Source organism: Qipengyuania polymorpha (assembly GCF_019711435.1).
GTDB classification, from domain to species: domain Bacteria; phylum Pseudomonadota; class Alphaproteobacteria; order Sphingomonadales; family Sphingomonadaceae; genus Qipengyuania; species Qipengyuania polymorpha.
Genome location: NZ_JAIGNK010000003.1, coordinates 1 through 53,328, shown reverse-complemented (window position 1 = coordinate 53,328; position 53,328 = coordinate 1). Strand labels below are relative to the sequence as shown.

Sequence of the window (53,328 nt, the reverse complement as noted above, 5' to 3'; positions counted from 1 at the left end):
GCCGCCTGCTGATGACAATCAACGATTCGAGCGACGAACTGGTCGAGGAATTGCTGCTGGGCCTTGCGCGCTTCCGCCGGCCGATCCGCGAATATTTCGCCATTTGCGACAGCTATTACCAGGCCATCCGCAAGGCGACGCCGGGCGAAATCGAGACCATCGACATGGCCCGCAGGGGCGTCCACAACCGCGCCGCCGAACTGCTGCTCGAGCGGCTGGAGGGCAAGGTCGAGACCGATTTCGCCACCGCGCGCCGCCTCTTCACGCTGATTTGCGTGCTCCACATCAAGGGCTGAGGGGGTGGCGCGGCGCAAGAAAAAGGGCCGGACGGGCCTCGTCCTGAAATTGCTCCTGCTGCTGGCCGTCGTCGGCGCGGGCGGCTGGCTCTACCTCCAGCACGAACAGCGCGGCTGGCGGCCCGACGAGGCGACCTATCCCGACCAGGGCGCGCTGGTGGGCGAGCGCGATGGCGCGGTCGACTTCGAGGTGCTCAAGGGGCTGGGCGCGAACTTCGTCTATCTCGAAGCGAGCCGCGGCGCGCGCGGGAAGGATGCGAATTTCTCGCGCAACCTCGCCGCCGCGCGCGAAGCGGGCCTGCAGGTCGGCGCGGTCCACCTGTTCGACCCGTGCGAGACCGCCGACGGGCAATCGGCCAATTACGTCACCATCGTCCCGCGCGACGCCGACCTCCTGCCTGCCGCCATCCGCCTTACCCGCACCACCGACGAATGTTTCGAGCGCGTCTCCGATGCTGCGGTGCAGAGCGAATTGCTGACGCTGGTCAACCAGGTCGAGGCGCATACCGAAAGCCCGGTCGTCCTCGCACCCAACGAGACATTCGAAGACCGCTACCGCCCGGCGCGGCGCCTCGAGCGCGCGCTCTGGCTCGATGGTGACCAGACCGAGCCAGATTACGGCGGCCGTCCCTGGACCGTCTGGACCGCCAATTCCGCCTACGCCAGCGAAGCCGCGCAAGAGCCCTTGCGCTGGCTGGTCGTGCGCCCCTAGGACAATTTCCCATGACCGACGAAGACCTCATCGCCGCCGCGAGGCAGGCTGCCGAGAACTCCTATTCGCCCTATTCGAACTTCGCCGTGGGCAGCGCGCTGCGCTTTGCCGATGGCAGCGTGGTGACGGGCACGAATATCGAGAATGCGAGCTATGGCCTTGCGCTCTGCGCCGAGACGGTGGCGGTTTCGAAAGCCATGGCCGACGGCGTGCGCGGCGGGCTCGAGGCAGTCGCGGTCACGGGTCCGGGCGATGCGCCCATCACGCCGTGCGGCCGCTGCCGCCAGGTGCTCAACGAACTGGCGCAGCTCGGCGGCACCGACCCGCTCATCCTGTGCGTCGGCCCGGATGAGACCCGGCGCGTCAAATTGAGCGAATTGCTGCCCGACGCCTTCGGCCCCGCAAGCCTCGACTAACCCTTCCTTCACCATTTCCGGTTAGGCAATTTTCGTGGCGCATAGTGCGTCCGGAGATTGCGATATGAGGTTCGTCCTGCTTGAATCGCGCGGAGGAAACTACATGGTCGTTGCCGATAACGTGGCCTACCTGCGCGTGGGTGAAAACGGGCAGACACTGGTCGGCATGGTCGGTAGCCAGCCACTGCTGGTGACGGGTACGCCCGAAAGCGTCGCGCAGAAGCTGATGGCGGGCACCGCCGAGGCCTGAGGGTCCCAAAAGTACGCAAAAGGGGCGCCGAAGCATGCTGCGGCGCCCCTTTGTTTTTTGGCTGACGCCTCGCTTAGAAAGCGACGCCGACAGCAGCGACGACTTGGTGGCGGTTGCCGTTGAGGTCCGAAGCAATCACGTCGCTGATGTTGTAGTTCGAATAGCGATATTCGAGGCGACCGAACATTCCGCCGAAGTTCTGTTCGTAGCCAAGACCCGCGCGGAAGCCTTCGAGGTTGTCGACATAGTCGACATCGACGTTGGTGTAGCCGCCCTTGACGTAGAGGATGCTGTCTTCGTCGATGATGTAGCCGAGACGCACGCCGCCATAGAGATCGAGGCCTGCATCGCCGAGATCTTCGCTGATGGTCGTGCCGGTGGCTTCGAGTTCGAGGCCGATGAGGGCCTTGCCCGAAACAGCATCGTAGCCGGCAGTCAGGCCGTAGAGGAGGCCGCTCTCGCTCTCGCTGTCGGTTTCGTCTTCGAGATTGATGACATCGAGGCCACCAACCGCAGCGACCTTGAAGCCGCCAGCTTCACCGTCCTGTGCAAGCGCGGCGCTGGGAACGAGTGCAGCGGCTGCTGCAGCCAAAACAACAAATTTCTTCATGAATAGACCCCTTGAGTTTCAAAAGTGCGCTTTAGCGATAATCGCTGGCGCAACAATTCATAGCGTCAATGCAAACTGCTATCGCTAATTCGGGCCGAATGTTGCGCTTGGGCGACACCGGCAAATAGCATTTGGCCAAGTATGGTGCGCGAAGGAGTAATACTTACGCCTCCTGCGCCTCCATCCACTCGACCAGCGATGCGAGACAGTCGCGCGCGAGCATCTTGCAGCGCTCGGGCGACCAGCCCTGTTCGGGCTCGGGATCGGCCTTGTTGTCCTTGTAGGGCATCTCCAGCGTCATCGCAGTCGCACCGAAACGCTCGGCAACCTGGTTGGTGCTCATCGAGAGATTGGCCTTGCCCGGCGCCGCCTTGGTGTAGCCCTGCTCGGTCTGGAAGTCGGGCGTGCGGCGGTCGAGGATGCGCTCGTAGCTGTAATAGCGCTCGCCCTGCTCGTCACTCCACGAGGGAATGCCTTCGAAGCCTGCCAGGAAGCTCACCGGAATGGCCTCGTCGCCGTGGACGTCCATGGCGAAATCGACGCCGGTCTTGTCCATGTGGTTGCGGATGGCGAGAACTTCGGGGCTGCGCTCGGCGCTGGGGTTTTCCCACTCGCGGTTGAGATTGGCGCCAGCAGCGTTGACGCGCAGGTTCCCGCGCTTCGAGCCGTCGGGGTTGCAATTGGGCACGATGTGCAGGCGGCAGTTCTTCCGCAGCTTGCGGCCCACGCTGTCGGCGGGGTCGGTAAGCACTTCGAGCGCGCCTTCCATCCACCATTCGGCCTGCGTTTCGCCGGGGTGCTGGCGGGCATAGAGCCACACGTTGAAGCTGCCTTCGCCCATTTCGAGGCAATCGATCGGCTGGCCGTCGAGCGTGTTGCCGAGCGAAACGTGGTCGACGCCTTCGGACGCCGCGGCCTCGGATACGAGGTCGTGGTGACGCTCCATCGAATAGGGCGCGAAATAGGCGAACCAGGCGATGTCGCTGGCGGGCGTGTAACGGATGGTGAGCGTGCCGCCTTCCTCGTCCTTGTGATAGCTCGACGCAGCGCGGCCCCAGTAATCGCGGTCTTCCGAAACGCAGGCGTCGTAATCGGGCCAGCCGTCGGGATAGGCGCTGTCGGAAAGCTGGGTAATTTTCAGCACCAGTTCGCGGCCCTTCGCGCCGGCGACGCGGAAGTGAAACCACTGCTTGAATTCGCTGCTGGTATCGAGCGGGATGGCAAGACGCGCGGTTGCGCCGTCGACCGACAGGACTTCGATGTTGCCGCTGTCGAAGGCGGAGTCAATGCGGATATCGCTCACGTAAAACCTCTTCTCTTTCCTCTAGCCCAAGGCGTGCCGGCCCGAATGGGCGCTGGCAGTGCGATAGGCAAGGGCTGAATTTCCTGCGGCCAGAACGGCCTCATGCGCGAGGCCTCTAGGCGATTGCCCTTACCAAATCGTATGCTAGGTGCGCGTCCCATGAGCGAAACGACGAAAGTGCCGGTGCTGGTCACCGGGGGCGCAGGATATATCGGCAGCCACGCAGTGCTGGCGCTGAAGGACGCAGGCTGGCCGGTGGCGGTCATCGACAATCTGTCGACCGGCTTCGAATTCGCGATTCCCGAAGGCGTTCCGCTCTACAAGGGCGATATTGCCGATGCGGAACTGCTCGCGCGCATCTTTGCCGAGCAGGGGACGAAGGCCATCATGCATTTCGCAGGCTCCATCATCGTGCCCGAATCGGTCGAGCAGCCGCTCGCCTATTACGAGAACAACACGGTGAAGAGCCGCGCGCTGATCGAGGCAGCGGTGGAGGGCGGTGTCGATCACTTCATCTTCTCCAGCACCGCGGCGACCTATGGCATTCCCGAAAGCTCGCCGATTTCGGAAGATTCGCCCAAGAGCCCCATCAATCCCTACGGCTGGTCGAAGCTGATGACCGAGCAGATGCTCGCCGATGCGAGCGCTGCGCATGGCTTCAACTTCTGCGCGCTGCGATATTTCAACGTGGCGGGCGCCGACCCGCAGGCGAGAAGCGGCCAGTCGACCGCAGGCGCAACGCACCTCATCAAGGTCGCCTGCGAAGCCGCCACCGGCAAGCGCGACGGCGTGTCGGTGTTCGGGACCGATTACGAGACGCCCGACGGTACCGGTGTGCGCGACTATATCCATGTGAGCGACCTAGCGAATGCGCATGTTCTGGCTCTGGGCGCGCTCATCGAGCAGCCCGAGCGCTCGCTCACCATGAATTGCGGCTATGGCAAGGGCTTCTCGGTTCTAGAAGTTCTCGATGCTGTAGACCGCGTGACCAACACGAAAATCGAGCGCCGCATGGAGCCGCGCCGTGCGGGCGACCCGGCCGAACTCATCTCCGACCCCAGCCGCATCCGCGCCACCGTCCCGTGGCAGCCGAAACACGATGATCTGGGCGAAATCATCACACATGCGCTGCAATGGGAGCGCAAACTGTCCGAAATTCGGGGAAATGCTTGACCAGAATCACCCGCGCCGTTAACGGGCGCGCTTGAATTCGGCGCGTCGGAGCCTATCTCCGGCGCGTAATTATTTGATTAGAGAGAAACGATGAAGATCCGCAACAGCCTCAAGTCGCTCAAGAGCCGTCACCGCGATTGCCGCGTGATCCGTCGTCGCGGCCGCACTTACGTCATCAACAAGACCAACCGTCGCTTCAAGGCCCGCCAGGGCTAAGCTTCGGCTGCGCGGGGGCAAGCTCCGCGACAAGTCTAACGACCGGCCCGGCTCCCGATGGGAGTGCGGGCCGTTCGCATTTCCGTCGGATGCGGTCGGGACCTCCGTCCCGACCTTGCGGCACCAGCCCACTCCCCCACCCGGCCACCCAATGAGGATTATCCCGTGGGTGGCCGGGTGGGGGAGTGGGCCGGCACCGCCGCAAGCTGGCGACGGATGTCGTCAGCGTACGCAACAAAAGGAATTCCACTTGGGTAAACGCCAGCCGGTCGATGCCGTAGTGTTCGACGTGGGTAGGGTCCTTTATCACTGGGACCTGCGCCTCTTGTTCGAGAAGATGACCGACGATCCTGCGCGGCTGGAAAAGGTCTTGGGCGAAGTCGTGACCGAGGAATGGCACTTCCTTCACGATGCGGGGCGCGAATTGTCCGACCTCGTGCTTGAGCGGATTGCGCTCTTCCCCGAATACACCGCTGAAATTCGCGCCTATGCCTCGCGCTTCAACGAGACCATCCCGGGGCCGGTCGACGGCACGCATGCGCTGGTCGAGCGACTCGATACCCGCGGTGTCCCGCTCTTCGCCATCACCAATTTCGCCGCCGCATTCTGGGCCGGGTTCCGCCCGCAGCATGCGATATTCGACCGTTTCAAGGATATCGTCGTCTCGGGCGTCGAACGCATCGCCAAGCCCGACCCGGCGATTTTCGCGCTCTCGGCGGACCGCTTCGGCCATGCGCCGGAGGCCATGCTCTTCATCGACGACAATCCCGACAACATCGCCTCGGCCGAGAAATGCGGCTGGCAGGTGCATCACTTTACCGATGCCGAAAGCCTCGAAAGCGACCTCGCGGGCCGCGGCCTCATCTGACCTGACAAAAAAGCCCCGACGCGGCGCGCCGGGGCCATGAGGACCACCCGATGGAGAGGGGGTGGGGGACTGTGTTCGGGCTAATCAGCCGTTGCACTTCGCCAGCTTGTCGGCGTCGAGTTCCTTGCCCTTGGCAGTGAAGCTGACGACGTCTGCGGTGTCGCGCTGAAGTTCGCGGCAGACGCGCAGCGGGCGCGAGGTGCCCTTGGGTGCGACGCAGGTCGTGCCGCTGCAGGTCCATGCGATGCCGCCGGCAACCACGGTGCGCTCGGCAGCGGGCTGCGACAGTTCGGCCTTGTAATAGGGGCCGTTGCCCTTGGCTTCGGCAGTGGTCGGGGCGACCAGCGCGCCGAGCGTGGCAGCCGAATAGAGGATGGCTGCGCCAAAAACGCCGAGCTTGGTCGAGGGAGTGTTGGAGAGGATCATGGTCTTACCCTTTTGGCAGATGCAATTTTGACAACACCATTTGCGAAAACTGCAACATAAGTTTCGTTTTGCAACTGGTTGCGAATCGCTACCTAACCAAGTAAGTTGCATTCCACAACCCTTTTTCCGAAAAAGTTGGCGTTTGCGGAAAACCCGCTAGATAGGTTTCCCGAAGAGGACTGAATTTTATGGGCGATATCCGCGAACCCTTGCGCGAACTGACCGAATGCGGCCTGCCGCAGGCGCTGGAGGTCATGGGCGAACGCTGGAGCTTCATGATCCTGCGCGCCAGCTTCAACGGCCTGCACCACTTTGAGGAATTCCTCAGCGAGCTCGGCATTGCGCGCAACATCCTGTCGAACCGGCTCGCCAAGCTGGTCGAGCACGGCATCCTGCGCCGCGATCCGTGTCCCGACGACCGCCGGAAAATCGAATACCGCCTGACCGAGAAGGGCTTCGACCTGCTCCCCGCCATGGTCGCGCTGCGCCAGTGGGGCCAGAAATACGGGGCCGAGGTTATCGAGAACCCGGTGCTGGTCGACGAGCGCGACCGCCTGCCCATCGGCCCGACCTCCATCCTCAGCCATGACGGCCGCATCCTCGGCCCTGCGGATTTGCACCTGGTCGAGCGCGCCAATCTCGGCATTCGCGCCGATGGCACCAAGGCGACGGCTGGCGAGGCGCTGGAGAACGGCTCAGTGGTCGATCTCGCTTCCAAGCGCAGCGCCGCCTGAGCGACGCTCCCAAACGCACGCCCGACGGCCGCTACATCATCGTACGCGGCCGCTTGTGGCGCACCAGCAATCCGCACCTTTCCGAAACACTGCGCGAATCACTCGTGCGCGATTTGATGGAAGCGCGCCGTGATGTCGCGGCGGCGAAGCGCGAAAACGACGCTGAGCTCGAGAAAGATGCCCGCGCGCGCGTCCACGAAGCCAAGGTCGCGCTGGGCGAGCGGGGCCCCGTGTGGTGGGATGACGGCGCGCCCGATTACAACCGCCACCTCCTCAAGAACACGCCCTATGCCGCGCAAACAAAGGCTTGAGCGCGCCTCATGCCAGTCCGCGCAGGGCTAATCACCCTGGTTAACGACCTCTTGCAAAAGTGACGTCAAACCGCGCCGAGGCGGCGTGACGTCATCGTTAAAACCATCGAAACACCTTTATGAGATACCTTGCGGTGAATCGGGGCCAGTGCCCCTTTGAGCCGGATAGAAAACGTGATCGAAATCGAAGTCCAGAACGAGACGCACCAGACGCAGTTTCGCATCAAGGCGATGAGCGTGCCGCGCATTGGCGAAGGCATCCGCCTGAAGGAACCCGACAGCACCTGGGCGAGCTACGACGTGCTCGACGTGTGGTACCAGCAAGCCGATTACGGCGAAGTCTGGGTGCCCTATCTCCACGTGAAGACCACCCCCGCCGACGGCATGGCTGCGCCCGCGCCCGCGCCCAATGTGGGCGAAGTGCCCGATCAGGCCATGCCCATCGCCGACTTCCTCGCCAAGTTCGAGGGCGACCACGAACATGAGACGGTCAAGCTCAACCTCGACATGAGCGAGGAGCAGTAGGTTCTAGGCCAACAGCCGATTGCGGCCAACAGCTTGCGCGACTAGATTTTTTCGAATGGCGTATAAAAAAGACTTAAGGCCTACATTGGGTTGTCTCGGCCTCATGCTGGTTTTGCTGCTCGCTTTCACGGGCTCGCTTCCCATTCTTGAACGAGCACTTTGTTCTGATGACTTTATATGCCTCAAGTGGGATTGCGAGGATGGCAACCAATCAGCATGCCGGATGCTAGAAAGCATGTGCGCCAACTTTCCGGATGATGAAGCATGTCAGGAGGCTGCCTAAAATTTTCGTCCCAATTCGCAGCTAGCTGAAGCAGTGGCCGTTCTTGCCCTCAATAGGTGTTCTTGCCACTTTTAAGCCCTTGGCGGCTGCCTCCGATAGCTGAGCGCCTCTGCCACATGGATGCGGCCTACCTTCTCCGCTCCCGCAAGATCCGCAATCGTCCGCGCCACTCGCAGCATCCGCGTATAGCTGCGCGCCGATAGGCGCATGGCGGTGGCCGCCTGCATCAGCAGTTCGCCGCCCTTCTCGTCGGGGCCGGCGAATTCCTCCAGCGCGTCGCCTTGCAGTTCGGCGTTGGTGCGCGCTCCGCTGGCTTCGGCGCGGGCCGTTTGCACTTCGCGCGCGGCGGCGACCCTTGCGGCGACTTCTTCCGTGCCCTCGGCAGGCGGTGGCAGGGCGAGGTCGGCGGCGCTGACCGGATCGACCTCGACATGGAGGTCGATGCGGTCGAGGAGCGGGCCGGAGACCTTGCTCTGGTAGTCGGCGGCGCATTTGGGAGCGCGCGAACACGCCAGCGCGGGGTCGCCCAGATGCCCGCAGCGGCACGGATTCATCGCCGCGACCAGCTGGACATTGGCGGGGAAGGTCACATGCGCGTTGGCGCGCGCGACATCGACCGTGTTGGTCTCGAGCGGCTGGCGCAACGAATCGAGCACGGCGCGCTGGAATTCGGGCAGTTCGTCGAGGAACAGCACGCCGAGATGCGCAAGGCTCACCTCGCCCGGCTTCACCTTCAGCCCGCCGCCGGTCAGCGCGGCCATGCTCGCCGAATGATGCGGCGCGCGGAACGGGCGGGCGCGGCTGATGCGGCCTTCCTCGAGGAGCCCGGCGACCGATTGCACCATGCTCACCTCCAGCGCCTCGGGCGGGGAGAGCGGGGGCAGGATTCCGGGGAGACAGCTCGCCAGCAGCGACTTGCCCGCACCGGGAGGGCCAATCATCAGGAGGTTGTGTCCGCCCGCCGCCGCGATTTCGAGCGCGCGCTTGGCGGTTTCCTGTCCCTTCACCTGTTTGAGGTCGGGCGCCTTGCCGCCCTCCTCGACCAGACCCTGCTCGGGCGGCGGCAACTGCGAGGTGCCCTTCAGATGGTTGAGCAGGCTCGCCAGGTCGGGCGCAGCCACCACCGGCACATCGCTCGCCCATTTCGCTTCCGAGCCTTGCGCAGCGGGGCAGATGAGGCCTTTTTCCGCCTCGCTCGCATGGATGGCGGCGAGCAGCACGCCGGGCGAGGGTTGGATGCGGGCATCCAAGGCCAGTTCGCCCACGACAATCCAGTCGCCCAGCTGTTCGGCATCGGTGATGCCCATCGCCCCCAGCACGGCGAGCGCGATGGGAAGGTCGTAATGCGAGCCTTCCTTGGGCAGGTCGGCGGGCGAGAGGTTGATGGTGATGCGCTTGGGCGGCAGCGCGAGACCCATGGAGGACAGCGCAGCGCGCACCCGCTCCTTGCTTTCGCCCACCGCCTTGTCGGCCAGCCCGACGATGTTGAAGTTCGGAAGGCCCGGTGCGAGGCTGCATTGCACCTCGACGCTGCGTGCTTCCAGCCCGAGATAGGCCACCGTCCGGACCAGTGCGACCAAAGCTTCTTCCCCCCTTGTTGGCAGGCGGCATGACAAGAAGCATAGCGATTGTCGAGACTTGGCTCCTCCACTTCGGGGGAAGTCGCCTTCTGGCTTGACCTTTGCGGGTCTTTTCCTTAAGCGCGCCCCTCCAAGAGCGGACGCCTGCGAATGGCGGCCCTTTTTCGTCGCGGCGATTCGCCCGGCAGCAACATATTTTAACTGAAGGTGTTCCCATGAAGCGGACTTTCCAGCCCTCGAACCTCGTGCGCGCCCGTCGCCACGGTTTCTTCGCCCGCAAGGCTACTCCGGGTGGCCGCAAGGTTCTCCGTGCACGTCGCGCTCGCGGCCGCAAGAACCTTTGTGCGTGATTGACTGACCGGCCGCGCCCTGCGCGTGGCCTTACAGTCTGAGCGAACCTGCGGGCTCCCTTCGGGGGGCCCGTTCGCGTATGTAGCCTCCATGCACCCGAGCCTGTCCGTCATCACCAAGCGCAGCGATTTCCTCGCTGCCAATCGCGGTATGCGGAACGCCAAGCCGGGTTTCGTGCTGCTGACCCGCCCGAACGAGGGCAAGGGCAAGCGCTACGGCATCACCGTCACGAAGAAAATCGGCAACGCCGTGGTGCGCAACCGCATGAAGCGGCGGTTCCGCGAATTACTCTGGGCAGCCTTGCCGTCATCCGGCCTTGCCGACCACGACCACATTCTCATCGGACGCGAGGGCGGGGTCGAGCGCGATTTTGCCGCGCTGGCCGAGGAGCTGGATGCCGCGCTTGCCCGCGCCGCCAAGGGTGAAGGCGACCGCGCGCGCCGTCCGCGGCACAAGCGGTCGCGTCGCGCATGACCGCCGCTCATATCGAGCGAAGCGCGCAGCGCGTAGTCGAGATGTCTCGTGCCAGTGTGTCTCGACTTCGCTCGACACGAACGGAATGATTATGAAATACCCGCTCATCTGGATCGCGAGGGCATGGCAGCTCGGCCCGAGCCGCATCCTGCCGCCGACATGTCGGTTTACGCCAAGCTGCAGCCAGTACGCCATCGAGGCCCTGCAGAAGCATGGCGCAATCAAGGGTGGATGGCTGGCCTTCAAGCGGCTATTGCGCTGCCAACCCTGGGGGGGCTGCGGCCGCGACCCGGTGCCTTAGCGCATCCAGTGTCTTGACGTCATAATACACTCTTCCCACCTAGCGAATACATTACCTACGGGATCGACCTTGGAAAACTCACGCAATTTTGTCCTCGTCCTCACCCTGTCGCTGGCAATCCTCATCGGCTTCCAGTGGGTGAGCGACTATCTCTACCCGCAGCCCGAGGAAGCTCCGGCTGCGACGGGGAATGTCGATACTCCGGCAGAGCAGGCTGCCGCCGCGAACGCGGGGACGGTGTCAGGTGCGGCCGCGCGCGTCGATCTCGACAGCGCGCTTGCCTCGGAAGGGCGCGTGCGCATCGATTCGCCCAAGGTGGCCGGCTCGATCAACCTCGCCGATGCCATGATCGACGACATCGTCCTCAAGGATTACGCCGCCAGCCCTGACAAGGACAGCGGCCCGGTCCGCATCTTCGCGCCGCGCGGGACCGAGGTCGAACAATACGCCCAGCTGAGCGTGCTGGTAAACGGCGCCAAGCTGCCGGACGTGACCCAGTGGGAAGCCGATGGCGATGTGCTCACGCCGGAAAATCCGGTTACGCTTAGTTATGACGCCGGAAATGGCGTGCTGCTCGAGCAGACCTATTCGATCGATGAAAATTACATGATCACGGTCGCGCAGGCGATTTCGAACACGAGCGACGTTCCCGTCGTGGCCCAGCCTTACGGCATCGTGGGACGCACCAGCACGACTGCGAGCGACGACTTCTTCATCGCCCATTCGGGCCCGATCGGTTCGTTCGACGAGGCGGTGGAATACGGCTACGATTACGACAATGTCGAGGAAGACCGGAAGGTCAGCCCCTCGGGCGCGGTAGACTGGATCGGCTTTACCGACATCTACTGGCTGGCCGCTCTTGTGCCCGCCAGCGGCAGCGCGCCGGACGCGACTTTCCATTCGCTCGGAGGCGACCGTTACAGCGCCGAGATGCGTTATGACCCCGTCACCATTCCGGCAGGCCGCAAGATTACCACGACGACCCAGCTTTTCGCCGGAGCCAAGGAAAGCGAAATCCTCGACGCCTATCAGGACGCGGGCATCCCTCAGTTCGGCCTCGCCATCGACTGGGGCTGGTTCCGCTGGTTCGAGAAACCCTTCCTGTGGCTGCTCACCAATATCTTCGAACTGGTCGGCAATTTCGGTGTCGCCATCATCATCCTGACCATCATCGTGCGCGGGCTGATGTTCCCTGTTGCGCAGAAGCAGTTCGCTTCGATGGCGGCGATGAAGGCGATCCAGCCGGAAATGAAAAAGCTGCAGGAAAAGTACAAGGACGACCGGCTCAAGCAGCAGCAGGAAATGCAGGCGCTGTTCAAGCGCGAGAAGGTCAATCCGCTCGCGGGCTGCCTGCCGCTGATTCTGCAGATCCCGATCTTCTTCGCGCTTTACAAGGTGCTCTACCTCGCCATCGAGATGCGTCACCAGGACTTCCTCTACATCAAGGATCTCTCCGCGCCCGATCCGGCGACCGTGCTGAACCTCTTCGGCCTGCTGCCCTTCGACCCGCCGGGCTTCCTTGCCATCGGCATCCTCGCCGTGCTGCTGGGCTTCACCATGTGGCTGACCTTCAAGCTCAACCCCAGCGCGATGGACCCGGTGCAGCAGCAGATCTTCAACATCATGCCCTGGGTGCTGATGTTCATCATGGCGCCGTTCGCGGCAGGCCTGTTGCTCTACTGGGTAACCTCCAACGTGCTCACGCTGGCGCAGCAGAAATATCTCTATTCGAAGCACCCGGCACTGAAAGCCGCGGCGGAGAAGGAGAAGGCCGAAAAGGCTGCGGCAGCAGCCAAGGCCGGTAACTGATGACCGAGGAAGAAGCCGCCGAACTGGCCCAGCTGGAGCGGCGCGCAAACAAGCTGTTTTCCGGCCGGGTGGAGTTCCTCCTCTCGGCCCCGCAGCTTAAATTCCTGCCCGAGCCGACCGTGCCCGAGATTGCCTTTGCGGGCCGTTCGAACGTGGGCAAGAGCTCGCTGCTGAACGCGCTCACGGGCCGCAAGAAGATCGCGCGCGCTTCGGTGACGCCAGGACGCACGCAGGAACTCAATTTCTTCGAAGTGGGCGAGCCGACCCAGTTCCGCCTCGTCGACATGCCGGGCTATGGCTTTGCCAAGGCGCCGGTGAAGGTCGTCGAGAAATGGAAGAACCTCGTGAAGACCTATCTGCGCGGACGTCAGGTGCTGGTCCGCAACCTCGTGCTCGTCGACAGCCGCCACGGGCTTAAAGACGTCGACCGCGAGATGATGAAGATGCTCGACGAAGCTGCCGTGGGCTACCGTGTGGTGATGACCAAGGCCGACAAGATCAAGGCGAGCGAGCTGGAAAAGACCGTCGCCGCAGTCGAGGCCGAAGCGAAGAAACACGTCGCCGCCTATCCGAAGATCCACGTGACTTCGAGCGAGAAGGGCATGGGCATCGGCGAACTGCGGGCAGCCTTGCTGATGGACGCGGGCATCTAGGTTCCGCATACCAGCGGTTCATTCACAAGCCGTCTATCTTGGCGCGCTAGAGCGGCGTGCATGCAATTCAAGACATTCACTGCTGCTGCACTTGCCGCTGCCACCTTGTGGCCTCATCCGGCAGTGTCGCAGGTGCCGTCGTCCGAGAATGAGATCGTCGTCACCGCCAAGCGGTCGGGCGCGCCCATGTGGACCATCGACACGGACAACGGCACGGTCCTGCTTGTGGGCGAGATTGCCGGGGTGCCGAAAATCACGCCATGGCAGCCCGATATGCTCGAAGAGGCCGCCGCCGAAGCCGACAGGGTCATCCTGCGCGCACGACCGAAGTTTTCGGCCGGAGACATCTTCCGCATGATTTTCGCAGGCGGGAAGATAACCAAGCTGCCCGACGGTACGACTGCGGCGCAATACCTGTCGGCCGAACAGCGCGACAGGCTGGCCCGGCTCGAAGCGCAATACGACATCGATTACGACCGGCGCAGCTTCCTGATGACGTCTTTCGACCTCTTGGCGAGGCGCCTCGATTTCGATGACGACACTACGAAGGACCCGACCGACATCGTGAAGAAGGCCGCGAAGCGCGCCGACATTCCGGTCCTGAGGCCCGAACGTTTTCGCGGCGAGGACCTGCTCGACGATTTGGCAGAGGCCGATCCTGCAAGTCACATACCCTGTCTCGAAGCCGCGATGGCGGCGACCGAAGCGGGCCAGACGATTATCGAGGCACGCGGAGAGGCCTGGCGGAACTTCAAGATAAGAGCGGTGATGGAAAACCCTCTCGAAATCGCGCTCGGCACGTGTTGGCCGTGGGCGGATGACGATATCGGGACTGAAATCCGTGACCAGTGGACCGGCATGCTCGCCGATGCGGCGCAGGAAAAGGGCGTGACGCTCGCTGTCGTACCTCTGCGCGTCCTTGCCGAAAATGGCGGCGTGCTAGACCAGCTCGAGGAGCGCGGTTTCGCTGTCTACGGACCCGACTGGCGCGGGACTAATTAAATCTTTCGAAGCGGCTCGATGCGCGAACGACGTGGTATCGTCAGGTTTACGTGACTTCGAGCGAGAAGGGCTTGGGGTTGGCGGAACTGGTGGCGGCGCTTCTGCAGGACGCTGGCGCTCAGCCCCCACCCAAGAGTAATTTACTCTGCGAAAGTCCGGTTGGCTTCGTAGGCTTCCAGCTCGATCGGCATTTCGTCATGTCCGAAGCCCTGCAGCTGCTGCATGTAGCGCGACACGAAACCGCCGAAATCCCCGCTCTCTTCGATCTGCCTTACATGGACGAACTCATGGGCGAGGTTCGGCCTGTCGAGGTCGAAACCCTTCCGTACCCATATCGCATAGCCGAAGGCCTGGGCGTTGTTGATGATGCCGGGGCCGACGAACCCTATGCTTTCCCCGATCGTCCGCATGAACTTGTCTTCCATGGGAAAGGGGACCGCGTCCACCCACACCAGCCTCACCCGCTCGGGATGCTTGATGCCGACATCCTTGGCTAATTGGAGCTGTGTTGCATCCAGTCGCGTACCTCGCTCCAGACCCTCGCGGTCGACGCCCTTGGCCCACTCGACATACTTCTCGAGAAATTCATGGGCGGGACCTGCAGCAGCGTTTTCATGATGGCGCTGATTGCAATCGGCAGCTTCCGAAGCCGAACCTGCGGATGTTGGAAGCGCGAGCAAGGCACACGCAGCAATGGCATGAAGGGGCGCGCCAAGCATCGCCCGGCAATTCGTCAAGCGCGCAGCCTGCGGGGCGAAAGCCTTAAAAATAGTCATATATAATTCCCTGTATTTTTCGCAGCAGGGAATAGGGCTGTGAAAGCGAGGTGTCTTGAACCTCATTGCTCCCGGTATAGCGAAGGCGAGATACCCACGGTTGCCTGGAACTGGCGGGTGAAATGGCTCTGGTCGGCAAATCCAAGGTCTGTCGCCACATCGGCGAGGGGATGTCCTTCGAGGATGAGGCGCTTCGCTTCACGAATCCGGCGCTGCGTCCGATACGCGATTGGACTCAATCCGTGCGTCTTCCTGAAACTTCGCGCCAGGTGGAACTTGGAGATCCCCGCCGCGTCGGCCAGCTCCTCGAGCCCGAAGTTTTCGCAGAAGTGCCTCTCTATAAATTCGCGAGCGCGATTGATTCTGTCCGGCATTTCCGGAGTTTGTTCCATGCTCCCAGCAGCATCGAACGCGATATCGATGATCTTCGCGACAGCGAGTTCCTGCTCAAGCCTGTCGCCTTTTCCTGCTTCCATCCATCGATGGAGTTCGATTAGTCGCGCCGCGCCAGATGGATTTTCGACCTTGGGCCTGGCGAAACGAAGGCCGGAACGGTCGGTAAAGGAACTCACGAGCGTCTCGGGAAGGTAGAAGACCCGATAACGCAGGACCTCGTCGCCAAAAGCGCTGTTCGCGTGGGCCTGATCTGGATTGATCGTGATGATATCGCCAAGGCTCACGTGGTAGGTCTTGCCGTGCGTTTCCAGTGTCTCCGCACCGGATTCGACTGCGCCAATGACGAATTGTTCGTGAATGTGGACGGGGAAGGTGCGTTCTCGATACGCCACGCTGACAAGTTCCAAATCGACATGCTCGGGGCGAAAAAATCGTGCAGGGTGGGTGTCTTGCATCACTGAAGCGAAATGATGGTTAGGTCGAATGTCCAGGACGTGGACGCGGCGGTTGAATTGTTGAATCGTGGCTTATGTCGCAAACAGCATCGCGTCGTCGGCGAAGGCCTTCATCTCCAGCGCATTGCCGCTGGGGTCGCGGAAGAACATCGTGGCCTGCTCGCCCGGCTTGCCCTTGAAGCGCACGGTGGGTTCGATGACGAACTCCACCCCCGCCGCCTGCAGCCGGTCCGCCATGGCTTGCCAGTCATCCATCGTCAGCACGAGGCCGAAATGGGGGACGGGCACCTCCTCGCTATCGACCTTGGTTCGCGCACGGTCGGCAACAAGGCCGGGGGCCTGATGCGCGACTATCTGGTGGCCGTAAAAATCGAAATCTATCCAGTCGTCGCTGCTGCGGCCCTCCGCGCAGCCAAGCACCTCGCCATAGAAGGTGCGGGCGGCATCCAAGTCGTGGACGGGGAAGGCGAGATGGAAGGGGCGCAGGCTCATGGCGTTCGTCTAGCTGCAAAGACGCTCGCCGGAAAGCGGCATCGTTCAGGCTCGACAGCGCGAAGCTGAACCCCTACCGCTGCGCGCCAACACAGGGGACCGGCATGAAGATCATCATCGGCAACAAGAACTATTCGAGCTGGTCGCTGCGCGGCTGGCTCGCGGCCAAGCAGTCGGGCCTTTCGTTCGAGGAAATCATCGTCCCAATGGGCGGCGAGGCGTGGGACGAGTTGAAGCAGGACGGCACCGGCACGCAGCCCTCTCACGGCAAGGTCCCGATCCTGTGGGACGACGAGATCGTGGTGTGGGACAGCCTCGCCATCCTCGAGCACCTGTCGGACAAGGTCGGCCGCGAACGTTTCTGGCCCAAGGACGAGGCCGCGCGCGCCATGGCCCGGTCGATGGTGGCGGAGATGCACAGTTCCTATTTCGCGCTGCGCAGCGAATGCCCGATGAACGTGCGCAAGCGCTTCGACGGGTTCGAGCCGAGCGAGGCATGCAAGGCGGACATCCTGCGCATCCTCTCGCTGTGGGCGGAAGCACGCAGCCGTTTCGGCAGCGGCGGGCCCTACCTGTTCGGCACGTTCGGAGCGGCAGACGTTTTCTTTGCCCCCGTTGTCAGCCGCTTTATCAGCTACCAGATACCTGTCCCCGGCTTCGCCGCCGCCTATATGCAGGCGGTGTGGGAGCACGAATGGATGCAGGGATGGGTCGAAGCATCGGAAAACGAAGAATGGGTCATCGAACATTACGACACCGTGTCCTGACGGCATTCGCGGCGCTGCTCGCACTGCTTCCGGCTCAGGCGCATGCGTGGGGTTTCTTTGCGCATCGCACGACGGCCGAAATCGCCGACGAGAACATCAGCGACGACACGCGCGCCTCCATGCAGCGCCTGTTTGCCGCAGCACCTTTGCTTGCGACACCCGAATGCAAGCTGGAAACCATCGAGGACGCGAGCGTCTGGCCCGATTGCGTGCGCCGGACCCGCTGGCGCTGGGGCTATACCGCCGCATGGCATTACCGCACCGCGCCGGTTTGCGAGGCGTACAATCCGCGCCGCAATTGCTCCGGCGGCAATTGCGTGACGGCGCAGATCGAGCGCAGCCAGCGCCTGCTCGCGGATGAGAGCCTGCCCGCGCATATCCGCCTCGAAGCGCTCGCCTTCATGGTCCACTTCATCGGCGATGTGCACATGCCGCTCCATTCGGGCGACCACGAGGACCGCGGTGGTAATAGTGTCGAGACGGATTACGGCATCGTGCCGGGTCTCAACCTCCACTGGATCTGGGATGGTCCGCTGGCCGAGCGTGCGATTACCTCTGCCGAGGTGCCGCTGGTGCGCCGCTACAGCGCCGAGGAGCGCGCCGATCTTGGTGGCGGAACGCCTGCCGACTGGGGACGCGAGAGCTGGCAGACGAGCCGCGACTTCGTCTATCCCGAGGCCTTCGACCGCCCTGTTTGCGAGGGCGATGACCTGCCCGACGAGACGGCGCTGACGCAGGAAGATATCGAGCGCGCCATCCCTATCTCCCAGCGCCGCGTGACCCAGGCGGGCATCCGCATGGCAGAATATCTCGATGCGGCCTTCGCGCCCGGGCCATTGCCCGAAGAGGAAATCTAGAAAACCGTTCGCATCGAGCGAAGTCGAGATGCCATGCCCCGCGTGTCTCGACTTCGCTCGACACGAACGGAGAGGTGGTCGCTAGGGAACCCTCTTGGTCGGGTAGGGCGTGCCGTCCTTCCGGAAATAGCCATCGGGAGTGAAGACCATGTCGATGTCGGGATATTCGCCCCGGTCGAGCTCGCGGTCGCCGCCGCTGATGGCGAGGAACACGCAAGGCTTGTCGGAGCGATTATGTAAGCGGTGACCGTTCTTCTCGCCCGCAGGCCAGGCAAGGATGTCGCCGGGTCCGACGGGGAACTCGCCCGCGTCCTCGATGAGGATTGCCTCGCCCTGCAGGATGACCACCAGCTCGTCCTGGCCTTCGTGCCAGTGACGCTGCGAGGAATAGGCGCCGGGTTCGAGGACGACATGGCTCGCGCCCAGCTTGGTCAGCCCGCCCACCGGGGCAAGCCGCCGATAATGGCGCCCCGCCACATCCTCGTCATAGGGTGGCGGATAGCCCGTGGCATTGGTCTGGGGGATGGCATCGAGATCGAGCTTGGGCATTGCGACACTCTCCTGCTAGCGGAGCGAATATGACTGAGGTTTTGGAACTCGCCAAGCGCCTGATGGCCGCCGAAAGCGTCACCCCCGCGACCGGCTCCGTATTCGACCGCATGGAAGCGATGCTCGTGCCCTTGGGCTTCGAGGTGACGCGCTTCACCCGCGGTGATGGCGCACAAGGCACGCCCGAAGCGCCGGTCGAAAACCTCTTCGCCATCCGCAAGGGACCGGAAGGTTCGAAACACTTCGCCTTTGCCGGGCATCTCGACGTGGTGCCGCCCGGTGGTGGCTGGGCTTCCGACGCGTTCGAGCCCGAAGTGCGCGGTGAGCTCCTCTACGGGCGCGGCGCGGTCGACATGAAGGGCTCGATTGCCTGCATGGTCGATGCAGTGGCGAATGTCCCGGCCGAAGCGGGCACGATCAGCTTCATCATCACCGGTGACGAGGAAGGGCCTGCGCTCCACGGCACGCGCGCGCTGATCGATTTCATGCGCGAGGCAGGCCACCAGCCCGACATGTGCCTCGTCGGCGAGCCCACCAGCGTCCATCGCCTCGGCGACATGATGAAAATCGGGCGACGCGGCTCGGTCAACATCTGGCTGGAGGTCGAAGGCACGCAGGGTCACGTCGCCTATCCGCACCTCGCCGACAATCCGATCCCCAAGCTGGTCGCCATGCTGGCCGAACTCGACGCGCTGGTGCTCGACGAAGGCAATGACTGGTTCCAGCCCTCCAACCTCGAGATTACCGACCTCGAGGTCGGCAATATGGCGCATAACGTCATCCCGGAAAAAGCCGAGGCGCGCATCTCCATTCGGTTCAACGACACCCATTCGGGCGCTTCGCTGTCGGAGAAAGTCGGCGCGATCGCAGAAAAGCACGGCGGCGTCGCAAAACCGATCATTTCAGGCGAGCCCTTCCTAACCCCGCCGGGCGAGTTCAGCGACATCATTGCCCGCGCGGTGAAGGCGGAAACGGGTGTCGACCCCGAGCCTTCGACCACCGGCGGCACCTCGGACGCCCGTTTCCTGCGCGCCGTATGCCCGGTCATCGAATTCGGCCTCGTCAACGCCACCATGCACAAGCGCGACGAGGCTGTAGCCATCGAGGACCTTTCCACGCTAAGCCGCATCTACGCGCGCATCGCGAAGGACGCGCTGGCATAAGAAAACACGTCTGAGGGGACAGCAATGCTGAGGGTCTGGTTCGAAATTCCACTGTGGCAGCGCGTGTTGACCGCGCTCATCCTCGGCGTGCTGACCGGCTATGCCTGGGGCCCCGAAGCGGAAAGCATCAAGTGGATCGGCGACTTCTTTATCAAGTCGATCAAGATGCTGGTCGTGCCGCTGATCTTCTTCAGCCTCGTCGCGGGCGTTGCCGCGATCGGCGACTTGCGCAAGCTGGGTGCGGTCGGCGGGAGAGCCATGATCCTCTTCATCGTCACCGGCCAGATCGCCGTGTGGCTAGGCCTTGCACTGGGCACTTTCGTCCAGCCCGGAGCAGGCGTCGATACCAGCGCCATCCAGAAGGGCGCGACGCCCGAACCCAACCCGACCACCGCGGTCGACATGATCCTCTCGATCGTGCCCGAAAGCCCGGTACAGGTGATGGCCGATGTGGCGGTGCTGCCGCTCATCGTCTTCTCGCTGCTGATCGGCATCGGCATATTGATGGCGGGTAAGGACGGCGAGCCGGTCCAGAAGATCTTCGATAGCGGCGCGGTGGTGATGCAGAAGGTCACGATGATCGTGATGGAGCTGACCCCCTTCGGCGTGTTCGCGCTGATGGCATGGGTGGCAGGCACGCTCGGCATGGATGCGCTGGTCAGCCTCGCCAAGCTGGTGGGTCTCAACTACCTCGGCTGCCTGCTGATCATCGCATTGATCTACGGCAGCATGATCAAGTTCCTCGCCAAGCTGCCGGTGCGCGACTTCTTCCGCGGCATCGTGGACGCGATGGCGGTGAGCTATTCGACCGCGTCATCGAACGCCACGCTCCCCGTCACATTGCGCTGTGCGGAGCGGAACCTCGGCGTGTCGAACTCGGTCGCGAGCTTCGTCATCGCTCTTGGCGCGACGATCAACATGAACGGCACGGCGATGTATCTCGGCCTCGCCACGCTGTTCGGCGCGCAGATTTTCGGCGTGGATTTGTCGATGGGCGATTACTTCCTCATCTCGATCCTCGCCACGCTGGGCGCAGTCGGCGCGGCGGGCATCCCGGGCGCAGGCCTCATCATGATGGCGCTGGTCTTCGGCGCGGTCGGCGTGCCGCTGGAAACGATCGCCTTCGTCGCCGGTGTCGACCGCATCATGGACATGATGCGCACCACCACCAACGTCAGCGGCGATGCCGCAGTGGCGACCACGGTGGCGGTCATGACCGGCGAGATCGACACTGCCGAGATGATCTCGGCGGACGACGTCTAGCGGCTAGCCCACCGTGCGGCGGTAGAGATGCCATGTCGCATGGCCGAGCACCGGCAGCACGACCAACAGGCCGAGAAAGTACGGCAGGATCGCGGCGAAGAGCGCGACTGCGATCATGACGGCCCATAGCAGCAGCACGGCGAAATTCGCCGACAGCGCCTTGAAGCTGGTGATGATCGCGGTGATGAAATCGACATCGCGGTCGACGAGCATGGGCAGGCTCATCACGGTCATGGCATAGAATATGAAGGCAATGATCGCGCCGATCGCCCCGCCCACGGCAAGCATGGTCAGGCCCATCTGCGAGGTCAGGAACGCCATCCCCTCGCCGAGGCCTGCGGCGGAGGCGAAGATCGCGAAGATCATGTGCGCGATGATCACCCAGAAACTGAAGCCGACGAAAATAATACCGCCCATCAGCAGCAATTGCTCGTCGCCGCGCCCGCGCAGCGCGCCCAAAACGTGGGTCCAGCCCATCGGCAGGCCCTGCTCGAGCCTGCGGCTCACCTCGTAAAGCCCGACAGCTGCGAAAGGAGCGAACAGCGGGAAGCCGGCGACCGCGGCAATCAGCCAGCGCGTCTCTCCGCGGACCATGAACAGGTAGTAGAGGCCGATGCCCACCGCGACGTAGAAGGATGCGAAGAACAGGCCGTATTGCGGCCGCGCCGCGAAGTCGCGCCAGCCCTGTCGCAGGGCCTTTGCCAGGTCGGTTGCCGAAAGGTCGCCGCGGATTCCGGCGGGACCATTGCCAAGCTGCGTTTCCATTCCAATCCTCCCTCGCCGGTAGATTGCCGCAGCGGCTTTCGCTCTTCAAGTGGGCCGGAGCCGCTTATCGCCCCTTCGGCTTCTCCAGTACCTTCTTCCGGTAGCTGCACAGATCGGCGACCTTGCAGCGCCAGCATTCCGGCGTGCGCGCCTTGCAGACATAGCGGCCGTGCAGGATCAGCCAGTGATGCGCGCCGAGGCGGAAGGGCTGGGGCACGCGCTTTTCGAGTTTGGCCTCGACCTGTTCGGGGGTCTTGCCCTTGGCGAGGCCGGTGCGATTGCCCACCCGCAAAATATGCGTGTCGACCGCGAAGGTCTCCTGCCCGAACCAGCAATTGAGCACGACATTGGCGGTCTTGCGGCCCACGCCGGGCAGCCGGACCAAGTCTTCGCGCGTGTCGGGGACTTCGCCGCCATATTCATCGACCAGCAGCTGGCTGAGCAGGATGACGTTCCTGGCCTTGGAATTGAACAGGCCGATGGTCTTGATGTGCTCTTTCAGCCCCTCCTCGCCCAGTTCCAGCATCTGTTCCGGCGTCTCGACCTCGCGAAAGAGCGCGCGGGTGGCTTTGTTTACGCCGACGTCGGTCGCCTGCGCGGAGAGCGCCACGGCCACCACAAGCTGGTAGCAATTGCCGTATTCCAGCTCGGTCTCGGGCGAGGGATTGTCTTCGGCCAGTCGCCGGAAGAACTCGAAAATCTGGTCTTTTGTCATCAGGGACGATGCCTAATCCCGGCGCGCAATATCGGCAAACCCGCGACCAGCCAGACGGCGGAGAATATCACCAGCGGAATGCCGAATTCACCGCTGTCCTGCCAGCCTGCCAGCAGCGGGAGCCAGCAAGTCGCAATTCCGCCGAGCATCGCCGCGAACACCGTGCGCGCCAGCGGGCGGGGCAGTTTGCGCGTCGCCTTCAGCCAGTAGAGCAGGGGCAGGCCGACCAGCGCCGCAGCTGCCAGCAGGAACGGGGCGAAAAAGGCTTCGTCTCCGTGCCAGTAGGCCATGACGTAGCCGCTCACCAGCAGGATGCCGGCGATAAAAATGCCGCTGGAGGCGGCAAAACCCTTCACAATCCGAGCACCTGCTCCATCGTGTAGCGACCTTCCTCGCGGCCTCGCAGCCATTCGGCAGCGCGGATGGCGCCGCGCGCGAAGATCATCCGGTTTTCGGCGCTGTGCGAGAGAGTGATGCGCTCTTCGTTACCTGCGAGGATGACGCTGTGCTCGCCCGCCACCGTGCCGCCGCGCAGCGCCGCGAAGCCGATGGTGCCTTCCTTGCGCGCGCCTGTGTTCCCGTCGCGCCCGCTTTCCTTGTTGTCCTCCAGCGAGATGCCACGCCCGTCAGCCGCCGCCTCGCCCAGCAGCAAGGCAGTGCCCGAAGGTGCGTCGACCTTGCGGCGGTGATGCATCTCGACGATTTCGATGTCCCAGTCGCTGTCGAGCCGCTTCGCCGCCTCGCGCACGAGATGGGCGAGCAGCGTCACGCCGAGCGAGGTGTTTCCGGTCTGGAGCACGGCGATGTCCTGGGCCGCGCGGTCGATGGCCTTGTGGTGCGCCTCGCCGAGACCGGTCGTGCCGATGACGATGGGAATGCCTGCCTTCACCGCTGCATCGAGATTGGTCTGGAGCGCGGAGGGGGCGGAGAAATCGACCAGCACGTCGGAGACGGCGGCCAGCTTTTGCACATCGTCGCCCTTGTCCGCGCCGCCCGAATAATCGTGGCCGGATTCGTCGATGACATCGCGCAGCGCCTTGCCCATCGCCCCGTCGCTGCCGACCACACCAATATTTGCCATTGTCTTTCCTTCGCTTCGCGTGGTTCATGGCGGCTATGACAGATATCCGCAACATCGTCGTCCTGACGGGCGCAGGGATTTCCGCCGAGAGCGGCATCGACACCTTCCGCGATGCAGGGGGACTGTGGGAGCAGCACCGGGTGGAGGATGTCGCCACGCCCGAAGGCTTCGCGCGCGACCCGGACCTCGTTCAGCGCTTCTACGACGCGCGGCGCGAGGCGGTGCAGAAGGTGAAGCCCAACGCCGCACACGAGGCGCTGGCGAGGCTGGATGCGGAGTGGGAAGGCGACCTCCTCATCGTCACCCAGAATGTGGACGACTTGCATGAACGCGCCGGGGCGAAACGCGTCCTGCACATGCATGGCGAATTGCTGAGCGCGCTGTGCTCGGCCTGCGAGGCGCGGCATTCATGGAGCGACACCTTGTTCGACCAGCCCGCCTGCCCGGGATGCGGCGAGCAGGCGCTCAGGCCCGATGTCGTCTGGTTTGGAGAGATGCCTTACGAGATGGAGCGCATCTACACCGCCCTGCGCCGCGCGGACCTGTTCGTAAGCATCGGCACTTCGGGCGCGGTCTATCCCGCAGCAGGCTTCGTGCGCGACGCGCGCGAGTACGGCGCGCGCACGCTCGAACTCAATCTGGAGCGCGGCGAGGGTTCCTACTGGTTCGATGAAAGCCGACAGGGCCTGGCAAGCCACCTGGTGCCGGATTGGGTGGCAAATTTACTCGCCGGTTAAATTCCCAGATCGGGTGTGTTTTGTTCTTCTCATACGCGTCCTGTCAGAACAGGAAGCCGTCGGTACTCGTTATCTCTCCCGCAAGATTGACGGTCAGGTCTGCGACAAGATCGCCAGCGAGATAGACGTTGAGAACGGTCGTCCCCGATCCATCATAGGTCAAGGTGAACTGATCGCTGGTGCCATCAGCGTTCTCTACGAAGGTAAGCGATTCCGAGATCAGGCGTAGCTCGATCCGGTCACCCTCGCTGGCATTGAAATCGGTGATAGTGTCGACGCCGTCGACCAGGTTGGAGCCTGACAGGTCGATAAACTCGAACATGTCTGCGCCAGCACCGCCAGTGATGGTGTCGGTCCCTGCATCGCCTCGAATGTAATCGTCACCCGCCCCGCCGATGAGGATGTCGTCGCCATTGCCTCCGGTAATCAGGTCGTTGCCAGCGCCGCCCTCGGCATAGTCATCGCCGTCACCTGCATAGATACGGTCGTTGCCATCGCCGCCATCTATGGTGTCGTTACCACCATTGCCCGACATGACATCGTCACGTTCGGTACCGACCCAGATATTATCTACATCGCGCCGATCGTAATAGGATTTGCCTTGAGCGCCCTTGTCAGGACCGCCTCCAGAGCCGCCGCCACCGTTACCACCTTTTGGCATGCCAATGCCTCCTCTTCGCCAATCGTTTTGCGACTCGCTACTCGATCCATGCAATGCCTGGATCCGGATTCATTGAATTCACTGCTCTTTCTGGCAGCGCACACTTCTATAGACCATTTCCCGTCACAAGTCAGCAGTCAGGTCATTGGCCGCCACTGTTCGAACACCCCTTGCATTCCGGGTCCTTGGCAATCGTGAATTGCCGCATGCCGGGTTTCATCCCGTCGAGGAGGTTGACCCGGCTCCATTGCGGGTCGCCATAGGCGCTTGACCCATCGAGCAGCACGCGGATGGCGTGGAGCGAGGCGAAGGTGGCGACCCAGCCGGCCATGGCGCCCAGCATGCCGTCCTCGGCGCAGGTGTCGCAATCGTCCGCATCGAAGGCATCGCCAACGAAGCAGCGGTAGCAGGCCTCGTCCGGCAAGTGCCCCGCGAAGGCCCCGACCTGACCTTGGAAACGGCCCACGGCGGCGGAAAGCAGCGGTACGCTTGCCTTCACACAGGCATCCGAAACCGCGAGGCGGGTGGCGAAATTGTCGGTGCCGTCGAGGACGAGGTCCGCGCCCTCAACCAGCGTGGCGGCGCGGGCCGCATCGATGCGGCGGTCGCTGATTTCGACCTCGAGCAAGGGGTCGAACAGCTTCACCCAGCGCTTGGCAGAAACCGCCTTGCCGTGGCCGATATCGCGCTCGTTATAGAGCGTCTGGCGCTGGAGGTTGCTGGCATCGACCTTGTCGTCGTCGACCAGCGTCAGCTTTCCGATACCTGCCGCGGCGAGGTACTGGAGGGCAGGGCTGCCGATACCGCCGAGACCGACCAGCACGAGGTGCTTTCCCGCCAGCGCGGCCTGACCCGCGCCGCCCACTTCGGGCAGCACGATATGGCGCGCGAACCGCTCGAGCCTGTCTTCGCCAAGCATCGTCATTGGGGCGTTTCTTCCGGCCGGCGCTCCTTGCGGAAGCCGTGCATGCCGTTCCACCACTGCAGGCCGATGACCGCGCCTTTGGATGGCTGGAGCAGGCCGATCAGCATCACGATGGCGACCGGGATGATGATGGCGAGCAGCATCCACGCCGACAGCGCAAAGCCGGTGATGAGCGCGATGATGACCGGCGCCAGCAAATGCCCGGTCACGAAGATGCCGATATAGGCGGGCAAGTCGTCGGCGCGCTGGCCCGAGATGTCGAGCCCGCAATGCGCGCAATTATCGACCGGTTTCAGCCACTTGCGGAACAATTTGCCCTCGCCGCAGCGCGGGCAGCGGCACAGCGTGCCGCGCCACAGGGTCTGCCAGATACCGGCGGGAAGCTCGTAAGGCTTGGTGGACAGGCTCATGGACAGCCTGTTGGCAGCATGTTGGCAAACTGTCGACAGGCCTCTGCGATGGACCTGTCGAACAGCGCTCCCCCTCAGCGTGAGTGCGAACCGAAGGGCTGGGGTGTTCTCTTAGCTTTCGAGCTGGCGTAGCAGGCTGCGCACATCGCCGTCCATGTCGGCATCGCGCTGGCGCAGGTCCTCGATGAGGCGCACGGCGTGGATGACGGTCGAATGGTCGCGGCCGCCGAACTTACGGCCGATTTCGGGATAGCTGCGCGGGGTCAGCACCTTGGAAAGGTACATCGCCACCTGGCGCGGACGCACGACGGCGCGGGCGCGGCGCTTGCTGCTCATTTCCGAGCGGTCGATGCGGTAGAACTGGCACACGGTGCGCTGGATCTCGTCGATCGTGATCCGGCGGCGGTTGGCCGAAAGGATATCGGTCAGCTGCTCTTCGGCGAGCTGGAGCGAGACTTCCTGTCCCGTCAGCTGCGCGTAAGCGATGAGCTTGTTGAGACCGCCGACCAGTTCACGCACGTTGCGCGTGATGGTGCGGGCGAGGAAGTCGAGCACGTCCTCGGGTACGGCCAGCGGCGCGAATTTCGACAGCTTGGAATGCAGGATCTTCTTGCGCAGTTCGATATCGGCCGGCTGGATGTCGGCGACGAGACCCATCGAAAGGCGCGAGAGAAGGCGCGGTTCGACACCGTCCAATGCCTGCGGGGCGCGGTCGGCGGCAAACACCAGTCGCTTGCCTTCGGCGAGCAGCGCATCGATCGTGTAGAGCAGTTCTTCCTGCGCCGATGCCTTGCCGATGATGAACTGGATATCGTCGACCAGCAGCAGGTCGAAGCTGCGCAGGCGGGCCTTGAATTCGATCATCCGGTTGGCCTTCAGCGCCTGGACGAATTCGACCATGAAACGCTCGGCGCTGCAGTAGAAGATGCGGCTGCGGCTGTGCGTCTGCAGGAAGGTGTGGCCGATGGCGTGCAGCAGGTGCGTCTTGCCCTGGCCGGTGGCGGCCTTGAGGTAGAGCGGGCTGAACTGCGGCTTCTCGGTCGCGGCCATGCGCTGCGCGGCGTTGAAGGCGAGGATGTTGGCTTCGCCCGTCACGAAAGCGGCGAAGGTCAGGCTGGCGTCGAGACCCACCGACGAGGTGAAACCGGCATCGCCGAGCGTGTCGGCACCGATCGCCATCATCGAGGTGTCGGCATCGTTGGCAGCGCGGCGGCCGTCATTGTGGAGGCGAAGGTCGGCGACCTGGCGGCGGCCCGGGTGGACCGAGATGGCCACCTTGCGCACTTCGCTGCGAGCGATCTTCCATGCCAGGCTCAGGCGGTCCGCAAAGCGGTCCTTGACCCAGTTGGCGCTGAATTCGGTCGGCAGGAAGAGGTCGAGCGTGCCGGTTTCGGCATCGATCTTGCCCAGCTGGATCGGCTTGATCCACTGGCTGTGGAGCTGGTGACCCAGGTCCTTGCGCAGACCCTGGCTGATATCAGCCCAGTCTGCGGCCAGGTTCACCGCATCAAGATCTTCCATTTCGTCAGTTGCCTTCCGCTTGCCCGAAGGGCCGCCCAATTTGGTCATTGTTCTATAATCCCCCCGACGGCCCACAAGGCCGCCACCACTCTAGTCGCTTCGAAGGAGGGTAGGCACGGCTCCGCCCTGCCCCGGAATCAGTCGATTCACGGGTGGTCCCTCCCCTTGGCCATCGATGTGAAAACCCGGGCTGTCCCCCCCGGGCATGACCATTGTGTAAGTCGCTCTCGGGATGAGTCGCAAGGGGGATAACTGTAAAAAACCTGAAATATACTTGTTGACTCGCCCCTATGCCGCAGCCTTCCGTTCATGTGTTTGGAATCACGGGAAATTCACTTGAGGGAGGGTGCGAATCGCGAGTTTCCCTACACTTGCAGCCGATGGCAACGGGCGTTGCATTGCGATGCGCAACCCAAACGGTTCCAAAACAGCACAGCCAAAGCAAAAGGGGCCGCCGCTAAATGCGACGACCCCTTTCAGAATCGCATGTCCGGCGCGCGGCCGGAGCCGAATCAGAGCGCGGCGACGCGCTTGCTCAGACGGCTGAGCTTACGCGATGCGGTGTTCTTGTGCATCACGCCGCGAGCGACACCGCGAGCCAGTTCGGGCTGGGCGTCCTTGAGCGCGGTCTGTGCGGCGTCCTTGTCGCCGGCTTCGCAGGCGGTTTCCACCTTCTTCACGAAACCGCGGATGCGGCTCATGCGCGCACCGTTGATTTCGGCGCGGCGGGTGTTGCGACGGATGCGCTTCTTGGCTTGCGGCGTATTGGCCATATCTGTCCTCAATGCGGGCCGCGGCAAAGAGCGGCGAAAATTCTGGTTGGGCGTGTCGAAAAAGGCGGGTGTACCGCCGGAAAGCGGCGCACTTAGCCATGAACCCCCGAATCGTCAAGCAAATCGTCGAGCGAAAGCGGAACCGGCTGCAGCGCGCCTGTGTTGCCCCTATATGGGATTTCGCCCACGAAAGGACAAGCCGTGACGGAAAAGCTCGAAATGACCGAAGAAGAATGGCGCGCAAGGCTCTCGCCAGAGCAATACCACGTGCTGCGCGAGAAGGGTACCGAGCGGGCCTTCACCGGCAAGTACGACAAGAACAAGGCGGATGGTGAATATCACTGCGCTGCCTGCGGCCAGCTCCTGTTCGAAAGCTCCGACAAGTATGAAAGCGGCTGCGGCTGGCCCAGCTTCACGGCCCCTGCCGATGGCGAGGTGGTCGAAGAACACCGCGACACCAGCCACGGGATGATTCGCACCGAGGTCGTCTGTTCGAAATGCGAGGGGCACCTTGGCCATGTCTTTCCCGACGGGCCGGGCGAGACGGGGCTGCGCTATTGTATCAATTCCGCCGCGCTCGATTTCGAGCCGGAGGATTGAGCCGGCAATTTTCCCGGCGACGCATGAACGTTCACCCGAGGTTCCATCTCGCCATGACAGATTGTGGCAGATATAGGGCACCGCAATTCGTCACGAGGGAAATGCCAGCGAATGGATAAGAGAGGCAGCCGCCGCAAAAGCTCGAAGCGCGCCGCACGCGCAGCGCGGGCCGAGGCGGAGGGCAAACGCGATTACAGCCGCGTCAAAACCTGGTTCAAGCGGATCGCCCTGTGGGGAGGCGGGGTGGCGGTCCTCGGGCTCGTATTCCTTGCCATTGCGGTCGCTTTCGCCGCGCGCTCGCTGCCGAGCTATTACCAGCTCAAGGCAACCCAGAACGCACAGACCATCGTCGTGCGCGCGCGCGACGGTTCGGAACTGGTCGAGCTCGGGCCCAGCTACGGCAAGTGGATCACCTCGGATGAAATTCCGCAGGTGATGAAGGACGCAATGATCGCGACCGAGGACAAGCGCTTCCATTCGCATTTCGGCGTCGACCCGGTTCGCCTGACCGGCGCGGTTATCGAGGGGATAACCGGCGAGCGTTCGCGCGTGGGTGGTACTTCGACCATCAGCCAGCAGCTGGCGCGCAACGTCTTCCTCAATTCCAACCGCACGCTTGACCGCAAGCTGCGCGAGGCGGTGCTGGCGATGGCGCTCGAATGGAAGTTCTCGAAGGACCAGATCCTCGAGCTCTATCTCAACAAGGTCTATTTCGGCGGCGGTGCCTATGGCATCGATTCGGCGAGCCGGAAGTTCTTCAGCCATCCCGCAACCGAACTCTCGGTCGCCGAGGCCGCGATCATCGCCGGTCTGGTGAAGGCACCCAGCCGCTATTCGCCCACCGCCGATGTCGATGCCGCCGTGGGCCGTGCCGGCGTGGTGCTGAGCCTGATGCGCGAGCAGGGCAAGATTTCCGCAAGCGAAGCGCGGGTCGATGTCTCTGCGGTCAAGCTGAAGCAGGAAACCGGCACCAATTCGGTGCGCTATTTCACCGACTGGGCGCTGCCGCAGCTCGACCTGCTGCTGCCCGAGACTTTCGAACCGATCGAGGTCTGGACCACGCTCGACCCCGGCATGCAGAAGGCCGCAACCGCTGCCGTTGCCGGCAATGCACCCGAAGGCGCACAGGGCGCGCTGGTCAGCCTCGACCGCGACGGAGCGATCCTCGCGCTGGTCGGCGGGACCGATTACGTCGAGACCAATTACAACCGCGCCACCAATGCGCTGCGCCAGCCGGGCTCGAGCTGGAAGCTGTTCGTCTACCTCGCCGCGCTGGAAGCAGGCTACACGCCCAACGACCGCGTGGTCGATACGCCGGTTTCGATCGGCGGCTGGAGCCCCAAGAACTCCAACGGCCGCAATATCGGCGAGACGAACCTGCGCACCGCCTTCGCCTATTCGATCAACACGGTCGCGGCGCAACTGGGCAACGAGGTCGGCTTCAGCGCCGTGGCCTCGATGGCGCGCCGCTTCGGCATCACCACGCCGATCAACACCTATCCGGCGATGGTGCTGGGTTCGAACGAGGTGCGCCTGCTCGACATGACCCGTGCCTTTGCCGCGGTCTCGGCTGGTGGGGCTTCGGTGGAGCCTTACGGCATCGTCAAGGTAACGACCGGCGATGGTGAACTGCTCTACCAGCACGAGCGTGCGCGCAGCACGCAGCTGGTGCCCGACCATGTCGCGCGCGGCATTACCGACCTGCTCCAGACTGCCGTGCAGACGGGCACGGGCCGCGCTGCGCAGATCGGTCGCCCGGTAGCGGGCAAGACCGGGACCACCAGCTCGAACAAGGACGGCTATTTCGTCGGCTTCTCCAGCGGTGTGACCACCGGCGTGTGGATGGGCCGCGACGACAACAAGCGGGTCGGCGGCCTGCAGGGCGGACGCGCTCCGGCGCAGGCCTTTGCCGCCTTCATGCGCTATGCCGTGAAGGACCGTCCGGTCGAGGAATTCGATACCGAACTGCAGCTGCCCGAATGGCAGATGGACGAGGAAGACGACTTCTTCTTCGGCGATCCCGACGACTATTACTATATCGACGAGCAGGGCAATCTCATCGAGCCCGGCCGCAATGACGAGCCGGGTGGAGCGCTGCCACCGCAGGGCGGCGAGGACGGCTTTGGCAGCGAAGACGGCATGCGTCCGCGCCAGCAGGGCCAGCCTGCGCGCGTACCGGGACAACGTCAGCCCCCGACCGGTCGCGGGGCCGATGGCGCACCGCAAGCCATCGACGATGACTTCCTCGACGGTGTCATAGGACGCGACCGTCCACGGCCTTCGCCGACGGCCACGCGATCGCCGGACTAGGTCAGACGCCCGGCCAAACAAAAAGCCCACCCGGCGCGAACCGGGAGGGCTTTTTCGTATCTGCCGGAGCGGTAGTGCTTAGCGCATGCGCACCGCAATATAGCTCGGGCTGCCGCCACGACGCTGGACCCGCAGCAGGACCGCGTCGCGGTCGTCTGCCTGCGCGCCGCGAATGGTCTTCTCGAGGTCTGCCACCTCGACCACCGGGCGATAGTTGGCGGTCAGGATGATGTCGCCGCGGCGCAGGCCCTTGCGTGCTGCGTCGGAGTTCTGGTCGACCGATGCGACCACCAGGCCGCGCGTATCGGCATCGGCACCCAGCTGGCGCGCGATGGTCGCGGTCAGCGGCAGCACCTGAAGTCCAAGGCTTTCCTCGATGACGGCATTGTCGCTCGGCGCCATGTCGTCTTCGGGTTCGGCATCGGGGTCGAACATCTGGTTCTGCCGGATTTCATCCTCGCTCGGACGCTTGCCGACAGTCACATTGATGCGGCGGCGATCGCCATCGCGGATGATCTCGACCGGGATCGTCGTGCCCGGAGCGACATTCGCGACGAGGTAGGACAACGTCTGGTCGGGCGTGACTTCGCGGCCATTGACCGAAAGCACGATATCGCCCGGCTGGATACCGGCGCGTGCAGCAGCTTCACCCGGCTGCACCATCTGGACGATCTCGCCGCGGTTGCGGCGCAGGCCGAGCGAGGAGGCGACATCGTCGCTCACCGGCTGGATCTGGATGCCGAGATAGCCGCGCTCGATTTCGACCCCGCGGACCAGCATGTCGACGATGGGAGCCGCCGTCTCTGCGGGAATGGCAAAGCCGATACCCACGCTGCCTCCGGTGGGCGAGATAATGGCGTTGTTCACGCCGATCACATTGCCCTGCATGTCGAACAGCGGACCGCCCGAATTGCCGCGGTTGATGGCGGCATCGGTCTGGAGATAACGGTCGTAGGCCCCGCCGCCGGCGCTGCGCAGCACGCTCGAGACGATACCGCTCGTCACCGTGCCGCCAAGGCCGAAGGGGTTGCCGATGGCAATCACCCAGTCACCCACGCGGGCCTGGGCGGAATCGCCGAACTTCACGAAGGGGAAGGGCTCGCGGCGGCTGACCTTGAGCACGGCGAGGTCCGACTGCGGGTCGGTGCCGACAAGCTCTGCCTCGTATTCGTTGCCATCGGGCAGGGTGACGGTGATTTCCGTGACCGAGCCGCGCCCGTTGGGGCTGACGACGTGGTTGTTGGTGACGACATAGCCATCTGCCGAAATCAGGAAGCCCGAACCCAGCGACTGGCCTTCGCGGAACTGGGGCTCGGCATCCTGTTGCTGTCCGCGGCGCTGGTTGAAGAGGCCTTCAAAAGGCGTACCGGCGAAGGGATTGCCACCGCTGGACTGTACTTCGATGCGCTGACGGGTGGAGATATTGACCACCGCCGGCTGCAATTGCTCGGTCAGGTCTGCGAAGCTCTCCGGCGCACCGGCGCGCGGGACGACCCGGGCCATTTGCGAATCGTCGTTCTGGGCGACCTGCGCTCCGGCCGGGAACCCGGCGAGGGAAAGGGCGGCACCACCCGCAAGCAGGGTGGCGGTTACGGAATAGGCATATCGCACTGGTTTCACGTCCTCTTCAACAATCCTCTTGTGTCGTCCGCTTGTCGGCACACGAAATAGCTATGCGCCCGCGCGCCTGCGGTTCCGCGTGTCAGACTGCGGCCACGCGCTTAATGCGCCTTGAACGGGCAGGGTGAACTGCCCGGCCAATCGACGAATGGTCAACGACGCCCGCGGAACTGCTGCAGGTATTCATTGTCCGGCGACAGGATGATGCTGCTTTCCGCATCGCCATTCTCACCCGAGAAGGTCGCGTCGTAGCTCTGCATCGCGCGGTAGAAGTCGTAGAAACTCGCGTCCTTGCCGAAGCTTTCGGCATAGATACGCGCGGCTTCTGCATCGGCTTCTGCCCGGATGATGCGTGCGTCACGGCCGCCCTGTGCGCGGATGGTCCGCGCCTCGCGCTGACGGTCCGATTCCATGCGCGTGAAGGCCGATTGCAGCGGTGCTTCGGGCAAATCGGTGCGCGTAATCTGAACATCGACCACCTCGGCTCCGTATTGCGCAGCCTGGCGATCGAGATTGGCGCGTACGTTCTGCAGGGCAGAGCCGCGTTCGGCAGTCAGCATCGCCTGGAAGGTGCGGCGGCCCAGTTCCTGACGCAAAACCGAGTTCAGGATGGGCTCGAGCGCGGCGCGAACGCCATCGGTGGAACCGGCACGCTCGACCATGCGAACGGGGTCGGTGATGCGGAAGCGGGCATAGGCGTCCACCAGCAGGCGCTGCTGGTCGTTCGAAAGCACTTCCTGGTTCGACATTTCGAGGTCGAGCAGGCGGCGCTCGATCCGCACGACGCGGTCGAAGAAGGGGCGGCGCAGGTAGAAGCCGGGACCTTTCTCGCCGTCGGGCGTATTGACCGTGCCGACCGGTTCACCGGTACGCACGATGACGACCTGTTCCTCTTCCGGCACGACATAGGCGCTCAGCATCAGGCCGACGATGAGCAGGCCCACGGCGATGAAGGTCAGGCGGTGGTCTTCCCAGATACGCTGCATCTTACTGTCCTCCCGGCGCGGTGGCTGTGGCGACGGGCGCTGGTTGCTGCGCGCGTTTGCGAATTTCCGGAAGCGGCAAATAAGTCGTCACGCCATCGGTTTCCACGATGGTCTTGTCGGTCTTCGAAAGCACGCGCTCCATGGTCTCGTAATAGAGTCGCTGGCGGGTGACCTCTGGTGCGAGGCGATACTGCTCGTAGACCTTGTCGAAGGCCTCGGCCTCACCCTGCGCCTGTGCGAGCACCTGCTGGGCATAGCCCTGCGCCTGGTTGCGCGCAGCGTCAGCGTTTTGCTCGGCGACCTGCACGTCGCGGAAGGCGTCGACCACCTGGCTGGGCGGGTCGGCCTTTTCGATTTCGACACCCAGCACGCGGATGCCGGCCTGGTAGCGGTCGAGCGTATCCTGCATGCGGGTCTTCACGTCCTGCTCGATGGCAGCACGGCCCTGGCCCGAGAAGGTCTCGTCGAGTTCCTTTTCCGCAACCGCGGCACGCATGGCAGCCTCGGCGACTTCATTGACCGTCTCTTCGGGGTCGACGACGCGGAACTTGAAGGATTCGAGATCCTTGATGTTCCAGCGCACGATGTAGCTCAAATCGACGAGGTTCTGGTCCCCGGTCAGGATGAGCTTGGCCTGGCTGTCATTGCCGGGAATCTGGATGGGGCGAACCCCTTCGACATTCTCCACATCGACGGTTTCGAGCGGGAAGGGCATCGAAAGCTGGAGGCCGCTGTCCATGGTGCGGTTGTAATCGCCGAGCCGCTTCACCACCGCCTGTTCCTGCGGGCCGATGAGGTGGACGCTGGTCGCAAGCAGGCCGAGGCCGATGATACCGACCACCAGTACCGGGAACCAGCTCTTGCCGCCGGGCCGCTGGGGCATGCGGAAGCCGCCGCCCGGGCCGCCACCGCCGCCGCGGCGACGCTGTTCGGGGCCGCGATGCTTGAAGATGTCCTCGATATTGGGACCGCGCTTGCCGTCCCCGCCACCGGAAGGCGGCAGCCACGGGTTGCGCGGGCCGTCGGACTTGCCGCCGCTACCGCTGGTGTTGTCGTCTCCGGAGCCGGAGGAGCCATCGCTGCCTCCGCCCCATGGATTTTTTCCTGCCATTGCCAGGCGAACCCCGTCCAAAATTCTCATGACACTCCTTATAGGAAGCCTTCGCGGGAAAAACAGGGGTTGCGGCGCGCTTTTCGATGCTACAGCAGCGCGACACATGAGCCGCACCGATTTTTCCGCCGATTTGCCGCCCGAAATTGCCCCTCTCGTCACAGGCAGCGTCCTGAACGAGGGCCGCGCCACCGTGGTCATCGATGCAGGGCCGATACCGGTCGCCCAGCGCGCCAAGGTGGAAGAGGCCGTGAAAGCTGCCGTCGGAAGCCGCGCCGATGTCGATGAAGTGCGCGTGGTGATGACCGCGGAACGCAAGGGACCGCTGATCGTCGCGGTCGGCTCGGGCAAGGGCGGGGTGGGCAAGTCGACGCTTACCGCCAACCTCGCCATCGCGCTTGCGAAGAAGGGCGTGAAGGTCGGGCTGGTCGACGCCGATATCTACGGCCCCTCGCAGCCGGTTATCTTCGGCACGCAAGGCCAGAAGCCTCAGGCCGAGGGCAACAAGCCCATTCCCCTGGACAGCAAATACGGGGTGCCGCATCTCTCGATGGGGCACCTCGTTGCCCCGGGCAAGGCGCTGGCATGGCGCGGGCCGATGGCGGCGGGGGCGCTGGGACAGCTGGTCGAGGCACATTGGGCGGCCGACACCGAAGTCCTCCTCATCGACCTGCCGCCGGGCACAGGCGATGTGCAGCTGACCATGGTGCAGAAATTCAAGCCCGCGGGCGCGGTGCTGGTCTCCACTCCGCAGGACCTCGCGCTCATCGACGCGGCGCGGGCAGGGCAGCTGTTCGATACCGCTGGCGTGCCCATCATCGGTCTGGTCGAGAATATGTCGGGCTATGCCTGCCCGTCTTGCGGCGAGGTGTCCGATCCCTTCGGTGCTGGCGGTGTCGAAGCGGCGGCCGAGAGACTCGAACTTCCCTTCCTCGGGCGCATCCCGCTCGACATGGCAATCCGGCAGGGCAGCGACGCGGGCGAACCTCCCGCAGCCGGTGACGGCGCGATGGCCGAACCCTTCCTCGCAATTGCCGACAAGGTGCAGGCATGGATATCGGCGAGAAGCTGAAGGATCTTCCGGTATCGCGCCGCAAGCTGATGGTCGGCGCGGCGGCGGGGGGCGGGCTGCTCCTCGCGTGGAAGCTGTGGCCGCGCAGCTACGCCAGCCCGCTGGTCGCGCGCGAGGGCGAGCAGGCATTCGGCGGCTGGCTGACCATCGGCCGCGACGGGGTGGTGACAGTCGCCGTGCCGCAACTCGAAATGGGGCAAGGTATCGGAACGGTGCTGGCGCAAATCGCCGCGACCGAACTCGGCGCTGACTGGCGGCAGGTTGGTATCGAGCCGGTACCGCCAGCTGGCTTCTTCGCAAACCTGCCGCTGGCTGCCGAATGGTCGCCACTGTGGGAAGGCTGGCTGGGCGGCGGCGACGATGTCGAGGACAGTGCGGTCGGCAAGTTTGCCCGTAGCAATGACTTCACCGTGACGGCGGCAGGCACCAGCCTCGCCGCCTACGAACAGCCCTTGCGCGAAGCCGCCGCAGCAGCACGAGACATGCTGGCGCAGGCCGCGGCAGAACGCTGGGATGTCGAGCCCGAGGAATGCCAAGTCGCCGAGGGCTTCGTCATCCATAGCGGAAAGCGCCTGTCCTTCGGGGAGCTTGCCGCCGAGGCCGCCGAGTTCGATCTGCCCGACCCGCCACCCTTGCGTCCCATGCCCGCCTTCGAAGAGCCGCTGGCAGGCGAAGGCGACGCGCCGACGCTGTTCCCGCGGCTCGACTTGCCCTCGAAGGTCGATGGCAGCCATGTCTTTGCTGCCGACATCCGCCTGCCCGGCATGGTCTTCGCCTCCATCCGGCACGGGCCGACCGGCTTGCCCGAACTCCTCCGCTTCAGCGAGCGTGCGATTGCGAACACGCGCGGGCTGGTCGCGGTGGTGAAGTCGAAGCGATGGATTGCGGCTGTCGCTGAAAGCTGGTGGATTGCCGACCGGGCGCTGGCTAAAATGCGGCCCGAGTTTACCGGGCCGGGTGCGCTCGAGCAGGTTCTCCTCGAAACCGATATGGAATTCGCGGTCGAGCAGCTTGAAGAGAACTCCGAGCGTATCGACACGGTGGGCGAGCCCGATGCCATGCTCGGCACGCCCACGCTTGTGCGGCGCTTTACGGTTGCGCCCGCGCTCCACACCCCGCTCGAGACCGCCAGCGCCACGGCACGTTTCGCCGACGGGCGGCTGGAATTGTGGATGGCTTCGCAGGCTCCCGCTGCCGCGCGCGATGCAGCGGCGAAGGCCATCGGTATCTCGCCGTCGGACGTCGTTATCTATCCCGTGCCCGCCGGCGGCAGCTTCGATGCGCGGCTGGAAAAGCAGCACGCCATCGAGGTCGCACAGATTGCCGCCGAAGTGGGTCGCCCGGTACAGCTGACATGGTCGCGCCCGCAGGACATGGCCGCCGTCCCCCCGCGCGCACCGGTGCAGGCGGAGATATCCGCCACACTCGGCCCGCAGGCGCAGGTCTCGGCATGGCGCGCGCGCATCACCACGCCCTCGTGGATGCGCGAGGCGGGCCACCGCCTGTTCGATAATTACACACCTGAAGCTGCCCAGCGCGAAAGCCGCGGCGAGGCCGACCCCTTCGCGGTGCAGGGTGCGCTGCCACCATACGGCATTGCCCACGTCGCGGTTGAGCACAATCCGGCCAGCATCAAGCTTCCGGTCGGGCGTATGCGCGGCGGGGCTTCCGCCTATACCGCTTTCTTCACCGAGTGCATGGTCGACGAACTCGCGCGCATGGCGGGCCGCGACCCGTTTCTTTACCGCATGGCGATGCTCGGGCAGGCGCCGCGCCTTGCCGAGGTGCTGCGCCGCGCCACGCGTCTCGGCGATTGGGACGGCGCGCAATCGGGCTCGGGCGAGGGCATTGCCGGTGTTCGCATGGGAAGCGACCCGGCGACCGCAGGCTATATCGGCTGCGTCGCGCATGTCCGCCGCGGCGAGGGCGGGATACGGGTCGAGCAACTGAGCGCAGTGGTCGACATCGGACGCATCGTGAACCTCGACATCGCGCGCCAGCAAATCGAGGGCGGGCTGGTCTACGGCATGGGCCTCGCGCTCGGAGCTCCGCTGACCTACGAAAGCGGCCACCCCGTCCCGCGCACGCTCGGCGATATGCGACTGCCACGCCTTGCCGACATGCCCGATATGCTCATCGACTTCGTTCAAAGCGATGCAGAACCTTTCGACCCGGGCGAACTGGGCACGGCCGTCGTCGCGCCCGCGCTCGCCAACGCACTCTTTGCCTTGACGGGAGAGCGTTCATACCGTCTCCCGCTGACCCCATGACGTGGCAGCCGCAAAACCTTCCCGCCGACCACCCTCCCGTCAAAACGGGCAAGGTGGGCGTGCTCGTCGTCAATCTCGGCACACCCGAGGCGCCTGAGCCGGGGCCGGTGAAACGCTACCTCGCCGAGTTCCTGTCCGACCGCCGCGTGGTCGAAATTCCGCCCATCGCCTGGCAGCCCATCCTGCGTGGCATCATCCTCAACACGCGGCCCAAGAAGAGCGCGCATGCCTATAGCCAGGTGTGGACCGAAGAAGGCTCGCCGCTCGCGGTCATCACCCGCCAGCAAGCCGAGGCCATGCAGGCGCGGCTGGGCGAGGGTGTCACGGTCGACTGGGCGATGCGTTACGGCAATCCCTCCATCCCCGACCGGATGCAGGCGCTGATGGACAAGGGCTGCGAGCGCATCCTGCTCGCGCCGCTCTATCCGCAATATTCGGGCGCCACGACCGCGACGGTTGTGGACAAGGCTGCGGACAAGCTGCGGACAATGCGTTGGCAAGCTGCGCTGCGGACATTGCCGCCCTATCACGACGACCCCGCCTATATCGATGCGCTGGAGGCCGACCTCACGCGCCAGCTCGACGCGCTCGACTTCGCGCCCGAGGTGCTGCTGTTGAGCTTCCACGGCATGCCCGAGCGCACGCTGCATCTTGGCGACCCCTATCACTGCCATTGCATGAAAACTTCGCGGCTGTTGCAGGAACGACTGGCGGGCAGGGACCTGCGCATCCGCACGACCTTCCAGTCGCGTTTCGGGCGGGCCAAGTGGCTCGAACCGGCAACCGACACGGTCATCGGCGAGGAAGGCGCGAAAGGCACCAAGCGCATGGCCATCGCCGCACCGGGCTTCTCCGCCGATTGCCTCGAAACGCTGGAAGAACTCGCCATCCAGGGGCGCGACCAATTCATCGAGGAGGGCGGCGAGCAATTTGCCGCGCTTTCCTGCCTCAACGCCTCCGATGCCGGGCTCGCAATGCTCGAGACGCTGCTGCGCCGAGAGTTATCCGGCTGGATTTAGATTGCTAATTGCCACTTAACTATTGGCTTGGCATAACCGGGTCATGGCAACACTCGCAGCGCACGACCCCATCCCGACCCACTGGAAAGAGGGCGCCCCCTCGGACGACGAGCTCGCCCATATCCCGGGCGAGGGCGGCTGGCCGCTGGTTGGCAATACGCTCAAGATGCTCAAGGACCCGCACGCCTTCACCCGGCGCATGGTCGAGACCTATGGCCGGGTCTACAAGAGCAAGGCTTTCGGGGGCTGGAACATCGGCCTTATCGGTGCCGATGCGAACGAGCTGGTGCTGTTCGACCGGGAGAAAATTTTCTCCAGCGAGCAGGGCTGGGGCCCGGTGCTCGACCAGCTCTTCCCGCGCGGGCTGATGCTCATGGATTTCGACCACCACCGCGCCGATCGCCGCGCGCTCTCCATCGCCTTCAAGCCCGGTCCGATGCGACACTATTCGGGCAGCCTCAATCGCGGCATCGCGAAGAAGGTCGAAGACTGGGGCGAGGGGCGGATGGAATTCTATCCGGCCATCAAAACGCTCACGCTCGACCTTGCGGCCGACAGTTTCATCGGCATCGAGTGGGGCCCGGAAGCCGACAAGATCAACACCGCTTTCATCGACATGGTACAGGCCTCGGTCGCGCCGGTCAGGAAGCCGCTGCCCTTCACCCAGATGAAGCGCGGCGTCGATGGGCGAAAATTCCTCGTCGATTTCTTCACCGCCGAAACCCATCGTCGCCGCGCGGAAGGCGGGGGGCAGGACATGTTCAGCCAGTTCGCCACCGCCGAATACGAAGACGGCAGCCTGATGCCGGTCGACGAGGTGGTCGACCACATGAACTTCCTGATGATGGCCGCGCACGACACCATCACCAGTTCCGCCACCACCCTGATTTGGCTGCTCGCCAAGCATCCCGAATGGCAGGAAAAGCTGCGGCAGGAAGTGGAGAGCGTGACCGGCGGCGTGGGCAGCGACGGCAAGCCCCGCGACCTCGCCTATGAGGATATGGGAAAGCTCGAACTGACCGAAATGGCCTTCAAGGAAGCGCTGCGCATGGTCCCGCCGGTGCCCTCGACGCCGCGCCGCGCGCTACGCGAGTTCGAATATGGCGGATATCGCATCCCGGCGGGCAGCCATGTCGGCATCAACGCCAATTTCGTGCATCACGAGGAAGAGCATTGGGACAATCCCTATTCGTTCGACCCGATGCATTTCACGCCCGAGAAGGTGAAGGCGCGGCATAAATATGCCTGGGTGCCCTTCGGCGGCGGCGCGCATATGTGCCTCGGCCTGCACTTCGCCTACATGCAGGTGAAAATCCTGCTGGCGCAGCTTCTGCCGCGCTACGAGATCCGCCTCGAGCAGGAACCCGACTGGCAGCCGTGGCCCATCCCCAAGCCGCGCGACGGCCTGAAGATTTCGCTCAAGAAACTGTGAGTTCCCGCGAAGGCGGGAACCTCGGTCCACAAGCCCATCGCTATCTTCCTGAGGCCCCCGCCTTCGCGGGGGCGCACGCTAGAAATCTATCGCGATACCGTCCTTGACCCAATCGCCATAGCGCGTCGGGCTGAGGTCTTCATCGTCCTTCCCCTTTTCGGGCTTGGGCGGCGGTTCGCTGCTCCAGTGTTTGGGCTTCTCGAAGTTCTCGGGCCGCTCGGTCGCGCGTTTGGTCATGCACCCAAGATGAGCACGCTGGCAGGAATGCGCAAGAGCGGGTAGGGGCGCGCATCTATGGCCCAGCCCACCGGAATTCACGCGCGCCGCGCCGCGCTTCGCCTGCTCGATGCCGTGTTGCGGCGGGGCGAGACGCTCGACATCGCCTTCAATGCGGCGACCAAGGACGTGCGCAAGTTCGAGGACAAGGCGCTCGCTCGCGCGATAGCGAGCGAGGTGCTGCGCTGGCTTGTCGACCTCGATGCAGCGATCGACAGCGCGACCAAGAAGCCGCTTCCCGAAGATGCCAAGGCGCGGATGGTGCTGCGCATGATGCTGGCCCAGTGGCTGCGGCTCGATACGCCGCCACATGCGGTTATCGCGACCTGCCTGCCGCTGCTGGCTGGCGGTCCGCGCAGGCTGGCGCATGGCGTCTTCTCGACGCTGACCAAGCGCGAGGTGAAGTTTCCCGATGCCCCGACGCTGCCTGCCGATGTGTCGGAGCGCTGGGGCGAGCGCGCCGAAGCCATCGCGCGCGGCCTTGCCGAGCCGCCGCCGCTCGACCTGACCCTGAAGGACCCCTCGCAGACCGAGGTCTTCAAGGCGAAACTCGCTGCCGACAGCCTGATGCCCGGCCATTTGCGCCTCGCACGCGGGGAGAATGTCGAGAAGCTTGCGGGCTTTGCCGAGGGCGATTGGTGGGTGCAGGACCTTGCCGCCTCGCTGCCCGCGCGGCTGCTGGGAAATGGCGAGGGGCGCCACGTCCTCGACCTTTGCGCTGCGCCCGGAGGCAAGACATTGCAACTCGCGGCGCAGGGCTGGAAGGTCACCGCGCTCGACATATCCAAGCGCCGCCTCGACCTGCTCAAGGACAATCTCAAGCGCACCGGCTTGAAGGCAGGCACTGTCCGCGCCGATGCGCTCGAATGGGAGCCGAAGCACCAGTTCGATGCCATCCTGCTCGATGCCCCATGCACCGCGACGGGCACCGCGCGCCGCCATTCCGATGTTATTCATCGTATTGGTTCGCACCAGATCGAGGAGATGGCAGAACTCCAATCCGCGCTCATCACCCGTGCAAGCGGCTGGCTGAAACCGGGCGGTGTGCTGGTCTACGCCACCTGTTCGCTCGAGCGTGAAGAGGGTGAAGGACAGTCCTTTCCGGACACGCTCGCACCTGCGGATATCGACGCGTCAGCATTGCACGACGCCATCGATGCCACAGGTCACACCCTGCGCACCGACCCCGGAATGCTGCCGGAAAACGGGGGAATCGATGGATTCTTCATCGCCCGGATGATCCGCACCGGCTGAATCAGGGCTAAAAAAAGGCAGTGATTAAACGGTTCGTCGCGCCTCTCGCCCATGCCGCCCCCTGACCCGGCACTATGAGCGGCGTGTTCATTTTCATGAAAGCATGGGTCCAACAACCAAGGCTCGTCACAAGGGCCGCGTGGCAAATCCTGCGCTGTCGTTAATCGAATTGTGAAGAGCTTTGCTAACCGGCTTCGCTGCAGCCCCCGCGGCGACCGGACTTACAGGCGTTGGCAGACCCCCTGCATGGCGCCGCACGAAGGAGTAAATTTACGTGACTGCACTGAAGAAGACCGCAGGGATCCCCCTCCTGCTTTCCGCTTTTGCCCTGCCGCTCGCAGCCCCGGTTGCCGCACAGGACAATGAAGACATCAATGTCTACGGCTCGGCCCTCGTCGACGGTCCTGAAGTCGAAGGCATCATCACCGCAAAGAGCGGCGACAAGATCCAGGTGACGATGGAAAATGGCCAGAACGCCACCATCATCATCGACGAAGGCACCGAAGTGAAAGCCACCGGCGGCTTTCTCGGCCTCGGCAGCAAGACGCTGCGCACCAGCCAGCTGATGAACGGCTTGCCCGTCGAAGTCGAAACCCTGCAGTTCGATGGCGGCCTCGTTGCCAGCCAGGTCAAGCTCAAGGCTTCGGACCTCGAAACCGCTGCCATGATCCGCGGCGCGACGCAGCAGCAGTTCGCCGAGCACCGCGCCGACATCGACGCCAATGCCGCAGCCGCAGAAGCCCTGCGTGGCCGTATGGCGAATATCGACCAGTACAATGTCCGCGGCGTGACCAATGTCTATTTCGACAGCGGCAAGTGGAACATCTCGCCCGAAGGCCAGCGCGAAATCTGCAACATCGCTTCGCAGGCGCAGGAAATGGATAACGCCCTCCTGCTCGTCGTCGGTTACACCGATTCCGACGGTGACGAAGACTACAACCAGGTCCTCTCGGAGCGCCGTGCAGGCCGCGTCGTGAACTACCTGCAGCAGAAGTGCGGCTGGCAGCCCTGGCGCATGCTGACCCCGACCGGCATGTCCGAATCGGACCCGGCTGCGGACAACTCGACGCCCGAAGGCAAGGCGCAGAACCGCCGCGTTTCGGTCAACATCCTCGTCAGCAAGGCCACCGAAGAAGGCTGAGCCTCACGCTGAGAGCTGATACGAAGAAGGGGCGGGCCATTGCGGCTCGCCCCTTTTTTCTTGGTCCTCTCAGGCCCGGTCTTCGGGTTTGAGATATTGCTGGAAGCTCTTGCGCAGCTTCATCAGCTTGGGCGGGATGACCGCGAGGCAATAGGGGTTCCGCTGGCCTTCGCCTTCCCAATATTCCTGGTGGTAGTCCTCTGCCGGGAACCATTCGCCGGTCTCGATGGTCGTGACCGCGCTCCGGCCGGGATGCTCCTCGTTCCAGCGGGCGATAGCGGCTTCGGCCGCCTCGCGCTGGTCGTCAGCGGGGAAGATGGCGCTGCGATATTGCGTGCCGACATCGTTGCCCTGCCGGTTGAGCTGGGTCGGGTCGTGCGTGCCCATGAAGACGTCGAGCACCTGCTCGAGGCTGATCTGGTCGCTGTCGAAAGTGACGCGCACGCCCTCGGCGTGGCCGGTGTTGCCGGTGCACACTTCCTTGTACGTCGGGTCCGGCTTGTCACCGCCGATATAGCCGCTCTCGACACCGCTCACGCCGATGACGTCCTTCATCACCGCCTCGGTGCACCAGAAGCATCCGCCTGCGACGATAATTTGTTCCTGCGCCATGTGTTTCTCCTTTGGCCACCCATTTAGGCAGCACGTGTCCGCTTGTCATCGGCTGCGCGCATGGGCAGGGAGGCAGCAATCGTTTCAAAAGGGGAGAAAGAATTATGCGCCTGTTCCTTGCCGCCGCGGCGACCGCCATGCTGGCCACGCCGCTTGCTGCCGATGATCATGTGATGACGATCGAAGAAGTCCTGGCCGCAGACCTGCGCGACGATGACCGCGCGCGCGACCAGTATCGCCATCCTGTCGAAACGCTCGAATTCTTCGGGGTCGAGCCGACCATGACGGTAGTAGAGCTGAACCCAGGTGGGGGGTGGTATACCCGTGTGCTTGCTCCGTATCTCCTGCCTGCCGGCAATTATGTCGCCCTGGCGCAGGATAGCTCGACAATCGTAACCGACGACCGGGCGCGCATGGCACGCGCACTTGGCTGGACCGAGCGTTTCAAAGCCGACTTTGCAGAACAGTATGGTGTCGAAGCCAGCGCTGTAAACGCCTTCGAAGTTGACGAGATTCCCGACGAGATGCTGGGCAAGGCCGATATCATCCTTGCTATCCGCACCATGCACGGGGCCTGGAACGCCGGGACATTGCTTCGTGATATGAAGCGGGCAAGACCGCTGCTGAAAGATGGCGGCCACGTGGGCGTTGTGCAACATCGTGCACCCGAGAATGCCAGCTATGATGATGTTAACCCAGCGCGGGGTTATATGCGGGAAAGTGATGTCATCAAACTTATGGAACTGGCCGGGTTCGAGCTCGTTCGCAAATCCGAGATCAACGCCAACCCGAAGGACCCCGCCAACTGGGAGGGCGGCGTCTGGACCCTCCCGCCGACGCTTCGTTACGGCGACAAGGACCGTGCGCGCTATGAAGCCATCGGCGAAAGCGACCGCATGACCCTGCTCTTCAGGAAGGCCGACTGACGCCCGTCAGCCAGCGTTCATCTGCAAAATGAGAAAGCCCCTATGTGATAGTATTACATAGGGGCTTTCTCATGAAAAACGCCGTTCTGCTTGCCGCCGCTTCGCTGACCCTCGCCGCCTGCGGCGACCGCGTGGACGAGGCGCGCGGGGTCGACCATGGCGAGACGCTGCTCTCGGTCAGCGCCGGAGGGCAGGCCGAAAGCCGCCCCGACCGCGCGCAATTCAACGCCGGTATCGAGACCTTCTCGCGCAGCGCCACCGCCGCGAGCGAGGCCAATGCGAAGAAGATCGAGGAAATCGTCGCGGCCTTGCGCGAACTGGGCGTGGCCGAAGAGGACATCCAGACGCAGAACGTCTCGGTCCGCCGCATCGAGTGGGGCGACCGCAAGGGCCAGTACCAGGCGAGCAATGTGTTCGAGGTCACGATGGACAACCCCGACCGCGCAGGCGCTGCCATCTCCACCGTCACCGAGGCGGGCGCGAACATCCTCTCCGGCCCCAGCCTGACGATGAGCGACCCCGAAGCTGTCGCCAATCTCGCCTACGCCGATGCCTACAAGGCCGCCCGCAAGCGCGCCGAGGCTTACGCCGAAGCGGCAGGCATGGAGATCAGCCGCGTCCTCTATATCCGCGATGCCGGCGGGCAGCAGGGCAGTACCTGGCTCCGCGGCGCGCAGGCGATGAACGATGCCATGGTCGAGAGCGCCGCAGCCGCTCCTCCTCCCCCGCCTTTTGCCCGCACCGTCGCCCCGCAGGACCACGGCTCGCCCGGCATGATGGTCGGCACCACGCGCAGCCAGGTCTATATCCAGGTGGATTTCGCGCTGAAGGGCAAGTAACGCTTCTCTCCATGAGAGAACTGATCGTTTCCGTCCTCCAGCTGCCGCTCGCCCGGGCGGAGGAGGCCGACAATATCGCCGCCGTCTCCACGCTGGTCGAAGAGGCTGCAGCCAAGGGCGCGCAGGTCATCCTGCCGCCTGAGCTGTTCGCCGGCGAATATTTCTGCCGCGAGGAGGAGGAAGAACTCTTCGCCCGCGCCCGCCCGACCGCCGAGCACCCGAGCGTGCTTGCCATGCAGGAGCTCGCCGGAAAGCTGGGCGTCGCCATCCCGACCAGCTTCTTCGAGCGCGACGGGCATCACTATTACAACACCCTCGCCATGGTCGGCCCCGATGGCGAGATCATGGGGACCTATCGCAAGAGCCACATCCCCGACGGCCCGGGCTACGAGGAAAAATACTATTTCCGCCCCGGCAATGACGGCTTCAAGGTGTGGGACGTCTTCGGCGCGCGCATCGGTGTCGGCATCTGCTGGGACCAGTGGTATCCCGAATGCGCGCGCGTCATGGCGCTGAAGGGCGCCGAAGTGCTCTTCTACCCCACCGCCATCGGTTCCGAACCCTATGACGCGGACCTCGACACCAGCCGCATGTGGCGCCGCGCGATGATCGGCCACGCAGTCTCCAACTGCATGCCCGTGTGCGCCGCCAACCGCATCGGCCACGAAGGCCCCGCCGACCGCCAGCAGAGCTTCTACGGCCACAGCTTCATCTCGGACGAGTGGGGCGATCTCCTTGAGGAATATGGTGCGTCGGACAGCGGGGTGCTGGTGTCCACGCTCGACCTCGACCGCGCGGCCAAGCACCGCGCGGGCATGGGCTTCTTCCGCGACCGCCGCCCGCAGCTCTACGGACGGATATGCGAAGACATATAACGTCCGCCCCGGGTCGCACCATCAGCCAGGACCAGCTCGACCGGCTCTTCACCGCCGCGCTGGAGGCTGCCATCGGGCGGATCGAGAAGGACGGGCATTTCCACCCGCTCGTGTTCGAACTGCGCGCCAATGGCTCGATACAGGCTGTGGCGGTGCTCGAAACCGGTGCGGTCGACAATGCGAAGGGGCCGGTCGACCGGCTAGTCGCGCTTCTCAAGCCGCGCGCCGAGGACGGCACCATCGATGCCACCGCCATCGTGCGCCTGCGCGAGGAAGGCGTCGCGGAGGTACGGCTAAGGGCGCGCAATTACTCGGCCAATATCGACGCGCTGTTCACGATCGAGACTTCGGGCCTAGTCAAGCGCAAGCGCCGGCTGGAACTGGGGGAATTCGCCTCGCGCGATGTGCCGAACGATATTTTCTAGCATCGCGTCCGCCCTTTCCCTTGCAGCGGGGCGCGGCTAGGCGCGGGAGTGTATGGAGGCAGGCAGCCACGAATATGTCATCGCGCTGGGTTCGAACATGCGCGTACCGCGCGTCGGCGGACCGCGGCGTGTGCTTGCAACTGCAATCGACGTGATGGCAGGCGAGGATGTCGGGGTGCTGGCCGTGTCCCGCATCCGTTCAAGCCTCCCGCTCGGCCCGTCCCACCGCCGCTATGCCAATGCTGCGGCACGGGTCGAAACTCCGCTCACGCCGCCGCTATTCCTGGACCTGCTGCAGGACATCGAGACCCGCTTTGGTCGCCAGCGAAGGGGGGCGCGCTGGCGTTCACGCCCGCTCGATCTCGATATCATCCTGTGGAGTGGCGGGGCATGGCTTTCGTGCGAACTGACCATTCCGCATCCCCTCTTCCGGAGCCGCGATTTCGTGACTCGCCCGGCGAGAGAAGTCGCCCCGCACTGGCGCGACCCCGTGACCGGACTCACGCTTCGCCAGATTGCAGCGCGCGCGCCTTGAGTTTGGCCGCCGGATTGCCGCGATACATCGTCCACGCCTCGGCATTCTCGAACAGCGCGCCCCGCGCGGCGAGGACCGAACCTTCTCCCATCGTCACGCCGGGCCCGACGAAGGCTTCGGCAGCCACCCAGCATTGCGCGCCGATAACGACAGGGCGCACGACGAGCTGGAATTGGGGGTCCGACACATCATGCGTCGAGGCACAGACATGTGCGCGCTGCGACACGATGCTGTCGCTGCCGATCGTAATCCTGCCTTGGTTGTAAAGCCGCGCGCCCGGGCCGATGAGCACATTGTCGCCAAGCTCGAGATTGGCCGGGTGCCAGACACTCACGCTCGCATGCACTCGGCAGTTGCGACCCAGCTTCGCTCCGAAGAGCCGCAGCAGCAGCGCCCGCCAGCCACGCAGCGGCGGCGGCGTCCAGCGGGCCAGCAGCAGCCACGTCGCCATCCACGCGGCGCGCGCCAGCCGGTTGCCTAGCGAAAAGCTCGGACCACCCGTGCGGCTCTGCGATTTTCCTGCGTCGAGCGGCTCCATCGCCCCTGTCTCCCCTTACGCATCCACGCCTAATTGCGCGCAGACATAAAAAGCAAGCCAAACCACGCTTGACCCGCTGCCGCTCCCTGCCTAGGTGGCACGCCGTGGTCGGGCCGTTAGCTCAGTCGGTAGAGCAACTGACTTTTAATCAGTAGGTCGCTGGTTCGAACCCAGCACGGCTCACCACCTTTTTGCTTAAAAGTAGTAAGCAAATCAGGGCGTTGGCCTAAAAGTGGTAGGTCATTGGCGATAACGCACGCATTTGCGCCATTTGCGGTTTTCAGACCCAACTATTCCAAAATTATTCCAAAATTTTAGGAGCGGAATCGTGGCGGCAGGCCCAGAAATCTCTCGTTTCCTGAGAGAGGGATAACCCCTTCTATTCCAAATATACGGTTTGACTGGTGGAATCAGCACGAGTTAGCTCTGTTTCAGTAGTTTGGAACTAGGACGGACATGGCGAAAGAATATAAGAGGCTGGCGCAGATTCGGGCGATTGTGCCACGCGACAAGCCATTTCTCACTGCTCAGGGCGGCGTGGAGAATCTTTACATAAACACGTCACCGAAGCGCAAACAGGTCTGGCGTTGGCAAACAGTTATCAAAGGTAGGACAGTCAAAAAGACACTCGGCCCAATTCCGCAAATCGAGGTCAATGAGGCCAAGAAGTTGGCCATGGAGTTGAACGACCGACGGGAAGCTGGCGAACCACTCGTTGAACCCGAGAAGCCTGCCGCGCTGGGCACGTTCCAAGAGTTTGCAGAGGCTTTCCTTGAGGCGAAACGTTTCTCAGGAAAGGGCCTCAAAACGATTGCTGAGTATGAGCGCATTTTGCGCGGCCACATATATCCAGTCTGTGGCGACAAGCCGATGGGCAAGCTGACTCGCGAGGACATGGACGCGGTGATTGACCCGATCCGCCAGCGCGGCGCTGGGGTGATGAGCAATCGCGTGCTGGCCATCCTGCGGCCCATCATCAAGAAAGCCGTTGCGCGTGACATTCTTGAGAAAGACCTGACGAGCCAGATTGACAAGTTTCACGAAGCCAAGAACAAATCGAATGAGCGTGCGCTCAGCATCGATGAATTGGCCAAGCTGTGGCGCGCTGCCGAAGATCTAGATGACAAGCAGCGTGACGCCCTGCGCTTGCTCATCCTGACAGCTTGCCGACGCAACGAAGTAGTGGCAGCGGCCACGGCGGATTATGACGGGAGACTATGGACCATTCCAGCGGCTGAGTTCATCGATGAGCGAGGCCACACCTTTCCTGTCAGCCACACGAAAAACAACAAGCCGCACCCTTTGCAGCTTGGGCCTGTCGGTAAAACTATCTTGGACGCCAATAACGGAGGGGAGCACTTTTTCACCGATGGCCAACCACATCGTTTCATGTGGCCCGATTTCCTCACCAAGGCTCGTGCTGCCCTCAGAGCGCATGGCCATCGCCTCCCTGCATGGGACTTGCGCGCAATCCGTCGCGGCGTCCGAACTGCTGTCCGCTCCAAAGAAATGAAAGAGAATGGCCACATCTTTCTCGCAGAGCATGGGGAAATGTTACTCAACCACACAAAGCCCGAACTGGAAGGAACGTATGACAAAAACGACTTCGCCTACCTTATCGGCGACGTGCTGCTGGCGTGGGAGGAATTGTTGATGACCCGCGTCAAAGCCCAACTGATAGGCCGCGTGCTAAGCTCAGATTGAAGTTGCAGGTGCGAACGATTCCGAGCGGGGTTACCTCTCACTTATCGTTTTGGAATTGGGCCGATCGACAATTGTGATGGAGAAGGTGCGGAATAGAGCGAATGGTTTGCGCCCGCATCAGAACACATTAGGCATGGCATTGAGATGGCCTTCACATTCGACCCTGACGCTTTGCTCGCCGCCCTTCCTCACAGGGAGGTTCGTCCGTTCGGTTCGGATGTGGTGTTTCGCTCAACGGGACGGCGGATAGCGCCTGAAGGGTCGGCGTTGCATGAGAAGGGTGCTTACAACGGCTTCACGGATCGTGAGCGTTATCGCACCGCGGACCTGTCGAACTGGCTGGCGAAGGTCGGATGCACAGAGCGTCCCAAGACCTGCGATATCTGTTCAGCGCCTGCCGATGATGAGCACGCCGAGAACTACTACGATCTCACATCATGGATCGGGATGTGCCGTCGTTGCCATCGCTCTGCACTCCACGGTCGGTTCGTGCGGCCAGCCAAGTGGTTCGCCCTGCTCGATCAGAATGAGGTCGCAGCAGATCATTGGTCACGGCTCGTGTCGTTGGAGCCCTTCGACCTCGCAGGGTTACTCCGTCAACGCGGACAGGAAGAGCCGATCAAAGCAGATTACGCGCCGAGACGACGCATTTAGGCAGGCGGACACGAGTAGCTGGGCAGGTCACGGATATTGCCGCTCATGTCCACTCCGAGGACGGTAATGCAGATCGGTGTGATCGGAGGTTCGGGAAGCTTCGGTGTGCGACGGTGCTGGATGATGACGCTCGCTACGGAGGCGAGAGCGGCGATAATGCCAGTTGCGGCGGTGATGATTAGCAGAGTGGTAGTGAGGTCGGGCATTCGCATCTCCTTAATTGAGGTGAAGCCTTTCATACCATCTGGGGAGTCCCAACTCCCGGGGTTTTCGAGCGAACCGCAACTCACCACGGCTCCATGTCCTGATCGTCAGGCACTCTACCTCGACCGAGCGCCATGGGGTGTCGTGGGTTGCCATTGGCGGTCTTCCCAAGCGTTACCATTTCAACCGTCTTCGAGCGCTCTTTCACTCTTTGGATGAACTGGTCAGCCTCGCCTTCCCACGCACCGTCATTGCCCCATGCGATGACCATCTTGTTGCCGTTGTTCTCAGCGATGACGATGATGGCATCGAGCCATTGCTCATTATCTTCGTGCGATCGGTTTTCGCTTGCCCACATCACGCTCGGTTTGGACGCGCGCAGCGGATAGAGATTGACGATCGCGAGCCCTCCGTAGCCCCAGCGCGTTGCGAAGTGGGTCAGACGGCGAATGGTTTGATCGTCCTTCTCGGCATCGCCCGTGCTTGGGTTGAGCATACACACGGGCAGCTTTGGCAGATCATCATTCCACGTGCGTTCGAGGAAGAAGCGATAGTCATCGCAGTCGCTCAGGACTGCATTGGCTTTGGTCGGCATGGTTTTCGGTCCTTGTTGAGCGGTTGAGAACCGACAGAACGATTCCGAGTGGGGTAACCCCCGTTTGGCATTCGAGATAATTCGCTTACATCGTGCTGATAAGATGATGGCCGCACCCGAAGGCACGGCCATATCCCCCATCGTCGAGCAGAGGTAATACACTCATCGACAGTAGCGGTGAACTTAACTCGTGCCCTGTGCGGGGATGCCCAGCTTGGCCGCGATTGTCGGGTCGAGGCGATAGGCCCTAACCTTCCGCCCTTTATATTTCAGAACAGCAGGCTTGCGCCCGTCACGGCAGACGAAGCGGCCATCTTCGCCCTCGATCAAAATCGCTCGAGAGAAGGCTTCGATGCAGGTCGGAGTGCGGCGACGGTCTTTGCCGATCTGAAGGGTGCCGTTGATGATAGCGGCGAAGCGCTCATCGCCATCGCTGTCGATCAGGGCGAGCTTGGGATTATGGTTCATTGTAGCCTCGTCCGCTGTGAGTGAGGCCAACTCAGCTACACACGAAGTCTTCCAATAGCCAATGGCTTCCGAGGCGACATATATACCGCCTTGCTTTTGCCGCATTGGTCGCTTATATGACGCCTTGCCTAAGCAGGATGCGCCTTACGTATCAACGCGACGGCTACGCCATCACGGCTACCTCATTGAAGGAACATACCATGTCGAAGAAGACCTACACGATTGATGCCGTCTCGCTCCAATCGGACCCCGATATGTCCGATCTGTTCTTCCACCCCGGCTCCCATACCGCTGCACACGAGTCCGAGACAGGGCAGGCCATCCATAATTTTCTAACCTCACGCTTGGGCGTCGCCGTGTTATTGGGCTCAGTGGTCGCTGCGCCGTCACGCCCCCCGGTTATTGCAACCGAGCCGTTTGTCGCCAAGCTAGTCGGCGATGCTGCATTCACCGACGAGATGAAGAAGTATGCGGGCCGCGTCGTCCGCCAGATCATTGAGCATCTCGGTGGCCAGTGGGTTCGTCGCGGTGTGAAGGTGACAGTGCCGTCCCGCTACGGCAGCGGCTCGATCTACACTTTCGGCGGGAAGCTTGCTTTAGAGGTCGCGACTTAAACCGTAGCCAAGAGTCAGATGACCATCGAGGGCCGGGATGCACTTTTATCCCGGCCCTTTCGCTGCTTACTGCTTCCTCGGCTCGAAGAACGCAGCGGTCTTTGCGATGCAGCCTTCAGGCATGGCTTTACGCTTAGTCTGCACGTAACCCGCATCGTTCATGACCTCGGCCATGAACGTGCCAGCCCAGCTTGTAGTGTCATGGTTGCCATAACGAGAACCCAGCGCAGTGCTGAGCATGGCATCGACCCCAGCCATCGCAGGGAGGCCCTGATCCGATGCTTGCTTCCCCGCTGCGCGTCCTTCGTCCGACATAATTATCTCTTCGATTTCTTGGATCGTTGGATGATCGCGGGGCAGTCCTCCACCAGCGCGGACGAGGAGATCGTGCTCGACAATGATGTCGATAATTTGCTGCGCTTCGGGCGTGCCCTTGGCTCTAGCGTTGTCGAACAAAGCCTCACGCTTTTCGGGCGAGAGTGCTTCGATCTTTTCCTTGGTCCATTCCATTCATTTCCTCCTATGCTGACAGTGCTCGATAGACGCTAGCCCGACCGATCTTCAGTTCCTTCGCGATCTGCGACGCTCCCATACCCTGTTCCTTCAATGCTTTGACCTCATTCGGATCGATGCTGGCGGGACGTCCCTT

65 protein-coding genes and 1 tRNA gene (1 of these 66 only partly in view) are annotated in these 53,328 nt (G+C 63.2%); 38 read left to right on the top strand and 28 right to left on the bottom strand.

Annotation, left to right across the window (positions count from 1 at the left end):
• The 4 genes from K3152_RS09010 to K3152_RS08995 form a co-directional block, all read left to right on the top strand.
• Positions 1–296 carry the 3' portion of a UPF0262 family protein gene (locus tag K3152_RS09010; RefSeq protein ID WP_221573800.1) on the top strand. The gene continues 208 nt to the left of window position 1, outside the view, so the window shows 296 of its 504 coding nt (coding positions 209–504); the start codon falls outside the window, past its left edge; it ends in the stop codon at positions 294–296.
• A 4-nt stretch (positions 297–300) separates the two neighbouring features.
• Positions 301–1,008, top strand: coding sequence for a glycoside hydrolase family 25 protein (locus tag K3152_RS09005; protein ID WP_221573799.1), 708 nt, complete (start codon positions 301–303; stop codon positions 1,006–1,008).
• 11 nt (positions 1,009–1,019) lie between these two features.
• Complete coding sequence (locus K3152_RS09000; RefSeq protein WP_221573798.1) at positions 1,020–1,424, top strand: cytidine deaminase; 405 nt, start codon at positions 1,020–1,022, stop codon at positions 1,422–1,424.
• A 64-nt stretch (positions 1,425–1,488) separates the two neighbouring features.
• Entirely contained in the window at positions 1,489–1,674 is a 186-nt protein-coding gene (locus K3152_RS08995; RefSeq protein ID WP_221573797.1) for a hypothetical protein, read from the top strand.
• A gap of 73 nt (positions 1,675–1,747) precedes the next feature.
• On the opposite strand, the gene K3152_RS08990 is transcribed toward K3152_RS08995, so the two are convergent.
• Complete coding sequence (locus K3152_RS08990; protein ID WP_221573796.1) at positions 1,748–2,284, bottom strand: outer membrane protein; 537 nt, start codon at positions 2,282–2,284, stop codon at positions 1,748–1,750.
• Positions 2,285–2,447: 163 nt separating this feature from the next.
• Complete coding sequence (locus K3152_RS08985) at positions 2,448–3,587, bottom strand: M14 family metallopeptidase (protein ID WP_221573795.1); 1,140 nt, start codon at positions 3,585–3,587, stop codon at positions 2,448–2,450.
• Positions 3,588–3,746: 159 nt separating this feature from the next.
• On the opposite strand from K3152_RS08985, the gene galE reads away from it, so the two are divergent.
• From galE to K3152_RS08970, 3 genes are all read left to right on the top strand, one after another.
• Positions 3,747–4,760, top strand: a complete 1,014-nt coding sequence (galE, locus tag K3152_RS08980) for a UDP-glucose 4-epimerase GalE (protein ID WP_221573794.1) — start codon at positions 3,747–3,749, stop codon at positions 4,758–4,760.
• Positions 4,761–4,850: 90 nt separating this feature from the next.
• Positions 4,851–4,976, top strand: coding sequence for a type B 50S ribosomal protein L36 (ykgO, locus tag K3152_RS08975; protein ID WP_006833921.1), 126 nt, complete (start codon positions 4,851–4,853; stop codon positions 4,974–4,976).
• 250 nt (positions 4,977–5,226) lie between these two features.
• Positions 5,227–5,844 carry an HAD family hydrolase gene (locus K3152_RS08970; protein ID WP_247713330.1) on the top strand — a complete coding sequence of 206 codons (618 nt, stop codon included), beginning with the start codon at positions 5,227–5,229 and terminating at the stop codon, positions 5,842–5,844.
• 84 nt (positions 5,845–5,928) lie between these two features.
• Here the strand turns inward: K3152_RS08970 and K3152_RS08965 are convergent, their stop codons facing one another.
• On the bottom strand, positions 5,929–6,270 hold the full coding sequence (locus K3152_RS08965; protein WP_221573792.1) for a DUF8200 family protein: 342 nt from the start codon (positions 6,268–6,270) through the stop codon (positions 5,929–5,931).
• A 188-nt stretch (positions 6,271–6,458) separates the two neighbouring features.
• Between K3152_RS08965 and K3152_RS08960 the strand changes: the two genes are divergently transcribed.
• The 3 genes from K3152_RS08960 to K3152_RS08950 all read left to right on the top strand — a co-directional run bounded on the left by K3152_RS08960 (position 6,459) and on the right by K3152_RS08950 (position 7,840).
• Positions 6,459–7,004: a winged helix-turn-helix transcriptional regulator gene (locus tag K3152_RS08960; RefSeq protein WP_221573791.1), complete on the top strand. Its 546-nt coding sequence runs from the start codon at positions 6,459–6,461 to the stop codon at positions 7,002–7,004.
• Between the two features lie 53 nt (positions 7,005–7,057).
• Positions 7,058–7,315 (top strand): hypothetical protein, encoded by a 258-nt coding sequence (locus tag K3152_RS08955; protein ID WP_345719786.1) that lies wholly within the window; start codon positions 7,058–7,060, stop codon positions 7,313–7,315.
• Positions 7,316–7,489: 174 nt separating this feature from the next.
• On the top strand, positions 7,490–7,840 hold the full coding sequence (locus K3152_RS08950) for a hypothetical protein (RefSeq protein ID WP_221573790.1): 351 nt from the start codon (positions 7,490–7,492) through the stop codon (positions 7,838–7,840).
• A 354-nt stretch (positions 7,841–8,194) separates the two neighbouring features.
• Here the strand turns inward: K3152_RS08950 and K3152_RS08945 are convergent, their stop codons facing one another.
• On the bottom strand, positions 8,195–9,703 hold the full coding sequence (locus K3152_RS08945) for a YifB family Mg chelatase-like AAA ATPase (RefSeq protein ID WP_221573789.1): 1,509 nt from the start codon (positions 9,701–9,703) through the stop codon (positions 8,195–8,197).
• 215 nt (positions 9,704–9,918) lie between these two features.
• Here K3152_RS08945 and rpmH point away from each other — a divergent pair, with 215 nt between their 5' ends.
• The 6 genes from rpmH (at position 9,919) to K3152_RS08915 (ending at position 14,293) form a co-directional block, all read left to right on the top strand.
• Positions 9,919–10,053, top strand: coding sequence for a 50S ribosomal protein L34 (gene rpmH / locus K3152_RS08940; protein ID WP_006833929.1), 135 nt, complete (start codon positions 9,919–9,921; stop codon positions 10,051–10,053).
• Positions 10,054–10,144: 91 nt separating this feature from the next.
• A complete protein-coding gene (gene rnpA / locus K3152_RS08935) occupies positions 10,145–10,528 on the top strand; it encodes a ribonuclease P protein component (RefSeq protein WP_221573788.1) in 384 nt (127 codons plus the stop codon).
• A gap of 91 nt (positions 10,529–10,619) precedes the next feature.
• Positions 10,620–10,829 (top strand): membrane protein insertion efficiency factor YidD, encoded by a 210-nt coding sequence (gene yidD, locus K3152_RS08930; RefSeq protein WP_425594673.1) that lies wholly within the window; start codon positions 10,620–10,622, stop codon positions 10,827–10,829.
• A 69-nt stretch (positions 10,830–10,898) separates the two neighbouring features.
• Positions 10,899–12,638 carry a membrane protein insertase YidC gene (yidC, locus tag K3152_RS08925; RefSeq protein ID WP_221573786.1) on the top strand — a complete coding sequence of 580 codons (1,740 nt, stop codon included), beginning with the start codon at positions 10,899–10,901 and terminating at the stop codon, positions 12,636–12,638.
• Positions 12,638–13,291 (top strand): ribosome biogenesis GTP-binding protein YihA/YsxC, encoded by a 654-nt coding sequence (yihA, locus tag K3152_RS08920; protein WP_040965288.1) that lies wholly within the window; start codon positions 12,638–12,640, stop codon positions 13,289–13,291. The genes yidC and yihA overlap by 1 nt, the downstream gene beginning before the upstream one ends.
• A gap of 60 nt (positions 13,292–13,351) precedes the next feature.
• Positions 13,352–14,293 carry a TraB/GumN family protein gene (locus K3152_RS08915; protein WP_247713329.1) on the top strand — a complete coding sequence of 314 codons (942 nt, stop codon included), beginning with the start codon at positions 13,352–13,354 and terminating at the stop codon, positions 14,291–14,293.
• A 140-nt stretch (positions 14,294–14,433) separates the two neighbouring features.
• Here the strand turns inward: K3152_RS08915 and K3152_RS08910 are convergent, their stop codons facing one another.
• The 3 genes from K3152_RS08910 to K3152_RS08900 all read right to left on the bottom strand — a co-directional run bounded on the left by K3152_RS08910 (position 14,434) and on the right by K3152_RS08900 (position 16,412).
• On the bottom strand, positions 14,434–15,135 hold the full coding sequence (locus K3152_RS08910) for a hypothetical protein (RefSeq protein ID WP_221573785.1): 702 nt from the start codon (positions 15,133–15,135) through the stop codon (positions 14,434–14,436).
• Positions 15,132–15,920: a helix-turn-helix transcriptional regulator gene (locus K3152_RS08905; RefSeq protein ID WP_221573784.1), complete on the bottom strand. Its 789-nt coding sequence runs from the start codon at positions 15,918–15,920 to the stop codon at positions 15,132–15,134. The genes K3152_RS08910 and K3152_RS08905 overlap by 4 nt, the downstream gene beginning before the upstream one ends.
• A gap of 72 nt (positions 15,921–15,992) precedes the next feature.
• On the bottom strand, positions 15,993–16,412 hold the full coding sequence (locus K3152_RS08900; protein ID WP_221573783.1) for a VOC family protein: 420 nt from the start codon (positions 16,410–16,412) through the stop codon (positions 15,993–15,995).
• Positions 16,413–16,516: 104 nt separating this feature from the next.
• On the opposite strand from K3152_RS08900, the gene K3152_RS08895 reads away from it, so the two are divergent.
• Both K3152_RS08895 and K3152_RS08890 read left to right on the top strand, forming a co-directional pair.
• Positions 16,517–17,179, top strand: a complete 663-nt coding sequence (locus tag K3152_RS08895; protein ID WP_221573782.1) for a glutathione S-transferase family protein — start codon at positions 16,517–16,519, stop codon at positions 17,177–17,179.
• On the top strand, positions 17,146–18,036 hold the full coding sequence (locus K3152_RS08890) for a S1/P1 nuclease (RefSeq protein ID WP_221573781.1): 891 nt from the start codon (positions 17,146–17,148) through the stop codon (positions 18,034–18,036). Before K3152_RS08895 ends, K3152_RS08890 begins: the two co-directional genes overlap by 34 nt.
• 81 nt (positions 18,037–18,117) lie before the next feature.
• Here the strand turns inward: K3152_RS08890 and K3152_RS08885 are convergent, their stop codons facing one another.
• Positions 18,118–18,585: a cupin domain-containing protein gene (locus K3152_RS08885; protein ID WP_221573780.1), complete on the bottom strand. Its 468-nt coding sequence runs from the start codon at positions 18,583–18,585 to the stop codon at positions 18,118–18,120.
• A gap of 29 nt (positions 18,586–18,614) precedes the next feature.
• Here K3152_RS08885 and dapE point away from each other — a divergent pair, with 29 nt between their 5' ends.
• Both dapE and K3152_RS08875 read left to right on the top strand, forming a co-directional pair.
• Positions 18,615–19,748, top strand: a complete 1,134-nt coding sequence (gene dapE / locus K3152_RS08880) for a succinyl-diaminopimelate desuccinylase (protein WP_221573779.1) — start codon at positions 18,615–18,617, stop codon at positions 19,746–19,748.
• 24 nt (positions 19,749–19,772) lie between these two features.
• Entirely contained in the window at positions 19,773–21,011 is a 1,239-nt protein-coding gene (locus tag K3152_RS08875; RefSeq protein ID WP_221573778.1) for a dicarboxylate/amino acid:cation symporter, read from the top strand.
• 3 nt (positions 21,012–21,014) lie between these two features.
• Here the strand turns inward: K3152_RS08875 and K3152_RS08870 are convergent, their stop codons facing one another.
• The 4 genes from K3152_RS08870 to dapB all read right to left on the bottom strand — a co-directional run bounded on the left by K3152_RS08870 (position 21,015) and on the right by dapB (position 23,572).
• On the bottom strand, positions 21,015–21,776 hold the full coding sequence (locus tag K3152_RS08870; RefSeq protein ID WP_221573777.1) for a DUF2189 domain-containing protein: 762 nt from the start codon (positions 21,774–21,776) through the stop codon (positions 21,015–21,017).
• A 64-nt stretch (positions 21,777–21,840) separates the two neighbouring features.
• Positions 21,841–22,491: an endonuclease III gene (gene nth / locus K3152_RS08865; RefSeq protein WP_221573776.1), complete on the bottom strand. Its 651-nt coding sequence runs from the start codon at positions 22,489–22,491 to the stop codon at positions 21,841–21,843.
• Complete coding sequence (locus K3152_RS08860) at positions 22,491–22,847, bottom strand: hypothetical protein (protein ID WP_221573775.1); 357 nt, start codon at positions 22,845–22,847, stop codon at positions 22,491–22,493. The genes nth and K3152_RS08860 overlap by 1 nt, the downstream gene beginning before the upstream one ends.
• Entirely contained in the window at positions 22,844–23,572 is a 729-nt protein-coding gene (dapB, locus tag K3152_RS08855; protein WP_221573774.1) for a 4-hydroxy-tetrahydrodipicolinate reductase, read from the bottom strand. Before dapB ends, K3152_RS08860 begins: the two co-directional genes overlap by 4 nt.
• A 35-nt stretch (positions 23,573–23,607) precedes the next feature.
• Here dapB and K3152_RS08850 point away from each other — a divergent pair, with 35 nt between their 5' ends.
• Positions 23,608–24,309 carry an NAD-dependent deacylase gene (locus K3152_RS08850; RefSeq protein WP_221573773.1) on the top strand — a complete coding sequence of 234 codons (702 nt, stop codon included), beginning with the start codon at positions 23,608–23,610 and terminating at the stop codon, positions 24,307–24,309.
• Between the two features lie 43 nt (positions 24,310–24,352).
• Here the strand turns inward: K3152_RS08850 and K3152_RS08845 are convergent, their stop codons facing one another.
• The 5 genes from K3152_RS08845 to rpsT all read right to left on the bottom strand — a co-directional run bounded on the left by K3152_RS08845 (position 24,353) and on the right by rpsT (position 28,599).
• Positions 24,353–24,970, bottom strand: a complete 618-nt coding sequence (locus tag K3152_RS08845) for a type I secretion C-terminal target domain-containing protein (RefSeq protein ID WP_221573772.1) — start codon at positions 24,968–24,970, stop codon at positions 24,353–24,355.
• A 142-nt stretch (positions 24,971–25,112) separates the two neighbouring features.
• Positions 25,113–25,889 (bottom strand): HesA/MoeB/ThiF family protein, encoded by a 777-nt coding sequence (locus tag K3152_RS08840; protein ID WP_425594679.1) that lies wholly within the window; start codon positions 25,887–25,889, stop codon positions 25,113–25,115.
• 2 nt (positions 25,890–25,891) lie between these two features.
• Positions 25,892–26,305, bottom strand: coding sequence for a DUF983 domain-containing protein (locus K3152_RS08835; protein WP_221573770.1), 414 nt, complete (start codon positions 26,303–26,305; stop codon positions 25,892–25,894).
• Positions 26,306–26,416: 111 nt separating this feature from the next.
• On the bottom strand, positions 26,417–27,874 hold the full coding sequence (dnaA, locus tag K3152_RS08830) for a chromosomal replication initiator protein DnaA (protein WP_221573769.1): 1,458 nt from the start codon (positions 27,872–27,874) through the stop codon (positions 26,417–26,419).
• 464 nt (positions 27,875–28,338) lie between these two features.
• Positions 28,339–28,599 (bottom strand): 30S ribosomal protein S20, encoded by a 261-nt coding sequence (gene rpsT, locus K3152_RS08825; RefSeq protein WP_221573768.1) that lies wholly within the window; start codon positions 28,597–28,599, stop codon positions 28,339–28,341.
• Positions 28,600–28,818: 219 nt separating this feature from the next.
• Here rpsT and msrB point away from each other — a divergent pair, with 219 nt between their 5' ends.
• Positions 28,819–29,199 (top strand): peptide-methionine (R)-S-oxide reductase MsrB, encoded by a 381-nt coding sequence (gene msrB / locus K3152_RS08820; protein WP_221574360.1) that lies wholly within the window; start codon positions 28,819–28,821, stop codon positions 29,197–29,199.
• 111 nt (positions 29,200–29,310) lie between these two features.
• Positions 29,311–31,509, top strand: a complete 2,199-nt coding sequence (locus K3152_RS08815) for a transglycosylase domain-containing protein (RefSeq protein WP_221573767.1) — start codon at positions 29,311–29,313, stop codon at positions 31,507–31,509.
• A gap of 78 nt (positions 31,510–31,587) precedes the next feature.
• On the opposite strand, the gene K3152_RS08810 is transcribed toward K3152_RS08815, so the two are convergent.
• The 3 genes from K3152_RS08810 to hflK form a co-directional block, all read right to left on the bottom strand.
• Positions 31,588–33,120 carry a Do family serine endopeptidase gene (locus K3152_RS08810; protein WP_221574359.1) on the bottom strand — a complete coding sequence of 511 codons (1,533 nt, stop codon included), beginning with the start codon at positions 33,118–33,120 and terminating at the stop codon, positions 31,588–31,590.
• 161 nt (positions 33,121–33,281) lie between these two features.
• On the bottom strand, positions 33,282–34,115 hold the full coding sequence (gene hflC, locus K3152_RS08805) for a protease modulator HflC (protein WP_221573766.1): 834 nt from the start codon (positions 34,113–34,115) through the stop codon (positions 33,282–33,284).
• 1 nt (position 34,116) lies between these two features.
• On the bottom strand, positions 34,117–35,226 hold the full coding sequence (hflK, locus tag K3152_RS08800; RefSeq protein ID WP_247713328.1) for a protease modulator HflK: 1,110 nt from the start codon (positions 35,224–35,226) through the stop codon (positions 34,117–34,119).
• 106 nt (positions 35,227–35,332) lie between these two features.
• Between hflK and K3152_RS08795 the strand changes: the two genes are divergently transcribed.
• Genes K3152_RS08795 through K3152_RS08780 form a run of 4 tightly spaced genes read left to right on the top strand, consistent with a single transcriptional unit; the run spans position 35,333 to position 41,019 of the window.
• Positions 35,333–36,298, top strand: a complete 966-nt coding sequence (locus K3152_RS08795; protein ID WP_282098358.1) for an Mrp/NBP35 family ATP-binding protein — start codon at positions 35,333–35,335, stop codon at positions 36,296–36,298.
• A complete protein-coding gene (locus K3152_RS08790; RefSeq protein ID WP_221573764.1) occupies positions 36,277–38,568 on the top strand; it encodes a xanthine dehydrogenase family protein molybdopterin-binding subunit in 2,292 nt (763 codons plus the stop codon). The genes K3152_RS08795 and K3152_RS08790 overlap by 22 nt, the downstream gene beginning before the upstream one ends.
• On the top strand, positions 38,565–39,587 hold the full coding sequence (gene hemH, locus K3152_RS08785) for a ferrochelatase (protein ID WP_221573763.1): 1,023 nt from the start codon (positions 38,565–38,567) through the stop codon (positions 39,585–39,587). The genes K3152_RS08790 and hemH overlap by 4 nt, the downstream gene beginning before the upstream one ends.
• A gap of 43 nt (positions 39,588–39,630) precedes the next feature.
• Positions 39,631–41,019, top strand: coding sequence for a cytochrome P450 (locus K3152_RS08780; protein WP_221573762.1), 1,389 nt, complete (start codon positions 39,631–39,633; stop codon positions 41,017–41,019).
• Positions 41,020–41,097: 78 nt separating this feature from the next.
• On the opposite strand, the gene K3152_RS08775 is transcribed toward K3152_RS08780, so the two are convergent.
• Positions 41,098–41,256, bottom strand: a complete 159-nt coding sequence (locus K3152_RS08775) for a DUF1674 domain-containing protein (RefSeq protein WP_221573761.1) — start codon at positions 41,254–41,256, stop codon at positions 41,098–41,100.
• A 57-nt stretch (positions 41,257–41,313) separates the two neighbouring features.
• On the opposite strand from K3152_RS08775, the gene K3152_RS08770 reads away from it, so the two are divergent.
• Both K3152_RS08770 and K3152_RS08765 read left to right on the top strand, forming a co-directional pair.
• The gene (locus tag K3152_RS08770; protein ID WP_221573760.1) at positions 41,314–42,549 is read left to right on the top strand and encodes an RsmB/NOP family class I SAM-dependent RNA methyltransferase; all 1,236 of its coding nucleotides are present in this window, start codon (positions 41,314–41,316) and stop codon (positions 42,547–42,549) included.
• A 274-nt stretch (positions 42,550–42,823) separates the two neighbouring features.
• Complete coding sequence (locus tag K3152_RS08765; protein WP_221573759.1) at positions 42,824–43,690, top strand: OmpA family protein; 867 nt, start codon at positions 42,824–42,826, stop codon at positions 43,688–43,690.
• A 69-nt stretch (positions 43,691–43,759) separates the two neighbouring features.
• On the opposite strand, the gene msrA is transcribed toward K3152_RS08765, so the two are convergent.
• Positions 43,760–44,302: a peptide-methionine (S)-S-oxide reductase MsrA gene (gene msrA, locus K3152_RS08760; RefSeq protein WP_221573758.1), complete on the bottom strand. Its 543-nt coding sequence runs from the start codon at positions 44,300–44,302 to the stop codon at positions 43,760–43,762.
• A gap of 104 nt (positions 44,303–44,406) precedes the next feature.
• Here msrA and K3152_RS08755 point away from each other — a divergent pair, with 104 nt between their 5' ends.
• The 5 genes from K3152_RS08755 (at position 44,407) to folK (ending at position 47,902) form a co-directional block, all read left to right on the top strand.
• Complete coding sequence (locus K3152_RS08755) at positions 44,407–45,228, top strand: class I SAM-dependent methyltransferase (RefSeq protein ID WP_221573757.1); 822 nt, start codon at positions 44,407–44,409, stop codon at positions 45,226–45,228.
• Between the two features lie 71 nt (positions 45,229–45,299).
• The gene (locus K3152_RS08750) at positions 45,300–46,067 is read left to right on the top strand and encodes an SIMPL domain-containing protein (RefSeq protein WP_221573756.1); all 768 of its coding nucleotides are present in this window, start codon (positions 45,300–45,302) and stop codon (positions 46,065–46,067) included.
• A gap of 11 nt (positions 46,068–46,078) precedes the next feature.
• Positions 46,079–46,942, top strand: coding sequence for an N-carbamoylputrescine amidase (gene aguB / locus K3152_RS08745; RefSeq protein ID WP_221573755.1), 864 nt, complete (start codon positions 46,079–46,081; stop codon positions 46,940–46,942).
• A complete protein-coding gene (locus tag K3152_RS08740; RefSeq protein WP_221573754.1) occupies positions 46,927–47,367 on the top strand; it encodes a hypothetical protein in 441 nt (146 codons plus the stop codon). Before aguB ends, K3152_RS08740 begins: the two co-directional genes overlap by 16 nt.
• Before the next feature lie 52 nt (positions 47,368–47,419).
• Positions 47,420–47,902 carry a 2-amino-4-hydroxy-6-hydroxymethyldihydropteridine diphosphokinase gene (gene folK / locus K3152_RS08735; RefSeq protein WP_221573753.1) on the top strand — a complete coding sequence of 161 codons (483 nt, stop codon included), beginning with the start codon at positions 47,420–47,422 and terminating at the stop codon, positions 47,900–47,902.
• Here folK and K3152_RS08730 read toward each other — a convergent pair.
• Complete coding sequence (locus K3152_RS08730) at positions 47,868–48,440, bottom strand: LbetaH domain-containing protein (protein WP_221573752.1); 573 nt, start codon at positions 48,438–48,440, stop codon at positions 47,868–47,870. The genes folK and K3152_RS08730 overlap by 35 nt on opposite strands.
• 110 nt (positions 48,441–48,550) lie before the next feature.
• Between K3152_RS08730 and K3152_RS08725 the strand changes: the two genes are divergently transcribed.
• The 3 genes from K3152_RS08725 to K3152_RS08715 all read left to right on the top strand — a co-directional run bounded on the left by K3152_RS08725 (position 48,551) and on the right by K3152_RS08715 (position 50,798).
• Positions 48,551–48,626 (top strand) — tRNA-Lys (locus K3152_RS08725).
• Positions 48,627–48,896: 270 nt separating this feature from the next.
• Positions 48,897–50,144: a tyrosine-type recombinase/integrase gene (locus K3152_RS08720; RefSeq protein WP_221573751.1), complete on the top strand. Its 1,248-nt coding sequence runs from the start codon at positions 48,897–48,899 to the stop codon at positions 50,142–50,144.
• Between the two features lie 144 nt (positions 50,145–50,288).
• A complete protein-coding gene (locus K3152_RS08715; RefSeq protein WP_221573750.1) occupies positions 50,289–50,798 on the top strand; it encodes a hypothetical protein in 510 nt (169 codons plus the stop codon).
• On the opposite strand, the gene K3152_RS08710 is transcribed toward K3152_RS08715, so the two are convergent.
• The 3 genes from K3152_RS08710 to K3152_RS08700 form a co-directional block, all read right to left on the bottom strand.
• Positions 50,795–51,004 carry a hypothetical protein gene (locus tag K3152_RS08710; protein WP_221573749.1) on the bottom strand — a complete coding sequence of 70 codons (210 nt, stop codon included), beginning with the start codon at positions 51,002–51,004 and terminating at the stop codon, positions 50,795–50,797. The genes K3152_RS08715 and K3152_RS08710 overlap by 4 nt on opposite strands.
• An 80-nt stretch (positions 51,005–51,084) precedes the next feature.
• A complete protein-coding gene (locus K3152_RS08705; protein ID WP_221573748.1) occupies positions 51,085–51,597 on the bottom strand; it encodes a DUF1643 domain-containing protein in 513 nt (170 codons plus the stop codon).
• 183 nt (positions 51,598–51,780) lie between these two features.
• Complete coding sequence (locus K3152_RS08700; protein ID WP_221573747.1) at positions 51,781–52,065, bottom strand: hypothetical protein; 285 nt, start codon at positions 52,063–52,065, stop codon at positions 51,781–51,783.
• A gap of 200 nt (positions 52,066–52,265) precedes the next feature.
• On the opposite strand from K3152_RS08700, the gene K3152_RS08695 reads away from it, so the two are divergent.
• Positions 52,266–52,679: a hypothetical protein gene (locus K3152_RS08695; RefSeq protein WP_247713327.1), complete on the top strand. Its 414-nt coding sequence runs from the start codon at positions 52,266–52,268 to the stop codon at positions 52,677–52,679.
• Positions 52,680–52,745: 66 nt separating this feature from the next.
• Here K3152_RS08695 and K3152_RS08690 read toward each other — a convergent pair whose 3' ends face one another.
• Positions 52,746–53,189 (bottom strand): hypothetical protein, encoded by a 444-nt coding sequence (locus K3152_RS08690; protein WP_221573745.1) that lies wholly within the window; start codon positions 53,187–53,189, stop codon positions 52,746–52,748.
• 10 nt (positions 53,190–53,199) lie between these two features.
• The coding region (locus K3152_RS14285; protein ID WP_221574357.1) for a helix-turn-helix domain-containing protein at positions 53,200–53,328 on the bottom strand (129 nt) is incomplete at its 5' end.

Excerpts from the sequence above, each read along its gene's own strand:
- K3152_RS08890 (WP_221573781.1), top strand. The coding sequence starts at position 17,146 with ATGGGTCATCGAACATTACGACACCGTGTCCTGACGGCATTCGCGGCG.
- nth (WP_221573776.1), bottom strand. The coding sequence starts at position 22,491 with ATGACAAAAGACCAGATTTTCGAGTTCTTCCGGCGACTGGCCGAAGAC.
- hflC (WP_221573766.1), bottom strand. The coding sequence starts at position 34,115 with ATGCAGCGTATCTGGGAAGACCACCGCCTGACCTTCATCGCCGTGGGC.
- K3152_RS08905 (WP_221573784.1), bottom strand. The coding sequence starts at position 15,920 with ATGCAAGACACCCACCCTGCACGATTTTTTCGCCCCGAGCATGTCGAT.
- K3152_RS08770 (WP_221573760.1), top strand. The coding sequence starts at position 41,314 with ATGGCCCAGCCCACCGGAATTCACGCGCGCCGCGCCGCGCTTCGCCTG.
- K3152_RS08900 (WP_221573783.1), bottom strand. The coding sequence starts at position 16,412 with ATGAGCCTGCGCCCCTTCCATCTCGCCTTCCCCGTCCACGACTTGGAT.
- dapE (WP_221573779.1), top strand. The coding sequence starts at position 18,615 with ATGACTGAGGTTTTGGAACTCGCCAAGCGCCTGATGGCCGCCGAAAGC.
- aguB (WP_221573755.1), top strand. The coding sequence starts at position 46,079 with ATGAGAGAACTGATCGTTTCCGTCCTCCAGCTGCCGCTCGCCCGGGCG.
- msrB (WP_221574360.1), top strand. The coding sequence starts at position 28,819 with ATGACCGAAGAAGAATGGCGCGCAAGGCTCTCGCCAGAGCAATACCAC.
- K3152_RS09000 (WP_221573798.1), top strand. The coding sequence starts at position 1,020 with ATGACCGACGAAGACCTCATCGCCGCCGCGAGGCAGGCTGCCGAGAAC.
- K3152_RS08690 (WP_221573745.1), bottom strand. The coding sequence starts at position 53,189 with ATGGAATGGACCAAGGAAAAGATCGAAGCACTCTCGCCCGAAAAGCGT.
- K3152_RS08795 (WP_282098358.1), top strand. The coding sequence starts at position 35,333 with ATGAGCCGCACCGATTTTTCCGCCGATTTGCCGCCCGAAATTGCCCCT.
- rpmH (WP_006833929.1), top strand. The coding sequence starts at position 9,919 with ATGAAGCGGACTTTCCAGCCCTCGAACCTCGTGCGCGCCCGTCGCCAC.
- dnaA (WP_221573769.1), bottom strand. The coding sequence starts at position 27,874 with ATGACCAAATTGGGCGGCCCTTCGGGCAAGCGGAAGGCAACTGACGAA.
- K3152_RS08740 (WP_221573754.1), top strand. The coding sequence starts at position 46,927 with ATGCGAAGACATATAACGTCCGCCCCGGGTCGCACCATCAGCCAGGAC.
- dapB (WP_221573774.1), bottom strand. The coding sequence starts at position 23,572 with ATGGCAAATATTGGTGTGGTCGGCAGCGACGGGGCGATGGGCAAGGCG.
- msrA (WP_221573758.1), bottom strand. The coding sequence starts at position 44,302 with ATGGCGCAGGAACAAATTATCGTCGCAGGCGGATGCTTCTGGTGCACC.
- folK (WP_221573753.1), top strand. The coding sequence starts at position 47,420 with ATGGAGGCAGGCAGCCACGAATATGTCATCGCGCTGGGTTCGAACATG.
- K3152_RS08960 (WP_221573791.1), top strand. The coding sequence starts at position 6,459 with ATGGGCGATATCCGCGAACCCTTGCGCGAACTGACCGAATGCGGCCTG.
- K3152_RS08850 (WP_221573773.1), top strand. The coding sequence starts at position 23,608 with ATGACAGATATCCGCAACATCGTCGTCCTGACGGGCGCAGGGATTTCC.
- K3152_RS08715 (WP_221573750.1), top strand. The coding sequence starts at position 50,289 with ATGGCCTTCACATTCGACCCTGACGCTTTGCTCGCCGCCCTTCCTCAC.
- K3152_RS08755 (WP_221573757.1), top strand. The coding sequence starts at position 44,407 with ATGCGCCTGTTCCTTGCCGCCGCGGCGACCGCCATGCTGGCCACGCCG.
- K3152_RS08965 (WP_221573792.1), bottom strand. The coding sequence starts at position 6,270 with ATGATCCTCTCCAACACTCCCTCGACCAAGCTCGGCGTTTTTGGCGCA.
- yihA (WP_040965288.1), top strand. The coding sequence starts at position 12,638 with ATGACCGAGGAAGAAGCCGCCGAACTGGCCCAGCTGGAGCGGCGCGCA.
- K3152_RS08695 (WP_247713327.1), top strand. The coding sequence starts at position 52,266 with ATGTCGAAGAAGACCTACACGATTGATGCCGTCTCGCTCCAATCGGAC.
- K3152_RS08885 (WP_221573780.1), bottom strand. The coding sequence starts at position 18,585 with ATGCCCAAGCTCGATCTCGATGCCATCCCCCAGACCAATGCCACGGGC.
- K3152_RS08840 (WP_425594679.1), bottom strand. The coding sequence starts at position 25,889 with ATGCTTGGCGAAGACAGGCTCGAGCGGTTCGCGCGCCATATCGTGCTG.
- K3152_RS08775 (WP_221573761.1), bottom strand. The coding sequence starts at position 41,256 with ATGACCAAACGCGCGACCGAGCGGCCCGAGAACTTCGAGAAGCCCAAA.
- rnpA (WP_221573788.1), top strand. The coding sequence starts at position 10,145 with ATGCACCCGAGCCTGTCCGTCATCACCAAGCGCAGCGATTTCCTCGCT.
- K3152_RS08815 (WP_221573767.1), top strand. The coding sequence starts at position 29,311 with ATGGATAAGAGAGGCAGCCGCCGCAAAAGCTCGAAGCGCGCCGCACGC.
- K3152_RS08895 (WP_221573782.1), top strand. The coding sequence starts at position 16,517 with ATGAAGATCATCATCGGCAACAAGAACTATTCGAGCTGGTCGCTGCGC.
- K3152_RS08720 (WP_221573751.1), top strand. The coding sequence starts at position 48,897 with ATGGCGAAAGAATATAAGAGGCTGGCGCAGATTCGGGCGATTGTGCCA.
- ykgO (WP_006833921.1), top strand. The coding sequence starts at position 4,851 with ATGAAGATCCGCAACAGCCTCAAGTCGCTCAAGAGCCGTCACCGCGAT.
- K3152_RS08910 (WP_221573785.1), bottom strand. The coding sequence starts at position 15,135 with ATGAGGTTCAAGACACCTCGCTTTCACAGCCCTATTCCCTGCTGCGAA.
- K3152_RS08790 (WP_221573764.1), top strand. The coding sequence starts at position 36,277 with ATGGATATCGGCGAGAAGCTGAAGGATCTTCCGGTATCGCGCCGCAAG.
- K3152_RS08750 (WP_221573756.1), top strand. The coding sequence starts at position 45,300 with ATGAAAAACGCCGTTCTGCTTGCCGCCGCTTCGCTGACCCTCGCCGCC.
- rpsT (WP_221573768.1), bottom strand. The coding sequence starts at position 28,599 with ATGGCCAATACGCCGCAAGCCAAGAAGCGCATCCGTCGCAACACCCGC.
- K3152_RS08705 (WP_221573748.1), bottom strand. The coding sequence starts at position 51,597 with ATGCCGACCAAAGCCAATGCAGTCCTGAGCGACTGCGATGACTATCGC.
- K3152_RS08835 (WP_221573770.1), bottom strand. The coding sequence starts at position 26,305 with ATGAGCCTGTCCACCAAGCCTTACGAGCTTCCCGCCGGTATCTGGCAG.
- K3152_RS08730 (WP_221573752.1), bottom strand. The coding sequence starts at position 48,440 with ATGGAGCCGCTCGACGCAGGAAAATCGCAGAGCCGCACGGGTGGTCCG.
- hflK (WP_247713328.1), bottom strand. The coding sequence starts at position 35,226 with ATGGCAGGAAAAAATCCATGGGGCGGAGGCAGCGATGGCTCCTCCGGC.
- galE (WP_221573794.1), top strand. The coding sequence starts at position 3,747 with ATGAGCGAAACGACGAAAGTGCCGGTGCTGGTCACCGGGGGCGCAGGA.
- K3152_RS08875 (WP_221573778.1), top strand. The coding sequence starts at position 19,773 with ATGCTGAGGGTCTGGTTCGAAATTCCACTGTGGCAGCGCGTGTTGACC.
- K3152_RS08990 (WP_221573796.1), bottom strand. The coding sequence starts at position 2,284 with ATGAAGAAATTTGTTGTTTTGGCTGCAGCAGCCGCTGCACTCGTTCCC.
- K3152_RS08915 (WP_247713329.1), top strand. The coding sequence starts at position 13,352 with ATGCAATTCAAGACATTCACTGCTGCTGCACTTGCCGCTGCCACCTTG.
- K3152_RS08710 (WP_221573749.1), bottom strand. The coding sequence starts at position 51,004 with ATGCCCGACCTCACTACCACTCTGCTAATCATCACCGCCGCAACTGGC.
- K3152_RS08700 (WP_221573747.1), bottom strand. The coding sequence starts at position 52,065 with ATGAACCATAATCCCAAGCTCGCCCTGATCGACAGCGATGGCGATGAG.
- K3152_RS08780 (WP_221573762.1), top strand. The coding sequence starts at position 39,631 with ATGGCAACACTCGCAGCGCACGACCCCATCCCGACCCACTGGAAAGAG.
- K3152_RS08870 (WP_221573777.1), bottom strand. The coding sequence starts at position 21,776 with ATGGAAACGCAGCTTGGCAATGGTCCCGCCGGAATCCGCGGCGACCTT.
- K3152_RS08845 (WP_221573772.1), bottom strand. The coding sequence starts at position 24,970 with ATGCCAAAAGGTGGTAACGGTGGCGGCGGCTCTGGAGGCGGTCCTGAC.
- K3152_RS08995 (WP_221573797.1), top strand. The coding sequence starts at position 1,489 with ATGAGGTTCGTCCTGCTTGAATCGCGCGGAGGAAACTACATGGTCGTT.
- yidD (WP_425594673.1), top strand. The coding sequence starts at position 10,620 with ATGAAATACCCGCTCATCTGGATCGCGAGGGCATGGCAGCTCGGCCCG.
- hemH (WP_221573763.1), top strand. The coding sequence starts at position 38,565 with ATGACGTGGCAGCCGCAAAACCTTCCCGCCGACCACCCTCCCGTCAAA.